The sequence below is a fragment of the Denitromonas iodatirespirans genome (assembly GCF_018524365.1).
Lineage (GTDB): Bacteria > Pseudomonadota > Gammaproteobacteria > Burkholderiales > Rhodocyclaceae > Nitrogeniibacter > Nitrogeniibacter iodatirespirans.
This window is the reverse complement of the sequence record NZ_JAEKFT010000030.1, coordinates 1-55549: the sequence shown is the minus strand read 5'-3', so window position 1 is coordinate 55549 and position 55549 is coordinate 1. Positions and strand designations below refer to the sequence as shown.

General features: G+C 66.3%; 40 protein-coding genes. 19 read left to right on the top strand and 21 right to left on the bottom strand.

Features of this window, described 5'->3' with window-relative positions; all coding sequences use genetic code 11:
* The 9 genes from I8J34_RS20040 to I8J34_RS20000 form a co-directional block, all read right to left on the bottom strand.
* Positions 1-334 (bottom strand): type 2 periplasmic-binding domain-containing protein (locus I8J34_RS20040; protein ID WP_214363412.1); only part of this gene is annotated, 334 nt, incomplete at its 3' end.
* Between the two features lie 259 nt (positions 335-593).
* The gene (locus I8J34_RS20035; RefSeq protein ID WP_214363411.1) at positions 594-1361 is read right to left on the bottom strand and encodes an SDR family NAD(P)-dependent oxidoreductase; all 768 of its coding nucleotides are present in this window, start codon (positions 1359-1361) and stop codon (positions 594-596) included.
* 14 nt (positions 1362-1375) lie between these two features.
* The gene (locus I8J34_RS20030) at positions 1376-2638 is read right to left on the bottom strand and encodes a thiolase family protein (RefSeq protein ID WP_214363410.1); all 1263 of its coding nucleotides are present in this window, start codon (positions 2636-2638) and stop codon (positions 1376-1378) included.
* Entirely contained in the window at positions 2635-3405 is a 771-nt protein-coding gene (locus I8J34_RS20025) for a crotonase/enoyl-CoA hydratase family protein (RefSeq protein WP_214363409.1), read from the bottom strand. The genes I8J34_RS20030 and I8J34_RS20025 overlap by 4 nt, the downstream gene beginning before the upstream one ends.
* An 18-nt stretch (positions 3406-3423) precedes the next feature.
* Complete coding sequence (locus tag I8J34_RS20020) at positions 3424-5313, bottom strand: feruloyl-CoA synthase (RefSeq protein ID WP_214363408.1); 1890 nt, start codon at positions 5311-5313, stop codon at positions 3424-3426.
* Positions 5314-5329: 16 nt separating this feature from the next.
* Positions 5330-6472 carry an ABC transporter substrate-binding protein gene (locus I8J34_RS20015; RefSeq protein ID WP_214363407.1) on the bottom strand — a complete coding sequence of 381 codons (1143 nt, stop codon included), beginning with the start codon at positions 6470-6472 and terminating at the stop codon, positions 5330-5332.
* Between the two features lie 105 nt (positions 6473-6577).
* Complete coding sequence (locus I8J34_RS20010) at positions 6578-7336, bottom strand: ABC transporter ATP-binding protein (RefSeq protein ID WP_214363406.1); 759 nt, start codon at positions 7334-7336, stop codon at positions 6578-6580.
* Positions 7333-9078: a branched-chain amino acid ABC transporter ATP-binding protein/permease gene (locus tag I8J34_RS20005; protein ID WP_230411928.1), complete on the bottom strand. Its 1746-nt coding sequence runs from the start codon at positions 9076-9078 to the stop codon at positions 7333-7335. The genes I8J34_RS20010 and I8J34_RS20005 overlap by 4 nt, the downstream gene beginning before the upstream one ends.
* A 116-nt stretch (positions 9079-9194) precedes the next feature.
* Positions 9195-10232 (bottom strand): branched-chain amino acid ABC transporter permease, encoded by a 1038-nt coding sequence (locus I8J34_RS20000; RefSeq protein WP_214363405.1) that lies wholly within the window; start codon positions 10230-10232, stop codon positions 9195-9197.
* Positions 10233-10471: 239 nt separating this feature from the next.
* Here I8J34_RS20000 and I8J34_RS19995 point away from each other — a divergent pair, with 239 nt between their 5' ends.
* On the top strand, positions 10472-11395 hold the full coding sequence (locus tag I8J34_RS19995; protein WP_370661894.1) for a TetR family transcriptional regulator: 924 nt from the start codon (positions 10472-10474) through the stop codon (positions 11393-11395).
* 75 nt (positions 11396-11470) lie between these two features.
* On the opposite strand, the gene I8J34_RS19990 is transcribed toward I8J34_RS19995, so the two are convergent.
* The 6 genes from I8J34_RS19990 to I8J34_RS19965 form a co-directional block, all read right to left on the bottom strand.
* Positions 11471-11704, bottom strand: coding sequence for a formate dehydrogenase subunit delta (locus I8J34_RS19990; RefSeq protein ID WP_214363403.1), 234 nt, complete (start codon positions 11702-11704; stop codon positions 11471-11473).
* Positions 11705-11803: 99 nt separating this feature from the next.
* On the bottom strand, positions 11804-12661 hold the full coding sequence (fdhD, locus tag I8J34_RS19985) for a formate dehydrogenase accessory sulfurtransferase FdhD (RefSeq protein ID WP_214363402.1): 858 nt from the start codon (positions 12659-12661) through the stop codon (positions 11804-11806).
* A gap of 4 nt (positions 12662-12665) precedes the next feature.
* Positions 12666-15527, bottom strand: coding sequence for a formate dehydrogenase subunit alpha (gene fdhF, locus I8J34_RS19980; protein ID WP_214363401.1), 2862 nt, complete (start codon positions 15525-15527; stop codon positions 12666-12668).
* Between the two features lie 54 nt (positions 15528-15581).
* Entirely contained in the window at positions 15582-17132 is a 1551-nt protein-coding gene (locus I8J34_RS19975; protein ID WP_214363400.1) for a formate dehydrogenase beta subunit, read from the bottom strand.
* Positions 17129-17611: a formate dehydrogenase subunit gamma gene (locus I8J34_RS19970; RefSeq protein WP_214363399.1), complete on the bottom strand. Its 483-nt coding sequence runs from the start codon at positions 17609-17611 to the stop codon at positions 17129-17131. The genes I8J34_RS19975 and I8J34_RS19970 overlap by 4 nt, the downstream gene beginning before the upstream one ends.
* 145 nt (positions 17612-17756) lie before the next feature.
* Positions 17757-18662 (bottom strand): LysR family transcriptional regulator, encoded by a 906-nt coding sequence (locus I8J34_RS19965; RefSeq protein ID WP_214363398.1) that lies wholly within the window; start codon positions 18660-18662, stop codon positions 17757-17759.
* Positions 18663-18897: 235 nt separating this feature from the next.
* Between I8J34_RS19965 and I8J34_RS19960 the strand changes: the two genes are divergently transcribed.
* Genes I8J34_RS19960 through I8J34_RS19935 form a run of 6 tightly spaced genes read left to right on the top strand, consistent with a single transcriptional unit; the run spans position 18898 to position 25776 of the window.
* Positions 18898-19632: an acylneuraminate cytidylyltransferase family protein gene (locus I8J34_RS19960; RefSeq protein WP_214363397.1), complete on the top strand. Its 735-nt coding sequence runs from the start codon at positions 18898-18900 to the stop codon at positions 19630-19632.
* A complete protein-coding gene (locus I8J34_RS19955) occupies positions 19629-21005 on the top strand; it encodes a glycosyltransferase family 2 protein (protein WP_214363396.1) in 1377 nt (458 codons plus the stop codon). The genes I8J34_RS19960 and I8J34_RS19955 overlap by 4 nt, the downstream gene beginning before the upstream one ends.
* Positions 21006-21035: 30 nt before the next feature.
* Positions 21036-22091 carry a Gfo/Idh/MocA family protein gene (locus tag I8J34_RS19950; protein WP_214363395.1) on the top strand — a complete coding sequence of 352 codons (1056 nt, stop codon included), beginning with the start codon at positions 21036-21038 and terminating at the stop codon, positions 22089-22091.
* Between the two features lie 54 nt (positions 22092-22145).
* Complete coding sequence (gene aroF / locus I8J34_RS19945) at positions 22146-23036, top strand: 3-deoxy-7-phosphoheptulonate synthase (protein WP_214363394.1); 891 nt, start codon at positions 22146-22148, stop codon at positions 23034-23036.
* A complete protein-coding gene (locus I8J34_RS19940) occupies positions 23033-23917 on the top strand; it encodes a shikimate dehydrogenase family protein (protein WP_214363393.1) in 885 nt (294 codons plus the stop codon). Before aroF ends, I8J34_RS19940 begins: the two co-directional genes overlap by 4 nt.
* Positions 23800-25776, top strand: a complete 1977-nt coding sequence (locus tag I8J34_RS19935) for a hypothetical protein (RefSeq protein WP_214363392.1) — start codon at positions 23800-23802, stop codon at positions 25774-25776. Before I8J34_RS19940 ends, I8J34_RS19935 begins: the two co-directional genes overlap by 118 nt.
* 18 nt (positions 25777-25794) lie before the next feature.
* On the opposite strand, the gene I8J34_RS19930 is transcribed toward I8J34_RS19935, so the two are convergent.
* Genes I8J34_RS19930 through I8J34_RS19920 form a run of 3 tightly spaced genes read right to left on the bottom strand, consistent with a single transcriptional unit; the run spans position 25795 to position 31177 of the window.
* Complete coding sequence (locus I8J34_RS19930) at positions 25795-28257, bottom strand: glycosyltransferase (protein WP_214363391.1); 2463 nt, start codon at positions 28255-28257, stop codon at positions 25795-25797.
* Positions 28254-29933, bottom strand: coding sequence for a glycosyltransferase family 4 protein (locus I8J34_RS19925; RefSeq protein WP_214363390.1), 1680 nt, complete (start codon positions 29931-29933; stop codon positions 28254-28256). Before I8J34_RS19925 ends, I8J34_RS19930 begins: the two co-directional genes overlap by 4 nt.
* A complete protein-coding gene (locus I8J34_RS19920) occupies positions 29930-31177 on the bottom strand; it encodes a glycosyltransferase family 4 protein (RefSeq protein ID WP_214363389.1) in 1248 nt (415 codons plus the stop codon). Before I8J34_RS19920 ends, I8J34_RS19925 begins: the two co-directional genes overlap by 4 nt.
* Before the next feature lie 337 nt (positions 31178-31514).
* On the opposite strand from I8J34_RS19920, the gene I8J34_RS19915 reads away from it, so the two are divergent.
* The 8 genes from I8J34_RS19915 to I8J34_RS19880 all read left to right on the top strand — a co-directional run bounded on the left by I8J34_RS19915 (position 31515) and on the right by I8J34_RS19880 (position 43327).
* Positions 31515-33068 carry a TolC family protein gene (locus I8J34_RS19915; protein WP_214363388.1) on the top strand — a complete coding sequence of 518 codons (1554 nt, stop codon included), beginning with the start codon at positions 31515-31517 and terminating at the stop codon, positions 33066-33068.
* Positions 33069-33103: 35 nt separating this feature from the next.
* A complete protein-coding gene (locus I8J34_RS19910; protein WP_230411926.1) occupies positions 33104-33916 on the top strand; it encodes an efflux RND transporter periplasmic adaptor subunit in 813 nt (270 codons plus the stop codon).
* Complete coding sequence (locus I8J34_RS19905; protein ID WP_214363386.1) at positions 33913-34062, top strand: hypothetical protein; 150 nt, start codon at positions 33913-33915, stop codon at positions 34060-34062. The genes I8J34_RS19910 and I8J34_RS19905 overlap by 4 nt, the downstream gene beginning before the upstream one ends.
* A gap of 70 nt (positions 34063-34132) precedes the next feature.
* A complete protein-coding gene (locus I8J34_RS19900) occupies positions 34133-36706 on the top strand; it encodes a DUF4347 domain-containing protein (RefSeq protein WP_214363385.1) in 2574 nt (857 codons plus the stop codon).
* A gap of 11 nt (positions 36707-36717) precedes the next feature.
* Positions 36718-37944 carry a glycosyltransferase gene (locus I8J34_RS19895; RefSeq protein ID WP_214363384.1) on the top strand — a complete coding sequence of 409 codons (1227 nt, stop codon included), beginning with the start codon at positions 36718-36720 and terminating at the stop codon, positions 37942-37944.
* A 109-nt stretch (positions 37945-38053) separates the two neighbouring features.
* A complete protein-coding gene (locus I8J34_RS19890) occupies positions 38054-39472 on the top strand; it encodes an efflux RND transporter periplasmic adaptor subunit (RefSeq protein ID WP_214363383.1) in 1419 nt (472 codons plus the stop codon).
* Positions 39473-39483: 11 nt separating this feature from the next.
* Entirely contained in the window at positions 39484-41616 is a 2133-nt protein-coding gene (locus I8J34_RS19885) for a site-2 protease family protein (protein ID WP_214363382.1), read from the top strand.
* 625 nt (positions 41617-42241) lie between these two features.
* Positions 42242-43327: an ISAs1 family transposase gene (locus I8J34_RS19880; RefSeq protein WP_214363413.1), complete on the top strand. Its 1086-nt coding sequence runs from the start codon at positions 42242-42244 to the stop codon at positions 43325-43327.
* 293 nt (positions 43328-43620) lie between these two features.
* Here the strand turns inward: I8J34_RS19880 and I8J34_RS19875 are convergent, their stop codons facing one another.
* From I8J34_RS19875 to I8J34_RS19865, 3 genes are all read right to left on the bottom strand, one after another.
* Positions 43621-44325 carry a hypothetical protein gene (locus tag I8J34_RS19875; protein ID WP_214363381.1) on the bottom strand — a complete coding sequence of 235 codons (705 nt, stop codon included), beginning with the start codon at positions 44323-44325 and terminating at the stop codon, positions 43621-43623.
* 343 nt (positions 44326-44668) lie between these two features.
* Entirely contained in the window at positions 44669-50170 is a 5502-nt protein-coding gene (locus I8J34_RS19870) for an AAA domain-containing protein (protein ID WP_214363380.1), read from the bottom strand.
* Positions 50167-51357, bottom strand: a complete 1191-nt coding sequence (locus tag I8J34_RS19865) for a M48 family metalloprotease (protein ID WP_214363379.1) — start codon at positions 51355-51357, stop codon at positions 50167-50169. The genes I8J34_RS19870 and I8J34_RS19865 overlap by 4 nt, the downstream gene beginning before the upstream one ends.
* 285 nt (positions 51358-51642) lie before the next feature.
* Here I8J34_RS19865 and prs point away from each other — a divergent pair, with 285 nt between their 5' ends.
* Genes prs through I8J34_RS19845 form a run of 4 tightly spaced genes read left to right on the top strand, consistent with a single transcriptional unit; the run spans position 51643 to position 55278 of the window.
* Positions 51643-52467 carry a ribose-phosphate diphosphokinase gene (prs, locus tag I8J34_RS19860; protein ID WP_214363378.1) on the top strand — a complete coding sequence of 275 codons (825 nt, stop codon included), beginning with the start codon at positions 51643-51645 and terminating at the stop codon, positions 52465-52467.
* Positions 52397-54103, top strand: a complete 1707-nt coding sequence (locus I8J34_RS19855) for a nicotinate phosphoribosyltransferase (protein ID WP_214363377.1) — start codon at positions 52397-52399, stop codon at positions 54101-54103. Before prs ends, I8J34_RS19855 begins: the two co-directional genes overlap by 71 nt.
* Entirely contained in the window at positions 54100-54567 is a 468-nt protein-coding gene (locus tag I8J34_RS19850) for a macro domain-containing protein (RefSeq protein WP_214363376.1), read from the top strand. Before I8J34_RS19855 ends, I8J34_RS19850 begins: the two co-directional genes overlap by 4 nt.
* 39 nt (positions 54568-54606) lie before the next feature.
* Positions 54607-55278 carry an NUDIX hydrolase gene (locus tag I8J34_RS19845; RefSeq protein WP_214363375.1) on the top strand — a complete coding sequence of 224 codons (672 nt, stop codon included), beginning with the start codon at positions 54607-54609 and terminating at the stop codon, positions 55276-55278.
* Positions 55279-55549: the final 271 nt, after the last annotated feature.

The window sequence follows — 55549 nt, the reverse complement described above, 5'->3', positions numbered from 1 at the left end:
TCAGGCTCTTCTTGTCGGCACCGATGTTGGTCAGGTGCTCGACGCCGCCGTCGAGGATGCCGTAGATGGTCAGCACCGGCTTGTCGCCACGGGTCAATGCCGCCACCATGCCGGGCTTGGCCGCGGGCGCGTCGGCTTGCTTGGCCAGTTTCTGTTCCAGCTTGTCGATGACCGCCTGCTGGCGTTCGAGCATCTCGCGCTGCTTTTGCAGCTCCGCCTTCAGGGCGTCCAGATCGGACGCGGCATGGGCGGGGATGGCGAAGGCCAGCGCCAGGGCGCCGGCGATCGCCGTGAGCACGGCGCCTTGGGTCACGCCCCTTGTGTTGTTTCTCATCGTCTCAGTCTCCTCGTGGGTGGTGTCGCGCACGGTGCGCCGCGCGCTTCATGTCAGGCCCGAAGGCCGTGCTTCTCCTTTTTCAAGGCGCGAGCGCTCCCCGCACGGGCGCCAACGCACACGCGCTTGAGGTGGCTTTCGCCTTGCCAGGATCGTCAGCCGGTCAGCGGATGGGTGACCGGATCATCGTGTTGTGCCGCGGTTCCGTCGGGTGTCCTCCGGAAGGGGTTCATGTATCGCGCCGGCCTCGCCGCGCAGCTCAGCGCGGCGCCAGGCGGACGGCACCGTCCAGCCGGATCGTCTCGCCGTTGAGCATGACGTTGCCCACGATCGCGAGCACCAGATGCGCGAACTCCTCGGGCTCGCCCAGGCGCGGCGGAAAGGGCACCGACTCGCCCAACGCCTGGCGTGCCTCAGCCGGGACGCCTTCCATCATCGGTGTCATGAACAGGCCCGGCGCGATGGTCATCACGCGGATGCCGACACGGGCGAACTCGCGCGCCAGCGGCAGCGTCATCGACACGATGCCGCCCTTGGAGGCGGCATAGGCGGCCTGGCCGATCTGGCCGTCGAAGGCCGCCACCGAGGCGGTGTTGACGATCACGCCGCGCTCGCCGTCGGGGCCACTCGCGCCGCGCGCCATGGCCTCGGCCGCCAGCCGGATCATGTTGAAGCTGCCGATCAGGTTCACCTGCACCGAGCGGGCGAAGGCCGCCAGCGGCAGCGGGCCGTCCTTGCCCAGCACGCGGGCGGCGTTGCCGATGCCGGCGCAGTTGACCAGGCCGTGCAGGCCGCCGAAGCGCGAACACGCCAGATCGACGGCGGCTTGCGCGTCGGCCTCCTCGGCCACGTTGGTGCGCACGAAGGCGGTGCGCTCGCCCAGTTCGGCCGCCAGGGCCTCGCCCCGCTCGGCATTGAGATCGGCGATCACGACCGCGGCGCCGGCCCCGTGCAGGGCGCGCACGCTCGCCGCGCCCAGGCCGGAGGCGCCGCCGGTGACGATGAAGACAGTGTTGTCGGTGTTCATTCGCAGCTTCCCGTTCAGACGTTTTCGAGCACCACGGCCACGCCCTGCCCGCCACCGGCGCAGGCCGACGACACGCCGTACTGCACGCCGTCGGCGCGCATCTGGCGCGCCACGGTGTGGGTCAGACGCACGCCGGAGGCGCCCAGCGGATGGCCGATGGCGATGGCGCCGCCGCGGCTGTTGGCGCGTTCGAGCTCGAAACCCAGTTCGCGCTGGCAGGCCAGGAACTGGGCACCGAAGGCTTCGTTGATCTCGATGCGGCCGATGTCGCCGAGCGCGATCCCGCAGCGGGCCGCCGCTGCGCGGATGGCCGGCGCCGGGCCGATGCCCATGATTTCGGGCGGCACCGTCACCGCGGCCCCGCCGACGATGCGCGCCAGCGGCGTAAGACCGTGGGCGCGCACCCAGTCGCCATGGGCGACGATCGCTGCCGCCGCGCCATCGACGATGGCCGAGCTGTTGCCGCCGGTCTGCACGCCGCCGAAGGCGGGCTTGAGCTTTTTCAGGGTCTCGAAGGCGGTGGGCCGCACATGGCCGTCACGCGCGAAGCGTTCGAGCCGGTCGGCCAGTTTGAGGCTGCGCGGCCGGTAGCCGTCCAGCGACCAGGTGGCGTTGACGACGGCAGACACTTCATCGGCATACCAGCCGGCGTCCCAGGCCGCGCAGCCGCGCTCGAAGCTCAGGGCGGCGAAGCGGTCCACCTCGTCGCGGCTGATGCCGTAGCGCTTGGCCAGGTTCTCGGCGGTATCGCCCATGCCGATGCCCGGCGCCGTATCCAGGGTCGCCTCCCACAGGAAGTCGCGGAAATCCACCTGCCCCAGACGGAAGCCCGCGCGATGGGTGTAGGCCGCCACCGGGTTGCGCGACATGGACTCGGTGCCGACCGACAGCACCACGCGCGCCTTGCCGAGCGCGATCTGGTCTGCCGCCGTCAGCAGGGTTTCGAAGCCGGTGCAGCACAGGCGCTGCACCAACAGCGCCGGCACCGTCGGCGCGACGCCGGCATAGAGCCCGATATGGCGCGGCAGGAAATAGGCGTCGAAACTCGACTGCGCCATGTTGCCGGCAACGATGCCGTCCACTTCGCCGGCGGGGATGCCGCTGGTGGCGAACAGGGCGCGGGCGGCGCAGATGCCCAGGTCGGTGGCCGACACGTCGCGCAGCGCGCCGTTGTAGTCGGCGAAGGGCGTGCGCTGGCCGGCCACCAGCCAGATGTCGTCGTACTGCGCGCTCTGCGCCGCCGCCTCGCTGGCGGCGAATGGATTGGCGGGGCTCATGCTTGCGCTCCTTGTCCCTTGCGATTGAGGAAGCCGCCGATCCGCTCGGCCACGTCGGGGCCGCTGTGGGTGAGCGCAGCGGTCAGCGATTCGACGAAGAGGCCGTCCTCGCTGGCCATGTTTTCGATGCGCGCAATCGCGCTGCACATCGCCCAATTGGCCAGCGGGGCGTTTTCGGCCACCCGCAAGGCGAGCTGGTGCGCCTTGTCCAGCGCGCCGCCCGCGTCGACCAGGTAGTGCGACAAGCCCAGGCGCAAGCTCTCCTCCGCTGCGATGACACGGCCGGTGAGCATCATTTCGCACAGCCTGCCGGCGCCGATGATCCGCGCCACACGCACCGAGGCGCCGCCGCCGACGAAGATGCCGTGGCGCCCTTCGGGCAGCTGGAACAGGGTGTCGGGCTCGGCGACGCGGATGTGCGCCGCGGCCGCCAGCTCCAGCCCGCCGCCGATCACCGCCCCGCGCAGGGCGGCGATCACCGGAATGCCGCCGAACTGGATGCGCTGGAAGATGCGATGCCAGGCCTGCGAGGCCTGCATCACGCCGTAGGGGTCGCGGTGCTGGTGTTCGGCCAGGTCGAGGCCGGCGCAGAAGTGCTCGCCGGCGCCGTTCAGGATGATCGCCCGCGTGCCCTCGGGCGTGGCCAGCAGCGCCGCCTCGAGGGCCGCCAGCAGGCGGTCGCTGACAGCGTTGCGCTTGGCGGGCCGGTTCAGGGTGACGGTCTGGATCTGGCCGTCCCAGGCCGTGGTTACGAGGTGTTCTGTCATCGTCGGGTCTTTCGCTGGCTAACGGTCGGTGGCGCTATGGACGGTGATCACGCCCTTGTCGGGCAGATCGCCATACAGATAGGCAAGCAGATCGGTGCGGCGCGACAGCACCAGCCGTTGGTTGATGTAGCCCTTGTCGGTGATCTCGCCGTGCTCGACCGAGGGCGCCTCGGCCATCAGCAGGGCGCGGGTGGCGTAGGTGGAGGAGCCGCCGCCGCGCTGTTTGAGGGCCTGCAGGCCGGCGCGCACCTGGTTCACCACGGCCGGGTTGGAGAGCACGTCCTCCACCGGCGCGTCGGGCGGCAAGCCCGGGCACAGCGTCCGGCACTCTGGGATATTGGGGAAAATCAGGAAGCCGATCTCGTCGCGGTCATGCCCGGTGACGACGATGTCCTGGGCCACCGGTTTCATGCAGTCGATGGCGGAGACCCGCAAGGACCCGACATGCACCCAGGTGCCGGTGAGCAGTTTGAAGTCCTCGCCCACGCGCCCGTCGAACACCAGCCCCAGCGTCGGATGCGAGGGGTCGACGAACTCGACCGCATCGCCGGTGAGGTAGTAGCCCTCGTCGTCGAAGGCCTTGGCGGTGACGTCGGGCTGCTTCCAGTAGCCGGGGAACACGTTCGGCCCCTTGACCCGCACCTCCATCTTGTCGGCGGTGGGCACCAGCTTGAGCGCGGTGCCGGGCACCGGCAGGCCGATCACCCCGGGCCGGCTGGCGCGGAAGTGGCAGTCGGAGGCGGTGGGCGCGGTTTCGGTGGCTCCCCAGGCGGAGACCATCAGGATCTTTTCGCCGGTGGCCTGCACCGACAGATCTTCGAGGGCGGTCCACAGATGGTGGGGCAAGGCCGCGCCGGCGTAGAACACGAACTTCAGCTTGCGGAAGAAGCGCTCGCGAAAATCCGCATCCTCGCGCAGCAGCGGCACCAGCATGTCGAAGGCGCGCGGCACGTTGAAATAGACGGTGGGCGAAATCTCCTTGAGATTGCGCACGGTCTTCGGCAGCAGCGCCGGTACCGGCTTGCCGTCGTCGATGTAGAGCGTGCCGCCCCAGCGCAGCACCATGTTCAGGTTGTGGTTGGCACCGAAGGTGTGGCTCCACGGCAGCCAGTCCACCAGCACCGGCGGCATGCTCCGCAGGAAAGGCCACATCAGCGCCTTGGCCTCTTGGTTGGAGACCATCATGCGCTGGGTGTTGATGACCGCCTTCGGAACGCCGACCGAGCCCGAGGTAAACAGGAACTTGCCGATGGTCTCGAGGGTGACGCGGTTGAAGGCCGACATCACGCGCGGCTCGTCGCTGTGCTGTTCGATCGCCACGAAGGGCGTCGCGCTGCCGACATCGGCGCTCTGCCCGCCGGCGATCACGACCCCGTTGTGCAACTGAGCCACGGCGTCGATGGCCGGACGGAAGCGCTCGATGCCGTCGGCGTAGATCACGCCGGGTCTGAGCAGTTCGATGTTGGCCTTGAGCTTGCCGAAGTCTTTCGACATCAGCGAATTGCCGGTCGAGATCGCACAGGACGGCACGCCCACATGCATCGCCGCCAGCATCAACAGCGCATGCTCGATGCCGTTGTCCGACAGGATCACCACCGGCCGCTCGGGCGACAGCTGCTGGTCGAGCAGCCAGGTGGCGATGGCCACCACGCGGCGGCGCGCTTCGCCGTAGCGCAGCTCGACCCACCGGCCATCGCCACCGCGCTCGGCGAGAAACACGCGCTCCGGCGCTTCGCGCGCCCAGTGTTCGAGCCACTCGCCCACGCAGCGGCCGTAGTTGTCGGGCAGGGGGATGCCCGAGCGCAGGACGCGGGTGCCGTCCGAACGGGCCTCGATCATCACCACCGGTTCGACAAACATCCGTTCGCCCGCCTGGGACGGGGGCTGATCCCGTATTTCGGTATTCATGCCAGCCTCCCGCCGCTCACATCGGCAACAGCTTGTAGCCGCCGGCCTGCACCTCGATCAGCACGCGACCACGCTCGTCCATGCCGAAGTGATCCTCGGGCGTCATCGTGAACACCCCGTGCACGCCCACCACCTCGCGGCTCGCCTCGATCGCATCGCGCAGGGCCTGGCGGAATTCGGCCGTGCCCGGGCGGGCCGACTTGAGCGCCACCGGCATGGCCGCCTCCAGCAGTTTGAAGGCGTCATGGGCATGCCCGGCAAAGGACGAGAAGCTGCGCGCTCCGTACTTCGCCTCGTAGGCCTTCACGAACGCCAGACCGCTTGCCTTGGACGGATGCGCATCAGGAATCTGGTCCACCACCACGACCGGCCCGATCGGCATGATCGTGCCCTCGGCGGCCTTGCCCGCCACCTTCAGGAAGGCGGGGTTGGCCGCCGCATGGGTCTGGTAGATCTGCCCCTTGAAACCGCGCTCCTTCAGCGTGGTCTGCGGCAGGGCTGCCGGGCTGCCCGAAGCCACGACCAGCACGGCGTCGGGGCGCGCGGCGATGAGCTTGAGCGTCTGGCCGCCCACCGAGGTATCGGTGCGGTTGAAACGCTCGACCGCCGTCATCTTGATCCCCTCCTTGCTCAGCAGGGGCTCGATCGTGGTCAGCCAGTCCTCGCCATAGGCATCCGAGTAGCCGATGAAGCCCAGGGTGCGGACGCCGGCGGCTTTCATGTGGGCCACCAGGGCGGTGGCCATGATCTTGTTCTGCTGCGGCGCGCGGAACACCCAGGTGTTCTTCTCGGGCGGCAGATTGACCGGTGCCAGGGTGATCTGCGGGGTGTGGCTTTCCACCGCGATTTCGGCAATGGCCAGCGACGAGGGCGTCACCGACGAGCCGATCAGCAGGTCGACCTGGTGCTCCGAGACCAGCTTGCGGGCATTCTTGGTCGCCACCGACGGATCGGTGGCATCGTCCAGCACGATGTAGTTGATCTTCTCGCCGCCCACCTCGGTCGGGAGCAGCGCAAACGTGTTCTTCTCGGGAATGCCGAGCGCCGCACCGGGCCCGGTGGACGACACCGAAATGCCGACATTCACGTCGGCCGAAGCGGCCTGGGCGAACATCAGGCCGGCGGCGACACACAGTACGGAAAGCTTTCTGGTCTTCATTTTGTCTCCTTCACTCTTCCTGCTTGGGTCACCGGTCGGCACATCCGTCCCGCCGGCGGTCACGATGGCGAGGGCGCGAAGCCCTTCTGTCCTTGTTCTTGATCCTCAGCTGGCCAGCATGTCCTGATGCTTGCCGCCCAGCCCGAGATAGGTGTCGAGCACTCTCGGATCGTGGCGCAAACGCGCCGCCGGTCCCTCCATGACCACCGATCCGGTCTCCAGCACATAAGCGTAGTCGGCCACGGCCAGCGCGGCACGGGCATTCTGTTCGACCAGCAGGATCGACACCCCCGTGCTGCGCAGATCGGCCACGATCCGGAAGATCTCGCGCGTGATCAAGGGCGCCAGGCCGAGGCTCGGCTCGTCGAGCATGAGCAGGCGAGGCTTGCCCATCAGCGCCCGGCCGATCGCCAGCATCTGCCGCTCGCCACCCGACAGCGTAGCGGCGCGCTGGCGGCGGCGCTCCTGCAGGCGCGGGAACAGGGCGAACACCTGCGCCATGGGCTCGCGGTAGTTGCGCTCGCCGCTGCGATAGCGGTGGAATGCGCCGAGCAACAGGTTGTCCTCCACGCTCATCTCGCCGAAGAGTTCGCGTTTTTCGGGCACCAGGCTCATGCCGCCGTCGACCATGCGCTCCACCTCCGGGCTCACCGCGACCCGCCCGTCGAAACACACCTGCCCGTGCGAGCGCAGCAGGCCGATGATGGCGGAGAGCATCGTGCTCTTGCCGGCGCCGTTGGGCCCGATCACGGTCACGATCTGGCCCTCGCCCACGCGCAGGTTCGCCCGGGTGAGCGCTTCGACCTTGCCATAGGCGACACTCAGGTTGCGGACCTCGAGCACCGGCGGGTTGAGCGGGTTCATTGCACGTCTCCCAGATAGGCGGCGAGCACCGCCGGATCGCGCTGCACCTCGTCGGGCAGACCTTCGGCGATCTTTTGGCCGAATTCCATCACCACCACCCGGTCCACCAAGCCCATGACGAAGTCCATGTCATGCTCGACCAGCAGGATGGCCATGCCTTCGGCGCGCAACTTGCGCAACAGCTGGCCGAGCGCCTGCTTTTCCAGCAAGCGCAAGCCCGCCGCCGGCTCGTCGAGCAACAGCACGCAGGGATCGGCGGCCAGCGCGCGGGCGATCTCCAGGATGCGCTGCTGGCCCAGCGCGAGGCTGCCGGCCTCTTCATGCATCTGCTCGGCGAGCCCGACCCGTTCGAGCTGCCGCGCCGCCTCGGCCAGCAGCCGTGCCTCCTCGTCCCGGTCCAGACGCCAGGCCGCAGGCAGCACGCCGCACGATCCGCGCCGGTGGGCGCCGAGCGCGACGTTCTCGACCACGCTCATCCCCGGCAGCAGGCGCACATGCTGGAAGGTACGGCTCATGCCCAGGCGGGCGATGTCCCGCGCGGCAAGACCGGCGATCGAGCGGCCGCGGAACAGCACATCGCCCGCGCTGGGCGTATCGACGCCGGAGAGCTGGTTGAACATGGTGCTCTTGCCCGCGCCGTTGGGCCCGATCAGCGCCAGGATCTCCCCGGCGCGCACCTGCAGGCTCATGCGGTCGTTGGCCACCAGCCCACCGAAGCGGCGCGTCACCTCGCGCGCCTCGAGGATGACCTCGCCCCGGCTCGGCTGCGTGCGGTGCGGCAGCGGCGCGGCGGACGGATCGAGAGCCACCGTGGCCCGCGATGCCGGCAGGCAACGGGCGATCAGCGCCCACAGGCCGTCGCGGGCGCGATGCAGGATGAGCACCATCATGACGCCGAAGACGATCGCCTCGAAGTTGCCCGAGGCGCCGAACAGCGCCGGCAGCACGTCCTGCAACCACTGCTTCATGATCGTGATCACGCCGGCACCGATGAGCGCGCCCCACACGCTGCCGGCACCGCCGACCACCGCCATGAACAGATATTCGATGCCGGTGGACAAGCCGAACGGCGTCGGATTGACGAAGCGCTGCATGTGCGCATAGAGCCAGCCCGAGGCGGCCGCGTGCAAGGCGGCGACGACGAAGATGATCATGCGCGAGCGCGAGGTATCCACCCCCATCGACTCGGCCATCACCATGCCCCCCTTGAGCGCCCGGATCGCCCTGCCCTCGCGGGAATCGAGCAGGTTGCGGGTGGTCAGCATGGCCAGCAGCAGAAAGGCCCAGATCAGGTAGTAGATCTCGCGCCCTTCGTCGAGCGGCACACCGAAGACTTCGATCGGCGGGATGCCGCTCAGCCCGGTATGCCCGCCCAGGAAGTCCATCGTGCCGAAGAGGAAATACAGGGAGATGCCCCAGGCGATGGTGCCCAAGGGCAGATAGTGGCCCGACAGGCGCAGCGTCATCGAGCCGAGCACCACGGCCACCAGCGCTGTCAGGGCAAGCCCGATCAGCAAGGCCAGCCACGCGGAGCCGCCGGCCCAGGCCAGCCACCCCGGCAAGTCGGCGGTGGCGGTCAGCGCGGCGGTGGTGTAGGCGCCCAGGCCGACGAAGGCGGCCTGGCCGAAACTGGTCAAGCCCCCCACGCCGGTCAGCAGCACCAGGCCGAGTGCGACCATGGCGTAGAGACCGATGTAGTTCAACAAGGTCACGTAGAACTCGGGCAGGAACTGCGGCGCCATCCCCACCAGGACGAGGCCGGCGAGCACCCCGCGCGAGGGCGTCTTGACGGCGGCGATGGATCGGCCGGACATGCCGGCAAGCAGACGCATGGCTCGGGTCGCGGTACCGGACATGCTCACGCCTCCTCGTCGATGCCGTGGCTGTGCAGCGAACGCCACATCAGCACCGGGATGATCAGGGTGAACACGATGGCCTCCTTGTAGGCACTGGCCCAGAAGCTGGCGAAGGATTCGAGCAGACCGACGATCAGCGCACCGGCGGCGGCCAGCGGGTAGGAGGCCAGCCCGCCGACGATGGCGGCGACGAAGCCCTTGAGCCCGATCAGGAAGCCGGTGTCGTAATAGACGGTGGTCACCGGGGCGATCAACACCCCCGACAAGGTCCCGATGAAGGCGGCCAGCAAGAAGGTGAGCCGACCGGCGAACACCGGCGAGAAGCCCATCAGCCGGGCGCCGTTCCGGTTGATCGCGGTCGCACGCAAGGCCTTGCCGTAGAGGGTTTTCTCGAAGAACAGGTAGAGCCCGACGATCAGCGCGGCGGAGGCGGCCAGCACGCAGATCTGCTGCCCGCTCACCGTCATCCATCCGACGGCGAAGCTGGCGTCCCACAGCGGCGCCGTCCGGCTGCCCTCGGCACCGAAGAACAGCAGCCCCAGCCCCACCAGGACCACGTGTACCGCCACCGAGACGATCAGCAGGACCAGCACCGAGGCTTCGGCGACCGGCTGGTAGGCCAGCCGGTAGATCATCGGCCCGATCGGCACCACGATCGCCAGCGTCAGCAGAATCTGCAACGCCATCGGCAGCTGCGCCGGCGAGAGAGCCGACAGCGTCAGCACCAGCACCGCCGGGTAAGCGACGTTCCAGCCCAGTGTCGCCCCCCAGGCGCGCCCGTCGCGCTTGCGGATCGCGGCGACCCCGTCGATGACGGTCACCGCCAGGCCGGCCCCCATCAGCAGCCACAGCGTGGCCGGCAAGGCGCCCGACTGCAGCGTGGCGAGGGTCAGCGCGCCATAGGCGACATATTCCCCCTGCGGGATGTAGATCGCGCGGGTCACCGCGAACACCAGCACCAGGGCCAGCGCCAGCAGTGCGTAGATGGCGCCGGAGGTCACGCCGTCTTGCCCGATCAGAAGTGCAATCTGCAGATCCATCGCTCTTGTCTCTCTCCTTCGGGGGCCGAAGGCTCGTGTGGGTCACACCGGGTCGGCGGCTTGTGCCGCTCTGGGTTTCATGCCCCGTTCCGCGAACGGCGACGGGCCCACATTACGCCCGGCAAACTACCTTGTCAAACATTTGGACAAAAAGTTTATTTTATCGTGATGCGCATGCCAGCCCGCCGTGATGCAGCTATCATTCGCTATCCGTTTCCCCTACACACATGCCCGCGCCCATGCCCCACAACGCCTCACCCGCCAGCTCGTCGAACGCCGATGCCGAAGCGCTCATCCTGCGATTGGCGCGCGAGTTGCCCATGCTGGGCCAGGCGGCGGTCGCCGAGCGTCTGAGAAGCGAGGGGGTGCGGATTTCGCCATCCGGCGTGCGCTACATCTGGCAGCGGCATGGGCTCGAAACGGCGGTCAAGCGCCTGGAGGCACTGGTCGCCAACGGCCAGACCGACCTGCCCCCGGAGCAGCAGCGCCTGCTCGATCGCAACAAGCGCAGCGCCCGCCTGTCGGCGACCGCGCCCAGGGCAGACGCGGATCCTTCAGCCCCCCCGGCCGATGCCGGCCAGGGCGAGCCGCTGAGTCGCCAGGAGCTTGTCCTGCATGTGGCCGCCGAGCTGTTCACCGAGCAGGGCTACGACCGGACCTCGATTCGCGACATCGCGCACCGGGCCGGCCTGCTGCCGGGCTCGGTCTATCACCACTTTCCGTCCAAGGAAGACTTGTATCTGGCGATCTATCGGGAGGGGTTTCGGCGGATCCTGGCCCGCGTGACGGCCGCCGCGGCCGGCGGCACCGACCCCTGGGACAACCTGCGCCTGGCCTGCGAGGAGCATGTTTCGGGCATGGTCGAGGGGCCCTATGTGGAACGCCTGACCGGTCACGGCCTCGCGCTGATCGGCGAGCAGCGGCTGTTCGACAGGATCCGCGAAGACCGGAAAGCCTACGAGCAGATCTTCAAACGGCTCATCGAGGCCCTGCCGCTGACCGGGCAGACCAACCCCACCCTGCTCCGCCTGACCTTGCTGGGGGCCATGAACTGGGTCGCCATCTGGTATCGCGAAGGCAAGCAGACGCCCCGCGACATTGCCCACGCCATGGTGGACATGCTTCGGCAGGGCGTAGCCTCAGGCCACGCCCTGCCGGACTGAAACGCCGAACGGCCGATCGCGCGCGCTTGCTGCCGGCGTCGTTCGATGCGGCAGGCGCTCAGCCGCCGGCTTGGCTCACGCCGGGATCTGAACCGCCGGCAGCGTCCGCACCGCTTGCGCCACCAGCGGTGTCAGTGTGTCGGCACCGTCGGGCGAGGCGAGGTGCGCGATCAGCGCCTGGCGCATGCGCGGCGCCCAGAACTTGCCGAGGTGCTCGGCAATGCACCGGCACGCTTCGTCACGGTCCGGATAGCTTTCGAAGTATTGGCCGATCTGGTTGGCCATCTTGACCAGGTGCTGGATTTCCATTTGTCGGGACTCAGAGGCGGTGAATGATCCGCCGACACGCCGGCGTGGCGGGGCGTTGGCGGGGGGCGAGCAGAGGGGCAGTCATGTTCGCGCGGCCGCTCAGGCGTTGATCAGCCAGTCGGGATGGCTGTAGGCCGTGAGGCGGCCTGAGCGCGCCATGCCGACCAGGGTCAGGCCGGTGCGCTCGGCCATGCGGGTGGCCATCCCCGTGGGGGCGGAGATCGCGGCCAGCAGGCCGATCCCGGCGCTGGCGGCTTTTTGCACCATCTCGACGCTGGCGCGACTGGTGACCAGCGCAAAGCCCTCCGCCGTCGCATCGGCACGGTGCCGATGGCGCGCGCCGATGAGTTTGTCCAGCGCGTTGTGGCGGCCCACGTCCTCGCGCACCCACAGCAGCTCGCCGTCCTCGCGCACCCAGGCCGCGGCATGCGCGGCGCCGGTGGCGCGATGGAGGCTTTGATGCGCCGCCAGGGCGTCCATGGCGCGATGCACGGCTGCCGTGCTCACTGGCGCCCGCCGGCCGACCGGCGCGGGCTGGCGCACCGCTGCCTGAAGGCTCTCGACACCGCACAGGCCGCAACCGGTGCGCCCGGCGAGGTTCCGGCGCCGTTGCTTGAGCCGCATGAACGGCGCCGCGGCGATCTCGAGCCGCACTTCGAGGCCCTCGGCACGCGACACCACCTCGCAGTCGTACAGCTCGTCGGTGCCTTCGAGAATACCTTCCGACAGGCTGAAGCCGAGGGCGAAGTCTTCCAGATCGGTGGGGCTGGCGAGCATGACCACATGGGAGATCCCGTTGTAGACCAGCGCCACCGGCACCTCCTCGATCAGGCACTCCACGCTTTCGACCGAGCCGCCGGCCCAATCCCGGCGCGCCCGCACCAGCTGCCGGTCGGGCCAGTCGAAGGCCTCGTCCGCCTCGTGGGCTGCGCTCGGCAGCGACGCGTGCTCAGCCATGCTCTCAGGCCTCCGGGATGAGGTTGACCCGCAGAAAGCCCTGCTGCCGCTCCTGGTTGCGGCGGAAGCGCTGCTGCCATTCCGAGGGTTGATTGACCTGTGTCACCTGCACCGCCGTCACCTTGTATTCCGGGCAATTCGTCGCCCAGTCGGAGTTGTCGGTGGTGATCACGTTGGCGCCCGATTCCGGGTGGTGGAAGGTGGTGTACACCACGCCCGGCTGAACCCGTTCGGTCACCCGGGCGCGCAGCACCGTCTCGCCGGCACGGCTGGCGATGCCAACCCAGTCGCCGTCGGCAATGCCGCGGTCCTCGGCGTCGAGCGGATGAATCTCGAGCCGGTCTTCGGCATGCCAGGCGGCGTTGCCGGTGCGCCGTGTCTGCGCCCCGACGTTGTACTGCGACAGGATGCGGCCGGTGGTGAGCAGCAGCGGGAAGCGCTTGTTGACGCGCTCTTCGGTGGCCACGTAGCGGGTCGGCATGAAGCGCCCCTTGCCGCGCACGAATTCGCCCACATGCATGATCGGCGTGCCGTCGGGGTGGTCCGCGTTGCAGGGCCACTGGATGCTGCCCAGCGCGTCGAGCCGGTCGTAGCTCACCCCGGTGAAGGTCGGCGTGAGGCGGGCGATCTCGTCCATGATCTCGGACGGATGGGTGTAGTTCATGGGATAGCCGAGCGCGTTGGACAGCGCCACGGTCACTTCCCAGTCCGCCTTGCCCGCCATCGGCGGCATGGCCTTGCGCACCCGGGAGATGCGCCGCTCGGCATTGGTGAAGGTGCCGTCCTTTTCGAGGAAGCTCGAGCCCGGCAGGAAGACATGCGCGTACTTGGCCGTTTCGTTGAGGAACAGGTCCTGCACCACCACGCATTCCATGGCGCGCAGGGCGGCCTCGACATGCTGGGTGTTGGGGTCCGACTGGGCGATGTCTTCGCCCTCGCAGTACAAGCCCTTGAAGCTGCCGTCGAGCGCGGCTTCGAACATGTTGGGGATGCGCAGACCCGGCTCGTCGCCGATGGGCACGCCCCACTCGCCTTCGAACAGCGCCCGCGTGCCTTCGTCCGACACATGGCGATAGCCTGGCAGCTCGTGCGGGAAGGAGCCCATGTCGCAGGAGCCCTGCACGTTGTTCTGCCCGCGCAACGGGTTGACGCCCACGCCGGCGCGGCCGATGTTGCCGGTGGCCATGGCGAGGTTGGCGATCGCCATCACCATGGTCGAGCCCTGGCTGTGCTCGGTGACGCCAAGGCCGTAGTAGATGGCGCCGTTGCCGGCCTGCGCGTACAGGCGCGCGGCGCCGCGCAGCGCCTCGGCCGGCACGCCGGTGATCTCGGCCATGGCTTCGGGCGAATTCTCGGGCAGCGAGACGAAGTCGCACCACTGGCGGAAGGCGGCGTCCTCGCAGCGCTCGGCCACGAAGGCTTCGTTCACCAAGCCCTCGGTGACGATGGTGTGAGCCAGTGCATTGGCCACGGCGACGTTGGTGCCGGGGCGCAGGCTCAGGTGGTAGGCGGCTTCGAAGTGCGGCCCCTTGACCAGATCGATGCGGCGCGGATCGATGACGATCAGCTTGGCGCCCTGGCGCAGGCGGCGCTTGAGCTGCGAGCCGAACACCGGATGGCCGTCGGTGGGGTTGGCACCGATCACCACGATCACGTCGGCGTCCATCACCGAATCGAAGGTCTGGGTGCCGGCCGATTCGCCCAGCGTCTGCTTGAGCCCGTAGCCGGTGGGCGAGTGGCACACCCGGGCGCAGGTATCGACGTTGTTGTTGCCGAAGGCCGCGCGCACCAGCTTCTGCACCAGGTAGGTTTCCTCGTTGGTGCAGCGCGAGGAGGTGATGCCGCCGATCGAGTCGCGGCCGTGCTTGGCTTGAATGCGGCGGAACTCGGAGGCGGCATGATTGATCGCCTCCTCCCAGCTCACCTTCTGCCAGGGCTCGTCGATGCTGTGGCGGATCATCGGCGTGGTGATGCGGTCCGGATGGGTGGCGTAGCCGAAGGCGAAGCGGCCTTTGACGCAGGAATGGCCATGATTGGCGCCACCGTCCTTGTGCGGCACCATGCGCACCACTTCATTGCCCTTGACCTCGGCCTTGAAGGCGCAGCCCACGCCGCAGTAGGCGCACACCGTGAGCACGCTCTTCTCGGCCTGGCCTTTTTCGATCACCGATTTTTCCATCAGCGTGGCGGTCGGGCAGGCCTGCACGCAGGCGCCGCAGGAGACGCATTCGGAGTCGAAGAAGCTCTGGCTCTCCCCCGCCGTCACGCGCGATTCGAAGCCGCGCCCGCCGATGGTGAGCGCGAAGGTGCCCTGCGTTTCCTCGCAAGCGCGCACGCAGCGGTTGCACACGATGCACTTGGACGCGTCATAGGCGAAATAGGGGTTGGAGGTATCGATCGGCGCGGCGCTGGCGGCGTCGAAATGGTTCTTGCCGGCCATGCCGTAGCGCACGTCGCGCAGGCCGACCACGCCGGCGGTGTCCTGCAGTTCGCAGTTGCCGTTGGCCGAGCAGGTGAGGCAGTCGAGCGGGTGGTCGGAGATGTAGAGCTCCATCACCCCGCGGCGCAGCTCGGCGAGCTTGTCGCTTTGCGTGCGCACCACCATGCCGTTCTCGACCGGCGTGGTGCACGAGGCCGGGTAGCCGCGCTTGCCGTCGATCTCGACCAGGCACAGCCGACAGGAGCCGAAGGGCTCCAGGCTGTCGGTGGCGCACAGCTTGGGGATGGGGGTGTCGACAAGCGCGGCGGCACGCATCACCGAGGTGCCGGCGGGCACGGTGACGGTCTGGCCGTCGATGCTCACGGTGATCTGCTCGGCCGACATACGCTCGGGCGTACCGAAATCGGGGTCACGCAGCAGGGACATGGGGTGTCTCCTCGCGCCGGCGCGCGTTGCGCCGGCGATTGAACGGGGTTGGGGTCAGGCGGCCTGCGTCTCGTCGACGCCGAAGTCGCGGGCGAAATACTTGAGCGCGGAGCGCACCGGGTACGGCGTCATGCCGCCCATGGCGCACAGCGAGCCGGCTTCCATGGTGTCGCACAGCGAATCGAGCAGGGCCAGCTGCCGGCCGCGGTCCTCGCCGGCGATGATGCGGTCGATCACCTCGACCCCGCGGGTCGAGCCGATGCGGCACGGCGTGCATTTGCCACAGGATTCGATGGCACAGAACTCCATCGCGTAGCGCGCCATCTTCGCCATGTCGACGCTGTCGTCGAAGGCGACGATGCCGCCGTGGCCGATCATGGCGCCCATGGCCATGTAGGCCTCGTAGTCGAGCGGCGTGTCGAATTGCGACTCGGGCACGTAGGCGCCCAGCGGGCCGCCCACCTGCACCGCACGGATCGGCCGGCCGCTGGCGCTGCCGCCGCCGTAGTCGTACAGCAACTCGCGCAGAGTCACGCCGAAGGCCAGCTCCACCAGCCCGGTGCGGCGCAGATTGCCGGCCAGCTGGAAGGGCAGCGTGCCGCGCGAACGGCCGACGCCGTAGTCGCGATAGAAGGCGGCGCCCCTGGCCAGGATGGTCGGCACCGAGGCCAGGCTGATGACGTTGTTGATCACCGTCGGCTGGCCGAACAGGCCCTCGATGGCCGGCAGCGGCGGCTTGGCGCGCACGATGCCGCGCTTGCCCTCCAGCGATTCGAGCATGGCCGTCTCTTCGCCGCAGATGTAGGCCCCGGCGCCCAGGCGCACTTCGAGATCGAAGGCACGGCCGCTGCCCATCAGGTTCGCGCCGAGATAGCCCACCCGGCGGGCCGCCTCGATGGCCGCTTCGAGCGTGCGGTGCGCGTGCGGGTATTCGCTGCGCAGATAGATGTAGCCCTTCGTCGCGCCCACCGCCAGACCGGCGATGGCCATGCCCTCGATCAGGCAGAACGGGTCGCCCTCCATCAGCATGCGATCGGAGAAGGTGCCCGAATCGCCCTCGTCGGCATTGCAGGCGATGTACTTCTGCTCGGCCGGCGTATTGAGCACGGTCTGCCACTTGATGCCGGTCGGAAAGGCCGCCCCGCCCCGCCCGCGCAGGCCGGAATCGGTCACCTCGCGCACCACCTCGGCGGGTTCCAGGCGGATCGCCCGGGCCAGCCCGACGAAACCGCCGTGCGCCACGTAGTCGGCGATCGACAGGGCATCGACGACGCCGACCCGGGCGAAGGTCAGCCGGTTCTGGCGGGCGAGAAAGGGAATCTCGTCGGTGAGCCCCAGCGCCAGCGGATGCGTGCCGCCCTGCAGGAAATCCGCCTCGAACAGCCCCGGCACGTCGGCCGCCGTCACCGGCCCGTAGGCCCGGCGCTGGCCGCCGACGGAGACTTCGACCAAGGGCTCAAGCCAGTACATGCCGCGCGAGCCATTGCGCCGGATCGTCACCTCGACGCCGCGGCGCGCCGCTTCGGCGGCAATCGCCTGGGCCACCTGCTCGGCGCCCAGCGACAGCGCGCCCGAGTCCATCGGCACATGGATCTGGATCGTCATGCGCTCACCTGTTCGCCACGCAGCGTGGCCACGATTTCGTCGAAACGCGCACTGCTCACCCGACCGACGATGTCGTCATCGACACGCACGGCCGGCGAGCAGGCACAGTTGCCGAGGCAGTACACCGCCTCGAGGGTGATCGCGCCGTCGGCCGTCGTCTCGCCGAAAGCCGTGCCCAGCGCAGCCTGCGCATGGGCCTCCAGCGCGGCGCCGCCCATGGCCTGACAGGACTCGGCACGGCACACCTGGACGACATGGCGCCCCGGCGGCGTGGTGCGGAAGTGGTGGTAGAAACTGATGACGCCATGCACTTCAGCGCGCGAGCGATTGAGCGCCTGGGCCAGCGCGGGAGTCGCCTGCGGCGGAATCCAGCCCAGCGCATCTTGAATGGCATGGAGAATCGGCAGCAGCGCCCCGGGCATAGCCCGGTGCGCCTCGATTTCCCGTTGAATGATCTGCTTGTCCCGCGCTTCGTCCATGACGCCTCTCTCTTCGCACTGAGGGGGCCGTCCAGCTCCCGCAACAGGTCGCGAGGGGAGGGGAACCTGCAAGGCGCAGGACGCAGGACGGTTGCCCTACCTTAGCGGCCCGTCGCGGTGCTGAAAATCGAGTTTTTTCGAACGGCTATTCGTCGTTGCCGAACGAGGCGGTCAGCGCCTGCGCCACGGCACGAAGCGCGGCCACCGAGGGCGAGACCGGATCGCGCGCCAGCGTGACCACGCCGGTCGCCCATGCCACCGACGGCTCGGTCAGGCGCAGGACCGACACCGCCTCCGGCGAGCCGATCAGTTCGAGCACGCTGCGCGGCACGATGCTCGACCAGGCGCCGGAGCACACATGCGCCAGCAGGCTGACGATGGAATTGGTCTCCATCGTCGGCGCGGGGTGACAGCCGAGCGCCGCGAAGGTCTCGTCGATGGTGCGCCGATTCTGCATATCCGGCGACAACAGGCACAGATTGAAGCTCGCCGCCTCGCGCCAGGAGATCTCGTCGCGCCCCTCGACCGCATCGCGGTCGGTCGTGAGCAGCACGTGATCCTCCTCCCACACCCGCACCACCTCGAGGTCGGGATCGGTCGCGGAGCGCAGGTAGATCACGCCCGCTTCGAGCTCGTAGCGGCGCAGCTGCGTGAGGATGTCGCCGGTCGGCAGCGACACGATCTGAAGCGTGATGTGCGGATGGCGCCGAACGATCGCCGCCGAATAGGCCGCCACCGCCGTCAAGGCCGTGGGGATGACGCCGATGCGGATCTGCCCGCTCAACCCGCCATCGCGCAATTGCGCCAGCTCCTGCTTGAGATCGGCCGCATGCGACGCGGCCACCTCGGCATAGCGCACCACCCGCAGCCCCTCCGGCGTGAGCCCGGAAAACTGCTGCCCGCGCTCCACGATGGCCACCCCCAGCTCGCTTTCCAGATCGCGAATCGCCGCCGAGAGGGTCGACGGCGACACATGACAACTGGCGGCCGCACGACCGAAATGCTTCTCGCGCGCCAGCGCAATGAGGTAGAGATACTTGCGAGCAATCATCCGGCAACGATACACCGGCTCGGCCCCCAATGGCGCGCCTGTGCGAACGACTGCGGCCTGAGGCAAACTGGCGACCGGAGCGAATACCTGCCCGCCCTGGCGCGAGGCCCAACACGCCGGATCTGCCATTGCGCCATGGGTCACGAGGCCTCGACGGTGAGCGTCGCGCTGCCGGCGCCGTCGCCAGCGGCACGGCAAGGTTTGAGATGATCTGCTTTTGCCTTTTGGATGGCCTGTGAAAACGATTTGCATCATTCCTGCCCGCGGCGGCTCGAAAGGCTTGCCGCGCAAGAACATCAAGCACCTCGCCGGCCGGCCGCTGATCGACTGGCCGATCAAGGCGGCCCTGGCCTCCGGGGTTGTCGATCGTGTGTTTGTGAGCACGGACGATGCTCAAATCGCCGAATGCGCACGCGCCGCCGGCGCCGACGTGCCGTTCCTGCGCCCTGCCGAGTTGGCGCAAGACCTGACCACCACCGAAGCCACCCTGCAGCAGGCCTTGATGGCCTACGAAGCGCATGTCGGCAACACCTTCGAGCTTTGTGTCTTTCTGACCGCCACCGATGTCTTCCGAACCCCCGACTGGATCACACAAGCCGTCCAGGCGCTGATCGACGACCCGGCACTGGACAGTGCCTTCGCCGTGCATCAGACGACCAAGAACTACTGGCACAAGACCGCGGCCGGGGACTGGGCACGCGTGCTGCCGTGGATGCGCGACTACTCGTCACGACAGATCCGAGAGAAGCTCTATCGGGAAGACACCGGGCTGGCCTGCGCTTCGCGGGCCCGGCTGTGGCGCGAAGGCCGCCGTATCGGCGACCGCGTGCACCTGATGCCCAATAACCTGCCCGAGACATCGATCGACATCCACACCGATTTCGATCTGTTCCTCGCGGAAAAGGCGATCGAGTATCTGGCCGAACATCACCCTGAGCGGGTCCCGCTCTTTACCGACGACCGGTCATGAGCCCTGACATGTCTCACGCACCGCTGGTTTCGATCATCGTTCGCACGCGGAACGAGGAGCGCTGGATCGGCCTTTGCCTCGAGGCCATCGCCAAGCAGACCTATACCCGTCACGAAATCATTCTGGTGGACAACCGCTCCACCGATCGGACCGTCGCCAGAGCCAGGCGCTATGGCGTGACGCTGGTCGAGATCGACGATTTCCTGCCGGGCAAGGCGATCAACGATGGCATCCGGGCCAGCAGGGGCGAGATCATTGCCATCATTTCCGGCCACTGCATTCCGGTGGACCCGCACTGGCTGGCCAACCTGGTTGCCCGCCTCGACGACCCAGAGATTGCGGGCGTCTATGGGCGGCAGGAGCCGTTGTCGTTTACCCCGGCGGCCGACAAGCGCGATCTGGCGATCACCTTCGGCCTGGACCCGCGGATACAGGTCAAGGATTCCTTCTTCCACAACGCGAACAGCGCGCTGCGCCGGGATATCTGGCAGCGCTTCCCCTTCGACGAACAGGTGAGCAACATCGAGGATCGCGTCTGGGGGGTCGAGGTGATCCGGGCCGGGCTGAAAATCGCCTACGAGCCGACTGCCAGCGTCTATCACTATCACGGCATTCATCAGGACCGCGACATCTCGCGGGCGCAGCAGATCGTCCAGATCATGGAAGGTCTCCACGGCCCCCACGCGGACATGACGAAGATCGCCGAGGGCGCCATCCGGGTGGCCGCCATCGTGCCGGTGCGCGGCAACTCGCTGCAGCACGATGGCGTCAGCCTGCTGGGAAGCACCATCGACTATCTGACATCGTGCACATCGCTGACGGACATCATCGTGTCCACAGACTGTGCAGACACTGCCGATCTTGCCCGCCGCCATGGCGCCAGCGTGCCGTTCATCCGGCCTGCCGCCCTGTCGGAGAAGTATGTCGACATCGTGCAAGTGCTGACCTACAGCCTGACCGAGATGGAGAAGACCCTCGGCATTTTCGATCTGGTGGTCGTCGTCGAGGAAACGCACCCCTTCCGCGACCCGGGGATGATCGATGACATGGTGTCGCTGGCGCTGGACAAGGGCTTCGACACGGTGTTGGCGGCAAAACCGGAGAGCCGGCCGGTTTGGCTCGACGGCGAGCATGGCGTGCGACAAGTGGGCAAGCGCGATTTCGTGCCGCGCGCACTGAGCGAGGAGCGCGCGCATCTCGGTCTGATGGGATTGGGCTGCGTGGTACGCCCGGCCTTGCTCAGAGCGGGCACGCTGTTCGGCGAGCATATCGGCCTGCACTCCGTCCGCCATCCGCTGGCCAGTGTTGAAATCCGCACGGAGGAGGCGCTGCAGCGCTGCCTGCCTCTTTTGAAGCATGAGCCTGTCGCTTAGTCCGGCGGCTCCGGTCAGGAGAACGCGTTCATGAGAGCCGCATTGCTGGGCTGCGGCCGAGTCGCCGAGCACTACCGCAAGATGCTGCTCGAGATCGACCCGGTCGACCGGTTCGAGGTCGTGGCGGTGTGCGACACCGACCCGGACAAGGCCGCACGCCTGGCACAGGCCTTCGGCTGCCCCGCCTTCCGCGATGCGGCAACCATGCTCGATGCCGGCGCGATCGATGTCATGTTCGTGCTCACGCCGTCGGGCCATCACTTCGCGCATGCCCGGCTGGCGCTCGAGAACGGCGTGAGTGTGGTCTGCGAAAAACCGGTGACCATGACGCCGGAAGAAGCCGCCGCGCTCGACACCCTGGCCGAGACGCGAGGGCTGTTTTGCGCAACGGTGTTCCAGAATCGCTGGAACCGGGCGCTGCGCGCCGCCAAGGCGGCGGTCGAGACCGGGCGTCTGAAGACCCTGGTGACGGCGAGTGTCCGTCTGCACTGGTGTCGCTACCAGGATTACTATGAAGACGGCTGGCATGGCACCTGGGCCATGGACGGCGGTGTGATCAACCAGCAGGCCATTCATCATCTCGATGCGCTTCAGTGGATCTGCGGGCCGGTCGATGCCGTTTGCGCCGTCGCCGCCAATCGCATGAACACGCTCGAGGCCGAGGACACGCTGGCCGCGGTGCTGCGCTTCAAGAGCGGCGCCCTGGCGACGATCGAGGCCACCACGGCGGCACGGCCGAGAGACTTCGAGGCCTCGCTGTCGGTGGTCGGTGAAGGCGGCAGGATCCGGGTGGGCGGCATCGCGCTGAACAGGATCGACGAATGGGACCTGGTCAATGCCAGCGAGGATGACGCCACCCTGGCCGCACGATGCAGCGTCGAGGTGCCGAGCGGCTATGGCCTGAGCCATTCCTTGTACATCCGCGACCTGGTCGACAGCGTCGAGCGGCGCACCCGCCCGGATATCACGATTGCGTCGGCCATGAGCACGCTGCGCCTGGTGCATGCCCTGTATGCGAGCGTCGAGACCGGCGCCTGGGTCCGCCTTGACGACAACCCGCGCTCGTCCCGACTCGGTCGGTCCTAGGGGCGGTGCCTTCGCTGAACGGATTTTGCTTGACTGCTTGCATGGAGCCGCACAATGCCGATTGAAAACAAGGCCCCCGGAAAGGACGTGTCCGACGCGGACATGATCGACAAATTCCCGTTGGCGGCGAAGAAACACCCGGACCACCGCTCCCGTTTCGCGGTGCAGGGTGTCGAGTTCGGCGGTGATCTGGTGCCGATCTTTGCCGGGCCGAACATGGTCGAATCCGAAGCCTTGATCGTCGAGACCGCGAGATCGGTCAAGGCCAGCGGCGCCCATTTTCTGCGTGGCGGTGCGTTCAAACCGCTCAGCTTTCCCTACCGCTCGGAGAAGTACACGGAAACACGGGAGGACGGCCTGGCGTGGCTGAAGATCGCGCGCGAAGCGGCAGGCATCCCGATCATCACCGAGGTCATGGAGGAGCGTTTCGTCGATGCGGTCGCCGACGTGGCCGACATCCTCCAGATCGGCGCCCGCAACATGCAGAACTTTCCGCTGCTGACGCGGGTCGCCAAGACCGGCAAACCGGTCATGCTCAAACGCCATTTCGGCTGCTCCTTGCGCGACTGGCTGGGGGCGGCGGAGTACATCCTGATCGAGGGCAACCCGCGAGTGATCCTGTGCGAACGCGGCGTCGCCACCGCCCACACCCACCGCAGTTCCTCGCGTTTCCTGCTCGATCTCCAGGTCGTGCCCGCCGCCCACGAAGTAACGCATTTGCCGGTGGTGACCGATCCGAGTCACGCCACCTTCTGGCGGCCATGGGTCAAGCCGATGGCCTTGGCGTCGATCGCGGCAGGGGCCGACGGCGTCATGCTCGAAGTGCACCCGGATCCGGACAATGCAGCGGTCGACCCGCTGCAACCCATCGACTTCGACGCCTTCGGCCAGCTCATGGACGACATGGACGCGGTGGCGAAGGCCGTGGGCCGACGCGTGAAATGAGCGCGACGATCCCGTTCATCGACAACCCGCTGGCGCTGCCCGCCGGCGAGTTTGCGGCCATCATCGGCGCCCATCCCTCACAGGGCGCGCGATCGCCGCGCTTGTGGAATGCGGTCTATCGAACGCTGGGCCGCGACTGTCGCATGCTGCCATTCGACGTCACCGGCGATCGCCTGGCGGACCTGCTGGCCTGGCTGGACGCACACCCCGCCTTCGTCGGCGGCGCGGTCGCCGTGCCGCACAAACAAGCCGTCGCCCACTGGTTGGGCACGGATCGCCTCGACCCAAGCGCCCAGGGCATTGTGTCGGTCAATGCCTTGTCACGCGATGCCCGCGGGCGGTTGCACGGCGCCAACACCGACGGCCTTGCCGCCGCCCAGGTGCTGAACGATGCCGGGCTGAGCCGTGCGGACACCGTGCTGGTCTTCGGCTTCGGCGGAGCGGCCAAGGCGGTGGTCAATGCGCTGCGCCCCCGGGTGGCGCGCATTGTCGTCGCCACCCGCGCCTGCGAAGACGAAGCCGCCGTGGCCCTGGCGCGGTGGATGGGCGTAGCGCTGGTCGCACCAGCAGCCTGTGGCACGGCGCTCGCGCAGGCGACCGTGCTGGTCAATGGCACCGTGCTCGGCTCGGCGCCCGATCATCTCGGCGCCAGCCCCCTACCGCCGGATTTCGCACAGCATGCCGGGCGTGTGAAGCTGGCCTTCGATGTCGTCTATCAACCGGCGGACACCGCTTTTCTGAACGCCATGCCCACCGGGGTCGTTTGCTGCGGCGGCGCCCGCATGAACCTCCTGCAGGCCGTGCGCGGCTTCCAGCTGGCCCACCCCGATGTCGCGGCGGCCGTCGTCGACCGGGCCATGACCGGGGCGCTTCAAACATGACCATGCCTGAATCCCGCCCGATCGATTGGGACGACTATTTCCAGTCGTCAGAGCAGTTGTTCCGTCAGGGGCAGTTTTCCGCGCTGTGGTCGACCCTGCAGACACTCGGGGAGGACGACATCCCCGAAGATCGCCAGCCGAGGTATTTCTTCTACCTCCTGACATGCGCCATCTACGGCATCGGCGATCTGGACAAGGCCCGGGCCATCAATCGAAGAATCGATTTCCGATTCCACCCGACCATTCGCTACCGGCTCTGCCTCCGCTTGGGCGATTTCGCGACCGCACGACGCCTGCGGAAGGATCATCGATACAGCGACAACGAGCTGGCCGATTTCCGCTACACCCTCGGCCTGCATTGTCTGGCGAAAAGGAAATACACCGTCGGTTTTGAGCTCTACCAGGAGAGATACCGCGCCATCAACACCCCGAAAAGCCTGATGGCGCCGCTGCAGTATCACTACATGACGGACGATCCGAACGAAGATCCCGACCTTATCGTGCTCGAACAAGGCATGGGCGAGGTGCTGATCAGCCTGCTGCACATCAAGGCTTCGACGCGTCACGGCACATCGACCTTCTGCGGCATGCCCAAATACCGGCGGCTGGTCACGCGCTACTTTCCGCAAGCGACCTATCGCAGCACGCTCGACGCCGCGGCCTTCGACGGCAAGCCGGCCATTCTGGCGGTCGACTTCCTTCGACGCGCGTGGCGGAACACACGGTCGCTGGCGCCGGCGGCGGTGTTCGACACGCCCCTGCGCGCTGGGCATGCGAAACCCGTGTTCGGCATCTGCTGGCGCGGTGGCTCGGCACAGAACCGCCGCGAAGAACGTCACATTCCGCTGCCCTTCTTTGTCGAATTCCTGCCGAAGCATGTCGACTACCTGGTTCTTCAGTACGACATGACGGCCGAAGAGAGGGCCTTTCTTCGGGCGCATCCGAACATCCAGGTGCCTTTTCTCGATCTGACAGCCGATGCGCTGGCCACCTTCGACCTGGTGCGGGGGCTGGCCGGCGCGATTTCCGTGGCCGGGGCCAACTGGCATCTGGCCGGCGGCGCCGGCATTCCGCTCTTGGCCATCATGCATGGCACGCCCCATTGGCTGTGGGGCAAGGAGGCGGACGCCAGATCCATTTATCCGAGCGCAACGACGATTGCCAAGGAATCGCTGTCGCTCGACCCCGTGGATCGCTGGATCACATCGGCCTTGACGGCGTGGAAGTCGCGGGAGACAACACCCCCGGCGCCGAGCGGCAAACCGGCCGATCGTCCGATCTTCGTCACCGGTTTGCCGGGTGCCGGCTTGTCGCGCGTACTCCAGGCGTTCGCGGCGCAGGGCATCTGGGTGGGTGCCGATGCGCAGACCGACACGCCAGCGACCGTCGACACCCATGAGAATCCGCTCATACAGCACCGCCTGATCTTCAACATCCTGAAGAAGCTGGGCGCCGATGAAGACTGCATCGTCTTCCCGCCCCCGCCGGACCGGCTCCCCCCCTTCCCCTGGCTGCGCTTCCAGATTGAAAAGGCCTTGCGCCAACAGGGCTGGGATGGCGACGGCCGGTGGAGCTTGAAGGACTTCAGGCTGGCGCCGCTGTGGCCCCTGTTCGCCCGTGCCTATCCCGAGGCCACCTGGGTGCTCGTCGCGCAAGATGTCCGCCAGGTCGGGCCGGCGTTGATCGACACCCCCCGCTTTGCGCGCCATTCGACCAGCTTTGAATACTGGACGATGTACTTGAACGTATTGAACGACCGGATCGCGTCCTTGCGTCATGGCGCGGCCAACGTGGTCACTGTGGATGCCGAGGCATCCGACGCCGACATTCGCGCTGCGGTGGCTGCCATCCTCGGTTGATGGCGCCGGAGGCGGATGTCAGTTTCCGCGCAGGGTCGCCTTGCACCAGTCGGCCAGGTCCGCCGCGACCGCCTGCGCCACGCCCGCCCAATCGCCGGGCGAACGCTGACGTATCAGCCTGAGCGAGGGGTACCAGGGCGAGTCGCTGCGGCCAGTCATCCAGCGCCAGTCCGAGCGCGTGCTCAGCAGCACTCGCCCCGGCCGCCCGGCCAGTCCGGCCATGTGCGCCATCGAGGTGCAGGAGGTCAGGACCAGGTCGCAACTCTCCAGCACCGCCAGGGTATCGAGCACGTTGGCACCGTCGGCTTCGATGGCACCGCCGACGTCATGGAGTATGTCGCCCAGACCGAGGTCGGCGATTTCCCGCCGCCCCGGCCCGACCTGCAGGGACACGAAACGCAGCCCCGCGACCGCCAGTATGGGCTGCAGCACCGCCAACCCCGGGGAGCGCACCGCGTCACCCGAAAAATCCGGGTTGCCGCGCCAGCACAACCCCACCACGGGGCGATCGTCGTTGCCGCGCACCTGGCGGCGCCACTGCGCCACACGCGCGGGCTCGACGAGGGCGCCAGGACAAGGCGACGGGGGGCAAATCTCCTCGGGCCTGGTCACGCCCAGGCAGTGCGGCAAGGACATGAGCGGCACCCAGGCTTGGGTGCGCGGGAGCGCTTGATCCCAATCGAACACGTCCGCCTCGGGCAGGATGCGGCGCACCACCGAGAGGGTGGCCGGCTTGCCGGCAAAAATCACCCGCCCCCCCGGCCCCGTCGGAATCCGTGGCAAGAAGCGGAGAAACTGCAGGGTGTCGCCCAAGCCCTGCTCGTCGAGCACCAGCAGGGTCCCCGCCACCACCGGCTGGCCATCCCAGCGCGGCTTGTCCGCGGCGGGCGTGCGCAAACCGAGGGCCGCGTGGCGGTGCTCGAAGTGCGGCCAGGCGTCGCGGTAGCGTCCCAACAGCAACAGGCACCAGGCCAGGTCCCAGTGGATCGAGGGGGTATCCGCGGCGCGCAGCGCACGACGCAGGCAGGTAATGCTCTCCTCGATCGCGCCCCGGCGTTTCAGGAGGTTCCCCAGACCGTGCAGGGCCTGGGGGTGGTCGGGCCGGGCGGCGAGCAGGGTGCGGAAATCGGCCTCGCTACCGGCCGCATCGCCCAGCTCACGGCGAACGTGACCGCGATCCATGCGTGCCCCGACATGGTCGGGGGCCCGTTCGAGGATCTCGTCGTAGACGGCTTGTGCCTCGGCATACTGCCCGCCGCGATGCAGGCAGAGCCCCCAGCGGTAGTCCTCACTGAGCTTGGGGGCGGGCACGGGGATCCCGGCGTCGGCCCGCCGGATCGCCGCCAGCAGCCGGTCGACCTGGCGGGACGACTGCAGCGATTCCATGAAACGAGCGGCCGCCCTGCCCTTGGCCGATGCCTCGGCGCGCCGGCGATAAGCGCTCTCCATCGCTGCCAGCAGTTCCTCGACCGAGCTCTCGCCCCAGCCCGCCTTGCCGGGATCACCGCGCAGGCGCCCGATGTCGCCTTGAGCCTTGAGCACATAGACATGCTCGCCCAGCAGGTCGAGGTGGCCGGTGTTGGCGGAAAGCACGGCGGGCAAACCGCAGGCCAGGGCCTCCATGACGGCGCGGGGGATGCCATGCGTCGCACGCCCGGGGAACACCGCCAGATCGCACTCCCGCAGGATGCCCGGCATCTGTCCGTGGGGCACACGACCGAGGTCGACCACCGCCGCCGGCGCAACGCCGTTGCGCGCCAGCCAGGGCGCCAGCTGCAGCATGCCGTCGACCACACCCGGGCAGCCGTCGATATGCAGTGAGGCCGCCAGTTCGTCCGGGGCCTCCGGCGGGGACTGACCCCAGGCACAGACCAGCAAGGCCTCCGGGTGGCGTTGATGAAAGACGCGAAAGGCCGCGAGAAGCAGGTCGTGGCCCTTGCGGTAACTGAGCGGCCCGCTGCAAAAGATCGCGAAGCGCTCGGGAAAAAGACCGCCACGCGGCGCCGGGTGGAACAGGGCCGGATCGACGCCCGGCGGACAATTGACCACGTTGTCGAGCCCCCGGTCGCGAAGCACCCGGGTATGCCAGGACGAAGCGGCAACGATGAGCGGCAGAGCGGCGGCGCGCTGGAGATGCTCCGGGGGGATGTCGACATGGGTAAAGAACGCCAGGCCGATGTCGGGGCGCCCCGGGGAGTCCCCCATGGTGCGGCCGGCGCTCAGGCGCTCGCCCAGGGCGTGCAGCACCGGAAAGGGCAATTGGCGCCCGGGGTTGCGGGCGACAAGCGTACGGGTCCGCGCGTATTGATCCAGGGCGGGGGCCAGCAGGCGGCGGCGCAACGGGTCCACCGCCACATGCCCGGCCATGTCGAGCAGGGTCGGACGCAAGCCCTTGAGCACCAGTTGCAGCGTCAGATCGAGCGCATGGGCGCCTGCGCTGCCATGCGCGCCCAGCGGCAGTGCGATACCGATGCGCTTCATGGCTTGCTTTCCGTCGAAGGGGCTGGCGTGGGCACGGCTTCTGGCCGGATGTCCACCAGGTCAAACTTCCACAACCACATGAGCGCCCGAATCCCCGCCTCGTTGGCCAGGCCCGCTTGGGCGAGCAGCGTGTCCACGGTGTGTGCCCGCCCCCGGCGCAAGCCATCGAGCAGCACCGAAGGCGTCTCACGGGGGAAGGTGTGCGGCGCGAAGACGAAGTTGGCCAGAGGGAGCGACAGAAGCGCCGGCAGTCGCGCTGCGGCATCCGGCCGGGCGCTGACCGGCCAGGCGCCGCCCAGGGTCTCGCTGGCAAAACCGGCAAAGCGCCGGAACGGATCGGCGCGCTGCGGCCAGGGCCGGGCGGATTCGTGCGCAGCCCGGCCGCGGATCTCGCCCAGGTGCGTGGCGAGTTCGGCATAGCGGTGCAGGATGAGCGGCCAATCGAATTCGGCCGCGGCCCGCGCCCGCCCGGCAGCGCCCAGTCGCCTGCGTAGCCCGGCATCGCCTGCCAAGCGCCGAAAAGCGTGGACAAGCGCCTGCGGGTCGACGACGGTGGCCAGGCTTGCACTGCCGATGTAGCGATCGTAGCTATCGACCCCCAGCGCGTGGCGCAGGACGATTTGCGCGCCGGCGCCCGCCGGCGCGAGCACGGTGGGGACTCTGAAGCCGTCGACGCCGTCGCGCACCGTGTCCTGGTAGCCGTTCCAGTCGGACACGACCACCGGCAAGCCGGCGGCCATGGCTTCCACCGGCGTCAGGCCGAAGGTCTCCTGGATATTGTCGGACAGGGAGACGAAAACATCCGCGCCCTGCCAGGCCTGGCGGTAGCGGTCGGCATCCTCGCCATCGACCCAGACAAAGCGCACGCCAGGCGCCAACTCCCGCTGCGCGGCCAGATAGGCCTGGCGGATGTTGTCGCCGGCAAAGACGCCGGCTTCGATGCACACCAGCGGCACCTCGCCGGCGAGCTTTTGCAGCGCCTGATAGAGCGGCGCCGGATTGGCCTTGGCATGAAAGGCGAGCCGGCCGGCGAACAGGAAGACGATCTCGTCGGCGCGCAGCCCGAGCGCGGCACGTGCGGCGGCGCGATCGCCGGGGCCAGTGACAAAGGCCGGGACATCGACCCCCAGCGGAATCACCGGGCGTTCGATGTCGACGAAACGCGTCGCACCGACGCTCTCGCGCCAGTAGGCCCGCATGTCGTCATGCAGGCCGCCGACCAGGGCATGCGCGGCCCGTGAGGTGCAGATGAGCGCATCCCAGGGCTGAAAGGGCGGCAGGATGAGCTCGGCCAGCAGATCCATGGCACCGGCCGAGGCCAGCGTGTGGGTCACGCCCATGAGGCTGAAGGCGCTTGGGCCGCTCAGGTTGCGCCCCGCCGCAATGTCCTTGGCCGGCGGTGCCGGGTAGTAGAGGGTGCCCGCATCGACGGCCACCCGCCAGTCGGGCAGCGCGCTGCAGTCGATCCGGCCGGCAAAGCCATCGGCGCGCAACTGCGTGGCCAGGGTCTCGCCCGCAGCCGGCCGTCGGACAAGGCCGCGCACGGTGGCGCTCGGCCAGGTGCGAGCGATACCGCTCATGAGCGCCTTGCCGGCCGATTGCCGGCCCATGATCTTGTTGGCGGTCGAGTAGGCGTCGCCGTCGTAGAACAGGGCAAAGGGCGGAGACACCGTCATGAGCGGCCGTCCGTCGTGTCTTCGCCCTGCGTCAGGAAATCGACCCATGCCGGCAGGCAGTGCGTGCGCAGGTCGTGGTTCTGCACGACGAACGCCCGTGCCCGCGCCCGGATCGGCGCATGCGCCTGCGGATCGGCAAGCGCGCCGGCGACTTTCCGGGCGAGCATGTCGGCATCGAAGAAATCCGTGAGCAGCCCGTTCTCGCCGTCGACGATCATCTCCTGCACCGGTGCCGTCGCCGAGGCCACGACGAGACACCCGCAGGCCATGGCCTCGAGCATGGACCACGACAGCACGAACGGATAGGTCAGATAGACATGCGCCGCGGATACCTGCAGGACCTTCAGGTAGTCGTCGTAGGGCAGCTTGCCGAGAAAGTGGATGCGCGACGCGTCGATCCGGTCGGCGATTTCGGCGCGGTATTTCTGCCGGTAGCTTTCCCCGGCCGGCAGGCGCCGGCCGTAGCTGACCTCATCGCCGCCGACAATGAGGATCTGCGCGGCCGGGCGCAGCGCCTGCAACCCGGGCAAGGCGCGCATGAAACCATGAAAGCCCCGGTAAGGCTCGAGATTGCGGGCGACGAAGGTGACGATTTCGTCGCCGGCTCGAAAGCGACGCCCGCCAACCGCCAGCACCGCCTGTGCGTCCGGCCGGGCCCGGGCGGTATCGATGCCCTCGTGCAGGACGCGGATCCTGGGTTGATACTCGGCCGGGTAGCGCGAGCGCTGCCAGAGTGTCGGCGAGATGCCGGCATCGCACTGGGTGAGACCGAGGAGCTGGGCGCTGTTCTTGACATGGACGCCGGCCCGGCCATCGACAGTGACCGGAAACTCCGGGTCGAAGCCGACATCGCCACCGTCCGCCCGGTAGAAGTACTCGCAGTAATGGATATGCCGCGCGGCCGGGAACAGCTCGCGCAGGAAAAGGGCTTCGCCCCAGCCCGGGTGCACGACGACGACGTCGGGCACGAAACCCGTCGCCTTGAGCTGCATGGCGGCGCGAAACAGCTTCTGCCCGCGCCGGACCTGGCCTTCGAAGTTCCGCAGATAGGGATGGGTCTGCTGGCCGCCACCCCGCGGCGAGGGATACGCCACCACCTGCAGTCGCGGATGCATCGCCCGCCCCGGCTTGACGGTGCGCACATCGCCGATGCCGACGACCTCGTGCCGCGGGTCCTCGGCGAGCGCCTGCGCGACATGGCGGAATTGTCCGGGGAAGTTCTGGTGAACGAAGAGAAAACGCATGTCGAAGCCTGATCGTGTCGCCTGGCATCTTACGGCAAAGACGCCTTGCTGCCTGCGGCAATCCGGAGGAGACGGCAGGTAACCGCAAGGTTCATCGCCGCAGCGGGCCGATCACGCCCGCCAGTCCATATGCATGAGCCGCCGAACGGCCGGGGGCCGGCACACGCGGGGATCGCCGCCCGGAACATGACGGTAGATTGTGGAAAATTTTTGAGATAGATTTGAGCGACATCGATTCTGTCATCCTCGACCAGACGCCACGGTCGGGCCAAACGACCGAAGCTGCCAATCGCCTCGACCAAGCGCAGCTTGTTCCCGCAGGGAGGATCACCCCATCATGCCGCTCCGATTCCGGCACAAAGCCCCTATCGTCGTTTTCGCCGCAGCCGCGCTCACCGGCTGCGCCATCAACCCGCAACCCCTGCAGATCGACGAGCTCCGCGCCATCACCCGCGCCGACTGGCAAAAGGCGCAAGCCAATGTTCCCCCGCTCACCGCCCCCCTGAGCCTGTCCGAAGCCATTGCCCGGGCGCTGAAGTTCAACCTGGAGCACCGTGCCCACCAGCTCGAAGAGGCCCACGCGGCCGGGCTGCTCGAAGCGGGCCGCTTCGACATGCTGCCCAAGCTGGTGGCCGGCGTCGGCTACTACACGCGCGACAAGGACCTGGTGCGCGATTCCATCAATGCCACCACCCGCCAGCCCAACCTGTCCAATTCCATCAGCACCGAAAAAGACCACACCGTGGCCGACCTCAGTCTGACCTGGAGCCTGCTCGACTTCGGCGCCAGCTACTACACCGCCCAGCAGAACGCCGACCGCCTGCTGGTCGCCGGCGAACGGCGCCGCCGCTCGATGCACAACCTCATCCAGAACGTGCGCGCCGCGTTCTGGCGTGCGGCCAGCGCCCAGAAGCTGGAAGCCGCCGTCCGCGAAAACATCGCGCTCGCCGAATCGGCGCTGGCCGATGCCCGCAAGGTCACCGACGAGCGCATCAAGGCGCCGGCCGAGATGCTGCGCTACCGGCGTGCCCTCATCGAAAACCTGCGCACCCTGGAAGCCGTGCAGCAGGAACTGGGGCTGGCGCGGGTCGAGCTGGCGGCGCTCACCAACCTGCCGCCCGGTACCCGCTACCAGCTGGTCGAGCCCGCTGCCGACGAACTCGAACCGCAGCCGCTCGCCCTCAAACTGGACGCGATGGAAGAGATCGCCCTCACCCGCAACGCCGACCTGCGCGAGAGTGCCTACAACGTCCGCATCGCCGCCGCCGACACCCGGAAGTCGCTGCTCCAGCTCTTCCCCGGCATTTCCTTCAACTACAGCGTGAATCATGACGACGACCGTTTCCTGGTGAACAATTCCTGGAACGAGGCCGGCCTGCGCGTCAATTTCAACCTCTTCAACCTGCTCTCCGCCCCGGCCCGCCTCGAAGCCGCCGAAGGCAACGAGCGGGTCTATGAAGCACGGCGCATGGCGCTGCAGATGGTCGTCGTGTCCCTGGTGCACCTCTCTGCCCAGCAGTACGACAACGCGCTGCGCCAATACCAGCGCAGCGACGAGCTCGCCACCGTCGACAACGACCTTCTCAAACTCTCCCGCCGTGCGGCTGAGGTCCAGAAGGAAAGCCAGCTGAGCCTCGTTGCCGCCCGCACGAATGCGCTGCTTTCCGAGCTGCGCCGCTACCAGGCGCTCGCCGCCGTCCATGCCTCCGCCAGCCGGGTACAGGCGACGCTCGGCCTGGAGCCGGCGATCGGCAGCCTCGACGACATGTCGCTCCCCGATCTCTCCAAGGCGATCGATGACGCCCTGCGGACCTGGCAGAAAGACCCGCTCGCCGCAGCCGCCATGGAGAGTGCGGTGGCACAGCCCGTACGGCTGGCCGAGCGCCAGTAGTGCCCCGCGCGACCCGCCAGGCAATCATGCGCGCCGTGAGATTCTGTTCACACCGGGCGGGGCGACTCGCCGCGGTGCGCCTGCTCGTACTTCTTGCGGCCAGCGCCGCCGCGCATGCGGCCCCGCCGCCAGCGCCGGCGGCGGCCACGACCTCGACAGCCCCTGCGCTGGACAAATTCGACATCCGCGCCCAGCTCTCGCCGCGACGCTACACGACACTTGCGGCCGAACTCGGCGCCAAGGTCAAGCGCATTACCGTCAAGGAAGGCGAGCGCATCAAGGCCGGCCAACTGCTGGTCAGCCTCGACTGCGTCATCCAGGCCGCCCAGCGCGACAAGGCAAAAGCCGCACTCGCCGCCGCCGAACGGAATTACGCCGCCAACACCCGACTCAACGAGCTGAACGCCATCGGCAAGGTCGAGCTGGATACCTCCATCGCCGAGCGCGACAAGTCGCGGGCCGATCTCGCCCTCATCCAGGCAACGCTCTCCAAATGCAACATCTACGCCCCGTACGCCGGTCGCGTGGTCGAGCAGAAGGTGCGTGCCGAACAATATGTCGAACCGGGCACGGCACTTCTCGACATCCTCGACGATTCCGCGCTGGAGCTCGATTTCATCGTCCCCTCGCGCTGGCTCGCCTGGTTGAAGCCCGGTCACACGTTCCGAGTGTTCATCGACGAAACCCAGAAGAGCTACCCGGCACGCATCCAGCGCCTGGGGGCGCGGGTCGACCCGATCAGCCAGTCGGTCAAGGCCAGCGCCGTGATCGACGGCAGTTTCAGCGAGCTGATTGCCGGGATGAGCGGAAGGATTGAACTCGCGCCGCCGGAGGGCCGTGGGCAATGAGCGATCCGCTTGCCGAGCGCCTCACGAATCTCGTCGGCGTGCCGATAACTCATGTTGGGGACGCAAGCGGGCATCCGCCCAATGGCGCCCGCGCCCCCGGCCTCTCCGAAGGGCCAGAAGACCTCGCCGCCGTCGCGGCGTTTTGATGCTTCGACCGACCGAGACCATTGAATGATTGAGCCCGGCAACATGCCGCGCGCGAAGGGAGCAAGCACCATGAACCGCCTCTACCGCACCGTCTGGAGCAAGATCGCCGACACCTTTGTTGCCGTCGCCGAGACCGACAAGCAGCGCGGCAAGAGCGCCGGCAGCCATCGCGCCGATACCGGCCGCGCACTGGTACGCACCCGGCCCGGCCTCATGCGGCTCGAGCCGCGCTTGGTGTTCGATGGGGCGGCGGTGGAGACTTTCGTCGACACGGCTCTCGCCGACGGCGCCATCGGCGCGACCGCCGCCACCGACATCGCCCTGCCCCTTGGCGGCATGTCCTTGAATGAAGGCGCCATTACCCAGGCGGAGCTGGACGGCCTCGTCGACGTCAACCGCGACGGCTTGCTGCAACTGGTCGACGCCGAGGGCGAGGCCAGCGAAGTGGTGATCATCGACAGCCGCGTGCCGGATCTGGCCGACCTGCTGGGCGACGTTCGTGCCGGCACCGATGTCTGGCTGCTCGACGCCGGCGCCAGCGCCCTCGACCAGATCAGCGACATCCTCGCCCGCTACCAGAACCTCGACGCCCTGCATCTCGTCTCGCATGGCAGCGAGGGCGCGGTGTATCTCGGGGCGGAAACCCTCTCGCTGGCCACCCTGGCCGATCAGGCCGACACCCTTGCAGCCTGGGGCGGCGCCCTGAGCGCGACCGGCGACATCCTGCTCTATGGCTGCGACGTCGCCTTGGGCGAAGCCGGCATGGCCTTCGTGAGCCGCTTCGCCGCCGCCACCGGAGCCGACATCGCCGCTTCCGACGATGCCACCGGCGCAAGCTGGCTGGGCGGCGACTGGGATCTGGAAGCGCGCCACGGCGAGGTCGAGAAGGCGACGGCCGTGGCACCGCAGTTCGCCGCCTATGACGGATTGCTCGCCGTCGTCACGGGTACGGCCGGCAACGACACCCTGACGGGTACGGCCGGCGACGACACCATCTACGGTCTGGGCGGCAACGACACGGTCTCCGCCCTTGACGGGGCAGACATTGTCTATGGCGACGATGGCAACGACACGCTCTACGGCGGTGGTGACAATGACACCCTGTACGGCGGCGCCGGCAACGATTTTGCCTATGGCGCGACCGGAGACGACTACCTCTACGGAGAAGATGGCAACGATGGCCTGAGTGGCGGCGATGGCAACGACACGATTTTCGGGGGAGCCGGCAACGACACGCTCATGGCCTCGACGGGTGACGACTACCTGAGTGGGGGGGATGGCAACGACTGGCTGTGGGGGCAAAAAGGCAATGACATCCTCTGGGGCGACGACGGGAATGACACGCTAAGCGGTGACTCAGAAAGCGACACACTGTACGGCGGGAATGGAAACGACACACTCTCCGGCGGCAGCGATGCCGACTTCCTGTACGGCGGGGATGGCAATGACGTCCTCACCGGCATGCAGGGGATCGATGAACTGTATGGCGAGGCCGGAGACGACACGCTGTATGGCGGCGCCCAAGCCGACCTCCTGTATGGCGGCACAGGAAGCGATACGTTCAGGGGGTCGGCATCGGATCTCGATGGCGACACCCTCGGCGACCTTGCCGCCGACGACGTCATCCAGCTGAACGGCATCACCGGCCTCACCACCGCCAATGTTCGCTTCAACGGCTCGGGCAGCCTCGAAATCGATACCAACGGCACGGACTTTGCGTCCGTGGAAGTGACCCTGGCGCTGAGCAATGCGGCCGGCGGCAATTTGCAAGTGGATACCGTCAGCGATTTTAGCGGCACGACGCTGATCACCTTCAAGCCCACCGCCGCCACGCCGACGCCGCCCCCCGTGGTGGATATCATTCCCCCGCCGACCTGGCCGGCAGAAACCACCGTCACCAACGCGGTGGTTGCCCCCCCGGTGTTCGAGGCGCCGGCCGCGTCCCCGGCACTGGGCGCGAATGCCGCGGTGCGCAGCACGCCGGAAAACCTGGGTCTCGGCGGCCAGATCCTCGGCGGCACGACCAGCGGATCGCCGCTCGGCGCGTTGCTGGGCGTGCATGAACCGAGCGGGGCAGGAGGCAGCGCATTCTCGCTGATCAGCCAAGTCACCACCGACCGGGTGTCCATGCTGAGTTCGTTCTACGGGCTCGATGCGCTCCTGCCAACGAACGGTTTTGGTGGAAACGCCGGTATCGGCGCTGGCATCGACGACAGGCTGGGTGGCGGCATCCTCGGCGGAGCCGGTGCGCCGGCCGGCGAGCCCGGTGTCGGGATTGGCGGCGCCCGGGGGTCTGGCAACGGTTCCGGCACGGGCACGGGGCCAGCGGATGCCCGCGGAGTCGACGGCAGCGATTCACCCACCGAACCGCCGGGCACCGGGGAAGGCGAGCCGCCCGCCGACGAGGCACCGCCCGCCGAGGAGCGCCAAAGCGGCGACAACGCCAGCCTGGAAGCCGGCGACGGTCTGGCTCGGCTCGCCGGGTCACCGCAAGACCCGGCGATGCTCGCCGAAGGCGCTGCCGGCAAACTTGCGCTCAGCGAACAGTTGCGCCAGAGCGGTAGCGCCGGGCGGCAGGCCGAGCGCGACGCCTTGCTCCAGCATGTCCGTGCTGCCGCGGCGGCAAAGACCCCGGATAGCTGAAAGAGGCGGGCTTGGATCCTCTCGGCGTGCTGCGAGTCGGCGAAGGCCGCCGCCGGGTGCTGCTGGCCTGGGAGTTGGGCGAAGGGCTGGGGCATGCCGCCCGGCTGCTGCTCATCGCCGAGCGCCTGCGGATCGCCGGATGGTCGCCGGTCGTCGCGGCACGCGACCCGGCAGCCCTCGCCGAACGCTACGCGGCGGCAAACATCCCGGTCATCGCCACGCCGCCGCATCGCAGTTGCTTTGCCGGGCCGGGGCGATTCCGCGCCGCAACCTTCGCCGACATCATGGGCGTCTGCGGCTATGCGGACCCGACGCAACTGGCGGCCGTCGTCGCCGCTTGGGACGCCCTGCTCCGGCAAGAAGCGCCTGAGCTCGTCATTGCCGACTATTCGCCGCTCCTGTCGCTGGCCGCTTTCGGCCGGCTGCCGGTGATCGCGGTCGGCGACGGTTTCGTGAATCCGCACGGTCTGCCGGGCGGCAGGTTTCCGCCGCTCGACGATGCGCTCGCGCCGATCTGGGATCCGGCCGTCCTGCTCGATGCCGCTCGCTCGGTGCAGGCGGGACGTGGCTTGCCGCAGCCCGAAAGCCTGCCGCAAATCATCGCGGGGGCAGGCCAGGTGGTGTCGGTACCGCGCGAGCTCGACATCTACGCCGCAACCCGGCCACATCCGGCGGCAGGCCCCTGGCTGGCACCGCCACCGCCCCTACCGCCACCGGCGCAGACCCATGTGTTTTCCTATCTGCGCCTCAAACACCCCTTGACATGCAAGGTCCTCCAGGCGCTTGCCGAGCAGCGCATCCCGGGGGAGTGCTATCTGCACGAGGCGCCCGCCGATACGGTTGCCGCGCTGGAACATGCCGGGATTCGCGTACACGCCCGGCCGCCACCGTTGCGCGAGGTGCTCGCACGCGCCTCCTTTCTGATCCACCACGGCGGCATCGGGTCGATCGAGGAGGCGGCCATGGCCGGCCGACCTCAGCTGCTGCTGCCGCGTCATCGGGAGCAGGCACTGAATGTCCGGCGGGCCATGGCCAGCCTTCCGGGAACGGTCAGCGTGCGTGCCGACATGAGCATCGCGCAACTCGGGCAACGCCTGCCGGACCTCGTGCGCGACGCGCGGCTGCAGGAGGCGGCGCAACGCTGCGCCGCACGCCTGACATCCCGGCAGAACACCGCCTGGGATGCGCTCGCGCGCTTGTTTGAACGGCCATTGCATTTCCCGCTGCCGTTGACATGACGCCCCACGCGCCGTGCCAGTGGCGCCACCGCTTCGGGCCGCCGGCGACGCGTCTGCAGGCCGGCGTTGTTTTCCGTTAAAGTTGCCGAGTTCATTGCGAGAAGCCCCCTTGTCCCAGCCATCACACCCCGAGTACGCCGGGGAAACCGCCATCCTGCTGCATCTGCTGCAGCTCGGGCGGCGGGCGCGTGCAGCAACATCCGCGGCCGAACTGGGCTTCATCGCCGTCAACGAGACCAAGGCCTTGCTGCCCTACCGGCAGGCGGCGCTGTGGCTCGCCGACGGCGGGGTCGACACGCTGTCCGGCGTCTCGGCGGTGGAAGCCAACACGCCCTACGTGCAGTGGCTCGAACGGGTCGCACGCCGGCTTCGGGACACCAGCCCTGCCGTACCGCAAGTCCTGACCGCGGCATCCCTGGCCGACGACGACGCGGCGCAATGGGCCGAATGGTGGCCGGCGCACGCCGTGTGGCTGCCGCTGCCGGCGCCCGGCAATGGCGTGTCGCCCGGTGCCTGGCTCTTTGCGCGCGACACGCCGTGGCGCGAAGGCGAGGTGGTTCTGCTCGCCGAGTGGTGTGCGCAGTGGACCCAGTCCTGGCTGCTCTGGGCGCCCAAGGGACGGCGCCGCCTGAGCCGGTCCGTACATGAAACACAGCCGCCAACCGGCCTGCGCGCCCTGCTGCATCCCCCCGCCTGGCGCGAACAGGTGCTCGCATGCTGGCAGCGCCCCGCCCGGCGCTGGAGCCTGCTCGCCGCCCTGGCACTGTTCATCCCGGTGCGCCTGACGGTGCTGGCACCCGCCGAGCTGGTGCCGGCCCAGCCGGCGGTGATCCGCGCCCCGCTCGACGGCATCGTCGACCGCGTGCTAGTGCAGCCCAACCAGACCGTCACCGCCGGCACGCCGCTCTTCGAATTCGACCGGACCACCCTGCAAAGCCGCCTGCTGGTCGCCGAACAGGCGCTCGCCACCGCCGAGGCCGAATATCGCCAGTTCGCCCAGCAAGCGGTCTTCGACAGCAAGAGCAAGGCGCAGATTGCAACCCTGCAGGGGCATATCGCGGTCAAGCGGGCGGAGGTGGCCCTCGTCCGCGACCTCAACACGCGTGCAGCGGTGACCGCCCCTCAGGATGGCGTGGTCTTGTTCGACGATCCGAACGAGTGGGTCGGCCGCCCGGTGAGCACCGGCGAGCGGGTAATGATGGTCGCGGCGCCCGGCGATGTCGAAGTCGAGGCCTGGCTGTCGCCGGCCGATCTCATCGACTTTCCGGACGCGGCGGCGCTCACCTTGTACCTCAACGCCCAGCCGTTTTCGCCGGTCGACGCCCGGGTCCGCCATATCGCGCACGAGGCGCTGATCCGCCCGGAAGGCGGCTACGCCTACCGCCTGCGCGCCGAGCTGGTGCCCGGCGAAGCGGTGCCACGGGTCGGCCTCAAGGGCTCGGCGCGCATCGCTGGCGAGCGCGTGCCCTTTGTCTATTGGGCGCTGCGCAAGCCGCTCGCGGCGCTGCGCGCCTTCATCGGGTATTGACCGGCACAGCCATGGGGACACCTGCGCCCGGTTCCGGAAAGCTGCCCGACACCCTGCCGCCGCTGCGCGAGGAGCTCACGCTCCACGCCAATGCGCCGACCGCCGACGGCTCGCCGGCCTGGGTGCTGCAGGATCCTGTGCGCAATCTCTTTTTCCGGATCGACTGGCTGGTGTTCGAAATCCTGGCGCGCTGGCATGTCGGCGCTCCGGGCCGCATTCTCGACGCCCTGGCACGCGAGACGACGCTGCAGGCGAGCGAGAGCGACATGCGCCAGGTGCTCGACTTCCTCCGCACCAACGAACTGCTCGCCCTGGCCGGCGCGCCGGGCAACGCCTGGCTGCTCGAGCAGAAGAACCGGCGCAAGCAGCGCTGGTGGCAAACGCTGATCCACAACTACCTCTTTTTTCGCCTCCCGCTCTTCTTCCCGGATCGCTGGCTCGAGCGTGCCTTGCCCTGGGTCGAACCCTTTTTCAGACGCGGCTTCTTCCTGCTGACGGCGCTGGCGCTCTTCACCGGCGTGATCGCTGTGATCCGCCAATGGGAGCCCTTCGTCGCCACCCTGGTCGACACCTTCTCCTGGCAGGGGCTGGCGCACTACGGCCTGACCCTGGTGGTCGTCAAATTCCTCCATGAACTCGGACACGCATTCACGGCCAAGCGCTACGGCTGTCGCGTGCCGACCATGGGGGTGGCCTTTCTCGTGCTCTTCCCCATGGCCTACACCGATGTCAACGAGACCTGGAAGTTGCCGGACCATCGCCAGCGACTGCTGGTCGGCAGTGCCGGCATCATCACCGAACTGGTCGTCGCCGCCTGGGCCACGCTCGCCTGGGCGCTGCTGCCGGACGGTGCGCTGCGCAGCGCCGCCTTCCTGCTCGCCACCACCACCTGGGTGAACACCGTGGCCATCAACCTCTCGCCCTTCCTGCGCTTCGACGGCTACTTCATCCTCATGGACTGGCTGCAGATGCCCAATCTGCACCCGCGCGCCTTTGCCCTGGCACGCTGGCATCTGCGCGAGAGCCTGTTCGGCACCGGCGAGCCGCCGCCCGAACATCTTCCCGCCGGGCGTCGCCGCGGCCTGATCCTCTTCGCCTATCTGGTGTGGATCTACCGCCTTGTCGTTTTTCTCGGCATTGCCCTGCTCGTCTATCACATGTTCGCCAAAGTGCTGGGCATCGTCCTTTTCGCGGTCGAGATCTTCTGGTTCCTCCTGCGGCCGATATTGCGCGAACTCGGCACATGGCGGCGACGCTGGCACGAATTGCGCCAGGGCCGTCGCTGGCGGCGGTCATGCGGGCTCCTGGCCGGCCTGCTGCTGCTCTGCCTGGTTCCCTGGCGCGTTCAGGTCGGCGGCGTGGCGATGCTGCGCCCGGCACAGTCCTTCCCTTTGGTAACGCCGGTGGCGGCCCAGGTGCTTGCGCTGCCGGTGGCGGCCGGCGGCACGGTCGACGCCGGCGCGCCGCTCATGGTCCTGGCGTCACCGGAGTTGGCCAGCCAACAGTCGGCCGCCGCCGCCCGCGTGCAGGCCCTCGGCTGGCAAGTGGCTGGTGCCGGCTTCGACCCCGAGTGGCGCAACCGGCAGCTCGTGATGCAACAGGAACTGGCCGTGGCGCAAGCCCAGCGCGAAGGCCTGGCCCGCGAACAGGCACGCCTGGCGCCGCTGGCGCCCTTTGCCGGCCGCCTGCTCGACCTCCCGCCCGACCTCGCCCCCGGCCAGTGGGTGGCGCCCAAGCAACGTCTCGGCGTGTTGGTCGACCCAAGCGCCTGGCTGGTCGAAACCTATCTGGGCGAGCAGGAAATCGAACGCATCGCCACCGGTGCCGGCGGTCGATTTTTCCCCGAGACACCCGGCAAACCCGTGCGAGCCCTGCGCGTGCTGCGCATCGACCGAGACGCCACGCGGGTCCTGCCCGAGCCGATGCTCGCGGCCCCTCACGGTGGCGAGATCCTGACCCGCGAGCGAAACGGCCAGCTGTTTCCCGACCGCGCCCTCTACCGTGTCACCCTCACCGTCGATGACGGCGAGGGCCTGACCCATGCCGAGCGCGGCCATGCCGTCATCAACGCCGCGCCCCGCACCCTCTTCGGCGAATTCCTGAAGAACGCCGCCGGCGTGCTGATCCGCGAGAGCGGGTTTTGATGGGGCTCGCCGCGCGCGGCGACGCACCACCCGCCGCAAGCATCGAACACCTCCGGCTGAATTTGCGTGTCGGCACATGCTCGACGGACTTTATGTCCTGTGCACGTTATTCCCGGTCATTAAAGTCGAAAACTTGAGGCCCTGAGTTCACTGGGTTTCAACGCTGAAGAATCTGCCGAGACGAAACGCTAAAGTCGAAAACTGTCTGAGTATCGATTTCTACGCGCATCAACGCTCCATGGACAACGTCAATTTTGACTTCTGGTGGGCAAGGAGTGCAAGGTTATCCCGCCCTCCATCAACCCGCCCTGCCCACCTGGACACACGGTCCAAACGAGCCTTGATGAACGTGGTCTCTGGACGCCTCCACTGTGAAGCCGCCAGCGCCGAGTGTGGTGAGCTCGAAAACTGCACTCGAAGATTCGTTGCCAGAAAGCTGCCGAACGCTAATGACTCCACCCGACCCCAAGCGGTCGTTCGGATCCGAGAGCAGGGCGATCGCACCTATTTAGCATAGTCATCCGCCCGCCCGGAGGCGATAGTGTTGGGCACGGCGGCCTGACCGGCAACAAAACACTTGTGCACAGCGCAAAAATCCCGTCCACTCTCGTCTTTTGGACGACCGATGGGAAAGACGCTGGTGGAACATTTTGCCGTGATCGAAGACCCGCGCCGGGGGCGCGTGGCGCACGACCTGACCGAGATGCTGGTGATCGTCACCTGCGCGATGTTCTCCGAAGTGGAGACCTTCGTGGATATCGCTGAATGGGCGCGTCACAAGGAAGCCTGGCTGCGCCGATTTCTCTGCCTGGACAATGGTTTGCCGTCTCACGACACGCTCAACCGGGTGTTTCGCCTGCTTGACCCGAAAGCCTTCGAAGGGGCCTTCCGCGCCTGGGTCGGCGAGACCTTGCCGGCATTTCGACACGTTGCCATCGATGGCAAGAGTCTTCGAGGCACCGACAAACGCAACCCGGTCCACATGGTCAGCGCCTTCGCCACCGAAGTCGGGTTGGTGCTGGCGCAGCGCGAAGTGCCCAACAAAGGCAGTGAGTTGAGCGCGATTCCCCACCTGCTCGACGCGCTTGAGTTGCGCGGTGCGCTGGTCAGCCTCGATGCGCTCGGATGCCAGCGCGATCTGGCGCGGCAGATCCGTGGGCGCGGCGCCGATTACCTGCTGGCGGTCAAAGGCAACCAGCCCGGCTTGCGCCAGGCGCTTGAAGACGCTTTCACTGACCAACCCGATGTCCTGAGCGACGAACATGTCAGGCAGGGGCATGGGCGAAAGAGCATGCAGATCGCGCAAGTCATTCCCAACGATGGTCAGGTCGATCGCGAACAGTGGCCCGAGTGCGCCAGCCTGGGGCGCGTCCTTTCGCTGCGTGTTCCGAACGGCAAACCGGCGCGTATCGAGACGCGCTACTACATCAGTTCGGCTGGGCTCGACCCTGATGAACTGGCCGATGCGGCCCGCAGGCACTGGGCGATCGAGAACGACCTGCATTGGCGACTCGACGTGATGCTGCGAGAGGACGCCTGCGCCGTGAAACGCGATCATGCGCCCGCCAACCTGTCGATCGTCCGTCGCATCATTCTGAACATGCTCAAGCTCGATACGACACATCCGAAGCGCAGCGTGAGGTTGCGCCGAAAGTGCGCCGGTTGGGACGACGATGAGCGCATGCGCGTACTGCAGATTCAGCCGTTATGATGATCGGATGCAATCGCCCTGATCCGAGAGGGGATCATGTCGGTTGGGTTGAGCGCAGCGAAGCCCAACGTTCAGCGGTGCAATTGTGGGCCACCGAGTGCTGGGCTTCCTTCGTCAGCCCAACCTACGTTTGCTGACGCGCCGCGTTTCCGGACGATCTCAATATCCAGCGCCCGTTGTTAAGCTTTCACCGCCTTTGGCGCTTTGGGGGATCGCAGCCCGGACGAAGCGAAGCGCAATCCGGGGGCTACGGTCGATCAAGCGATGAATCCCGGAGGCGGCCTAATTCGGATTTAAAACATGATCCAATGATCAAACGGTTTGCTCATCACGGAAGACAAATTGGTTAGCCGGAGTTCGCCCTCAGGGCTTGCCTGGATCGGATGCGGCAGTAACGTCGATGTGGGCTCGGCCGTTAGCTTTGTCACATAGTAAATAGGGCCTTCCGGACCCTGTATTCGTCGAAGCGCGAGGTATTTGCCGTAGGCGCCCGGATCGGTCGTGATCAAGATGCGCCGCTCATGGGGGCGTGTCTTACGATTGACCTTAACAAATAACGTTACGTGCTCCCGTTCTTGCCAAATTGGATTCTCGTCGTCCACTCGCAACATCGGCATGCTCGAAACTCGGGAAACTGAGTAGTCATCATTCAGGACGACTACGATAGGAGCAAATAGCTGCCTTCGGTTTTCGATTTTGCTGCTGAATGACTCGATCTTGAAATGGTAAGTTCTTCCGTCCTCCGGAAGAGTAAGAAGCCGACCATATGCCGCCCCCTTGGAGATGCCGATTGGTTTGCCCGTTGCCGTCACTTTAAAGTCGAATGACGCTCCAACTTCATTGATTGGAAGTGTGGGCAAGTCTCGTATGTCTGCGCAGCAAGTCTGAGCATGCAAGTGCGCTACAGCCTCTTCAGTTGATACGACATGACCGGTTTGGCGCGGATGCGTAGCGCATCCGACAAGGAGCACGATGAAGAGAATGGAGGTGTATTTCACGGCAAGCACCAGTGCGAAGGAAATAGGAGCGCGCGTAGAGAGCGTTCCGCGCGGCTGGGTACTACGTTTTTGAAACGTAGCGTCAATATTACGACACCGAACTTGATTTACGGCACTTTCGACCTACACCTCAGCGACCGCTCCTGGCCGAGTCGAGCCAAGGCGGGGTTCAATCTCGTCGCCGTTTACCGGTCATTCAACGGGTTCCGGCGAGGGAAATTCTAGCCGGATCTCCAGCGTCCGGTAATGGCCGAATGCAGTCAGTCGATATGACCGGCAAGTTCCCATGACATAGCTGCCGCCTCGATCACGCGTGGTCTATGGGAATCGCCAAGCAGAACATTCAGTCAATTTGCGCCTCATCCGCGTAGTCCTTGCGCAGCTTTTCCGCCACCAATTTGTCCATCTCGCGACGAGCACGTTCCGGCGTTTCGTACTGTTTCAGCAAGGTCCTCCCACCTGTACCAATCCGACCATAGGTAACCGTCAAGTCAACACCTTCAACACGCACCTGCCAGAACTTGCGCGAAGCCCCTTGCTCGCACACAAGTCTACGCTCGCAAGCCTCCTGCTCATCGGTCGAGGACTTGTCGGTCTGGAGCGAGGGCCGCTCCGCCGACGGTTCCGATCGCGCTGGCATCTTGGACATGGGGTCCCTGTGTTCCAACTGCACATCAAGCGCCCGGTCTTCGTCCTCCACCAACATGTGCTCGATGCGCGCGAGCACCGCCTCGGGGTCTTCCAACCAGTCCTTGCCGGGAACATCGAGCACGCGCCATCCGAAACTGCGCAGGATCGCCGGCCGGAACACATAGCGTTCGGCAGAATCGCTGACATCGGTACCAGGATCATCCAGCAAGATGGCCAGCGCATAACTTGAGAGATCCGGCGCCACGATGGCCAGATCGCATCGGAAGCCCGAGCGACCTACATTGATTTCCACCCGATGACCTCGGGCACGCAGGGCCTCGGCAAGGGCGTCACGAATGGCATCTTCGGGAATATCCCGATTGAACGCCTTCCTCGCGCCCTGACCGAATGTTCCCAGCACCGACTGGGCACGATCGAAGAGACCGGCAGCACTTGCCTGGGCAAACTGCAGAAAACCTCGCAATGCGGCCGCCCCGTCGTTGTGCACATTGGTGATGGCCTCGGCCTGGATGGTCGTCACCACGGCCATGCGATGGCGCGCCCGGCTGAAGATCACGTTCAGACGTTTCTCCCCACCGCGCTGGTTGATGGGGCCGAAATTCATCAACATCTTGCCGTTCGGCCCCGGGGCGTAACAGATGCTCAGGATGATGATGTCGCGCTCGTCACCCTGCACGTTTTCGAGGTTCTTGACGAACAGCCCGTTGAATTGGCCTTCGTCTTCACGGACGTATTCGCGCTCCAGGCGCACGGCGAAGTCGTCATCTTCGGCCGCCAACTCATCCAGCGCCGATTCGATCGCCCCTTGCTGTGCCTCGGAAAAAGCCACAATCCCGATGCTCAGCCCTGTCTCGCGCCCGAGCAACTCGCGTACCGTCCTGGCGATGAAACGCGCTTCCGGCACGTTGCACCGCTCCTCGTACACACCATCACCGAGCAAATGGAAACTGATGGGACGTTCGAGCAACTCGTCCGCACCGATGACCGCAGCCCCCTCATCGTCGGAATGCAATGGCGGCACGTCTTCGTTGGGCTGCTCGAGGGCCCGGTCTGGAATGGTGACCAGCCGACCGTCGTAGAACGCAGCGTTAGAGAAACTGATCAGCGATTCATGTCGGCTACGGTAGTGCCAGGCGAGCAGCGTCGCGGGCAGATTTCGGGCTGCCTGATTGAGCAGGCTATCCGCGTCCAGGTTGATGGCGATACGTTCGCCTTCTTCCTCCACGACAATTTCGTCGTCACCCTCGCTACTGCTGGTCGAAAAGAAGCTGGTGGGCGGCAACTGCATCTCATCGCCGACTACGACGACCTGGCGCGCCCGGCTCAGCGCGGGCACAGCCTCTTCCATGGGGATCTGGCTGGCCTCGTCGAAGATCACCACATCGAAGAGATCCGGCGACAACGGCAAGGTATCCGACACCGATAGCGGGCTCATCAGCCAGATCGGCTTCAGATCGTTGACCACCAGACCGGTATCTGCGTCACACAGATCGCGGATCGAGCGCAAACGCATGCTCTTGCCGAATTCGTGCTCCAGCTCACGTCTGCCCGCGGCGTACCGCTTCTTGAACGCCTTGCCTTCTTCGTCCAGCTGCGTGGCGGAGAGCATGGACTGTCGGACATGCTCGGAGAACTGCCGGTGCTGGGTGGCACCAACCACCTCCGCATTGAGTTGATGCAATTCCCGTTGGCCTTGCGCGATGGCGCGCGCCGACTGAGCCAGCCCGGCTCCACCAAACCGCGCCAGGACGGAATTTTGCCGTTCCAGCCGCTTCAGGGCCTCATCCAGCACCAAGGCCTCGAGGACGGTTGGCGGGTAATCCAGGACCCCCACGGTATCGACAACCGCGAGATCACCGTCGTGGAGTGCCCGCAACAGGGGCAGCATGTCAGGCAGATCATCGAGCACCTCGCGCAGATCGCGCCCCAACTCTCCGACTTCGCCCAGGGGGATGTCGCCCGGAAGACACAGCGCTTCGCGCAGGGTCTCTTCCAGCCGCTCAAGTGAACTCTGCGTCTGAGCCTCGGCATGCGCGGCGGCCACCGGATCGCCGGCTTGACGCAGGTGATCGACAAGACGATGAGTGGCGCCGCCCGATTTCAGGCGCTCGCCTAATTCGTCCACGGCTTTCATGAAGTCCTGCATGTCGCCCACGTCATAGCGCTTGCAGCTTTCCGCGTTGACCTTGTCGAACGCCGCGATGGCGGCATACTCGGCGGACAGTGCTTCGAGCACCCGCGTGTAACCAGGATGAACCGCATGCTTGCCGAAGTCGTAGCGGCGTTTGAGTTCGCCGCGCAGACGCCACCAGGCCGGTTGCAGCCAGCGCAGTACGGATGACTCAAGCCGCTTCGTCAAGTTCAGCCCCGCCTCGGTATCACCGGCGGTCAGCTTGACGCGCCAATGCGCGGTCTCCATCGTGGCCGCGGAGACCGCCTCGGCCCGTGAGACGATTTCACGGCGCAGCGCCTGTACCTCGGTGAAAGCGCTCGAACCTGCATCGAGGATGCCCAGATGAGCGGCAAGCCCCTGATCCAGCAGCCACCGGCTCTCTGCCGCAATCGCGATCGCTTCGTCGAGCGGAAGATCGCCACGAATAAAGCGTCCCGAACTCTCCAGATGCGCATCCAGCGCATCGAACTGAGCGTCGATATCGGCGCACGCCTGCTCGGCGCGACTGAATGGGTGTTCATCGCGCAACAAGGTCGCAGACAGACGCGCAAATGGGTGCCCGGCAAAACTGTTCAGCCCGAAGCGCTCGCGGATGAAGCCGTAAAGGCGGTCGACGAGCGGTCGTTGGCGATCCCACTCGGCCAGGCGTGGCAAGCGCTCGCGCAGTCCAGCGCCGACATCCGGCACCTGAGGCGAGCGCACGATCCGACGAAGCAGCCCACGGACATTGCCACCGAGCCCGTCATGCGTGTCGGCCATGGCAGATTCGAACGCCTCGATACGCGCCTGATGGGCGGACAACACATCCACGACTGCCTGGCGACGTGCCCGGCGTGCCTCACTTTGTTCCTGCGCCGACATCCATCGCTCGTAACACGCCTTGAGGTCCGCAACGAACGCCTTCTTGTCCGCCTGCGAATCGTGGATCAGGCAACACAGCGGATCGAGGCCGCTTTGTTTCAGACGATGGTGCACCACGTCGAGCGCCGCGCGCTTTTCGCAGACAAAAAGTACGCGCTTGTCGCGGCCGGCATAGTCGGCGATCAGGTTGGTGATGGTTTGCGACTTGCCCGTGCCCGGGGGGCCTTGAATGATGAAGCTGCGCCCGTGACGAGCCAAGCTCACGGCGGCGTTCTGCGTGGCGTCCGCAGCCACCACGTTCCATTGCTCTGCGGGTTGAAGCGGTGGGGGCTCGTCGGTTTCGATCTCGCGCGGATCGACCGAGAAGACGCGGTCGAACGCCGGGTTCTCGGTCGCCTCATCGATCAACTGCCGATAATCGCGCACCAGCGACATCTTTCGATAGTTGAAATTCGCCAAGGTCACCTGGGTCAGATCCAGATCCCAGGCAAAGCGGTGACCATCCGATTCTTCCAGCATGTAGCCTTCGCGCACCTCCTCTGTTACTTCGACCATGCGCGGCCGACGCAGGTTTGGTTCCGGCACCGCGCCGGCTTCGAAACGCTGAGGCAGCGGGCTCGGTCGCACCCAGTAGTCGAACAGCGCCTGCCCGAGTGGTCGATAATCGTCTTGGGCGTAGCTGTATGGCGGCAGCCCTGCCTCGCCGGAAACACGGCGCGTGCTTCCAGAGGATTTTCGACGCTGGTAGCGCTGCATGCGCTGCAGCGCCTTGTGACGCACCAGACGGATCGCCGCCTTGTCGACGAGACGCAGTTCCACGGCCGGTTCGGTGCGACGGATCTGGGCCAGCACGTCGGCGTGGATGGCTTCAATCGTGGTTTTGGTCAGATCGACCGACTCGGGCAATTGGATGCCATAGAGCTGGTCGAGGTGATGCCGGAGCACCGGATTGAATTCGGCCTCGACCCCATCCCCTTGGACGACATAGTGGTCCCGCACGCCTTTGCGTTTGACGAGACTGACCGGCAACCACAGCAAGGGGGTGACGATGCGCTCGTCCGGGAACTCCTTCAGGTTGTGCCAACGCAGGAAGGCCACGACAACACGCAGATTGCTGAAGCCGTATTCGGCCCGGTCACGCCGCGCCTCGGCGATCAGCCGATCGAGGGCGGCAGGCAGATAGGGTTGATCCTCGAAGCGCAACCAGCGCTGCAGGGACACCGCCTTGCCGGCCAGCAGATCGGCGGCGAACGGACCACCCCAGGTACAGATATGATCCGCGCGAATGCGTTCGACCTGGAGCATCAGGGGCACACTAGCCACGGTCATGTTCACGCTGGCCGCCGTCGCCTTGTAGTAGAGCAGTCGATTGCGCCGAGAGATGTCGAACAGGCGGTCACGCAAGTGACCGAGCACCGCTGTCCGTCGGGAGGCCAGACCGGAGGCCCCTTCGAGCGCCCGGTCTACGTCGACACCGACGGGCTGGTCACGCCAGGTGCGCAAGCGGGTTGCCAGGTCGGCCACGTCCGTCGCACGCTCGTGCCGGTTGATCTGCGTCATCTCGACGATCACGGCGGCCACCACCGGGTGCAAGCGGGCTTCGAGCTTGAACAGATCGCGCCGATGCAGCACGAAGTTGCGCAAGTCATCCGGATCGGAGAAATCAAGCCCGCATGCCAGCGCTGCCAACACCATGCCAAGCAGGAAAACATCGGTGATTTCGTCGTGATGACCCAGCGCGATTTCCCAGCTACTTGGGCCGGGGAGGTATACCGGGCGTTCGACGGGCGCGGAAGCATCGAGTTGCACCGCCCGGTCCGACACGTCACGAAGACCGTCCTCGGTGGGATCGATCTGCAGGGCGCCGACAATATTCAGCCCCGAGGATGCATGGGGTTGTACACGGTGGACGGCGCTGATGTTCATCACTGGAGCTTTGCCTGCGAGGCGGCGTAGCGTTAGCCCACCGTCTTCACCGATCAGAACATCGCGCCAATCGAGCGAGGCCACCCGGCCATGCGCATGCAACGACGCCACCTGCTCGAACAGCGGCAAGACCAACACCAGGATGTCATCTGTCGGGAGTCCGTTGCCTGCTTGCGCCGCGATCAGCGTGTCCAGAGCCCGGGTGTTCTCCGTTGCATGCGTGTATTCGGTCATGCGCGCACCTCGTCGGTCAGCTGACGCGTGTATCGCTCCAGCTCTCGCTTGCCGAACCCGGCGTCGCGCCGCAGATTGGTCTGGAGCGCCTCAAAGCTGCCCAACTGGGTCGCGATTCGGCCTGCACGCAACAACCCTGCATCTCGCAAATCCGGGTCGGCCAACGCCAAATCCATCATCAAGGCATTGAAATAGCGATGCACGCTGTCATCCATCACGTCACTTGCGAAGGTTTCCGGGCCAGCGGGGATTTCATCGTTCTGCCAATCCGGGAACATCCCCCGCACCTGGGTCATGACGGTTTCGCTGACACAGTCAACATCCGCCAGGTAGTGCGCCAAAAATCCACGTGAAAGTGCCTGCAGTCGCGCCTGGTCCAGCAAGTCGAGTTGGTCGAGCACCAGCGGGCCGATCAGCCGTTTTCGCAGCCAGGTTTCCAGGTCGGCGTGTCCCGCCCACCACAGGGCCACGGCCCGTGCGCGGATGAAGGTCTCGGGGTGCGAGTAGGCAGCACTGGCGCTCTTTTCGGCTGACTCGATCTCTTCGGCCTGTCGAAGATAGGCTGCGGCATCGACGACCCCCATGCCAGTGACGACCTTGACCAGCGTGGACACCGCTGGTTCGACGGCGCCTGCGGCGATGGCGCCACCACGATCGGCAAACAACTCGGTATGCAGGCTGTAGCGCCGATAGGTCTCGCGATGGCTTTCACATGGGCCGTGCGCAGCCACGGTGTCGTGCAAGATCCGGTCGGCGACAAGGAATTGCCCTTCGTCCCGGGACCACAGCAGGTGGTGCGCCAACTCGTGGCCGAATACGGCGAGCAGTTCATCGGACGACAAGCGCTCGAGCAAGGGCCCCTGAAGCACCATATGAATTTCGCCTGGCACGAAGACCAGCGATGCATTCATGTCCTGCCCCGGAGACTGATACAAGGTTGCGCCTCCCTCGATCCCTAGCCTCGACATGGCAGTAGTCAGAGCGGCGTGCACATCGCCGTGTACCTGCGCATCGATCCGATAGGTATCGCGCAAGAGTTCGGCACGCAAGGATTCCAACTGCTCGGCACGAACGGTGCGCTCAGCAGCCCATCGCCAGACCTCCGGCTCGTGCCGACGCAGGTAGTCCACCACCTTGGTGTGATAGGTCAGCGGCAAGAGCTCGCCGCGATCCGGGACGAAAGACATGGGTAGCCTCCGCAGGAAATCGCGGTTGATTCTACAAGGCGCGACGCTTCGATGTTCAAGTCATAGCCACGGGTTCACCGGCAACATGCGTCAAAGTACGCAAAATGCATTAAATTGCCCCCAGGGAGTTCCTCTCGGCGCTCACCCTTCCAGCGGTCAAGCTTGGCGTAACAAGGCAAAGCACAGCAGCGGCTGTCTGAAGCGGCTTTCCATCAACTTATTTGTTGCACAACGCGTCAAATTAGGATTATATTTGTCGCACGCAGCAACAAAACAGGTGCTCAAATGAACTCCTTCAAGGTCTATTCAAACACTGGCGACAGGCTTGTCCCCGTCGATGTGCGGGCTTTCGTCTTTCCGGGCGGAGAGGTCCAGGTGCAGTGCGGGGCCCTGCCCGAACGTGTGCGCGAAGTGCGGATCGATGCCGACTTGCGCAGCAGCGACGACATCATGGCGCTCTTGATGCTCACCGATGCACTGCGCCGCGTGATGCCTTCACGTGCTCCGCTGCAACTGCGCATGCCCTACGTGCCCTATGCACGTCAGGACCGCGTGTGCAATCCGGGAGAGGCCTTGTCGGCCAAGGTGTTCTGCTCGCTGATCAATGCCCAGGGCTACGATTCGGTCACGATCCTCGATCCGCACAGCGATGTGGTCGGGGCGCTCATCGACCGCGTGTCGATCATCCAGCCGAGCGCTCCGGCTTCCGCTTTAGCCGAGCGCCCCGAATTTGCAGGTGATTTCGCGCTGGTCTGCCCGGACGCGGGAGCGCGCAAACGCACCGTAGGCATTGCCAAGGCGCTGGGCGCCACCCGGATCGTCTATGCGGACAAGCAGCGCGATCTGGCGAGCGGCCGAATCCTCGACATGACCATTGCCGGGGGCGTACCCGACGTACCCCTGCTGGTCGTCGATGACATCTGTGACGGCGGCGCGACATTCGTCGAGCTTGCCTCGGTACTACGCCGCCACACCGATCGCCCCCTTTATCTGTATGTGAGCCACGGGCTCTTCAGCAAGGGACTCGCCACCCTCCTCGATGCGTATGAGCGCATCTTCACCCCCAACAATCTGTCGGGCCTCGACAACGAACGGCTCGTTATCCTCTAAGGAGCGCATCATGATCTTGAACATCAACCCCTTGAGCCAGGCGGATTTCTACAAGACCGGCCACATCTTCCAGTACCCCGAAGGCACGACCGAGGTGTACAGCAACTTCACCCCGCGCTCCGACCGCCTCGCGCCGGTGCTTCGCGATCGCTTCGATTCGAAAGTGGTCTGGTTCGGCCTGCAGGGCTTCATCAAGATGTTCCTGATCGAGATCTGGAACGAGAACTTCTTCAAACAGCCCAAGGACGTGGCCATCGGGCGCTACAAGCGGCGTCTGGACTGCGCACTGGGCCCGGGCGCGGTGGATGTGAGCCACATCGAAGCCTTGCACGATCTGGGCTATCTGCCGATCGAAATCAAGTCGCTGCCCGAAGGCTCGCGCGTGGACATCCGCGTGCCGACGATGACGATTCGCAACACCTCGGACGCACGGTTCTTCTGGGTCACCAACTATCTGGAAACCGTCATCAGCGATGAATTGTGGAAGCCCTCGACGGTAGCCACCATCGCCTACGAGTATCGCCGTCTCCTCGAGGATTTCGCCGAGCGCACGGGTGCGCCAAAAGCGTTCGTTGACTGGCAAGGACACGATTTCTCCGCACGTGGCATGAGTGGCTTCATGGACAGCATGAGTGCCGGCGCCGGCCACCTGCTGAGCTTCTATGGCACCGACACCATCGCGGCGATCGACTACCTGGAAGACCGCTACAACGCCAACGCCGAGCGCGAGATAGTCGGCGGCAGTGTGCCGGCGACCGAGCACTCAGTCATGTGTCTGGGCGGCAAGGAAAGCGAGATCGGCACCTTCCGGCGCTTGATCACCGAGATCTATCCGTCAGGCGTGGTGTCGATCGTCTCCGACACCTGGGACTTCTGGAAGGTGATCACCGAATATGCCCGCGAGCTGAGGCCACAGATCCTGGCGCGCACGCCGAACGCGATCGGGCTGGCCAAGGTGGTGTTCCGTCCCGACTCGGGCGACCCGGTGCGAATCATCGGAGGGTACAACTGCGTCGAGATCGACCGCATGTCGGACTTGTCGTCAGCCATTGAACAAGGCGCCGAGGCGATTCAGGTCAACGGCAAGTACTTCATCCTCGATGGCGCCGGCGAGGAGCCCCTCTTGCGCGAAGCGCGGGAGGCCGAGGTAAAGGGTGCCGTCGAGTGTCTGTGGGACATCTTCAGCGGCACCGAGACCGACAAGGGATATCGCGTACTCAACGAGCGTGTCGGCCTTATCTACGGCGACTCCATCACACTGCAACGCGCCGAGGCAATCCTCAACGCGCTGGAACGCAAGGGCTTCGCATCGTGCAACGTGGTGTTCGGCATTGGCTCCTACACCTACCAGTACATCACGCGTGATTCCTTCGGCTGGGCAATCAAGGCCACCTCCGGTGTCGTCAATGGCGAACGCATCGCGGTGCAAAAGGATCCCGTGACCGACGGAGGCGCCAAGAAGTCCGCATGCGGCTTGCTCCGCATCGAACAGGAGGGCAATCGCTTCGTGCTCTACGACAATCAAACCGAGGAACAGGAGCGCCAGGGCGAGCTGCGCACGGTGTTTGTCGATGGCAAGCTGGTTGTCGACGAAGATCTGGCCACCATCCGCGCACGGCTCGGCGCAGTAGTGTGAGTATCCACAAGCACACCGGCGACCTCCTCGAGGTCGACACGGGAATCATCGTGCACGGATGCAACGCCCAGGGGGTCATGGGGTCCGGCGTCGCCAAGGCGATCCGGGCCCGATGGCCCGAAGCTTTCGAAGTGTATCAGGCGGCACACGACTCACCCGACGGGCTGCAACTGGGCAGCGTTAGCTTTATCCAGGTCGGCAAGCATCTATGGGTAGCCAACGCAATCACGCAGCGGTTCTATGGTCGTGATCATCGGCGCTACGTTGACTACGATGCCGTACAGAACTGCTTCGAACAGGTCGCCCGGTTCTCTCAAAACAATGACGCGCTCTCCATTCACTTCCCCTTGATCGGCTGCGGCCTGGGTGGCGGCCGATGGAGCGAAGTCGCGCCACGCATCGTCGCCGGCGCACCAAACAGCGATCGGAATCTGTGGGACCCGAACGAGACGTCGTGCGGGTGATAATTGAACTCAAATCCTCAAGGGAAAGAATTCGCAGCAATGCCTGAGCACGAAAGCCCCATCGTCACTGTCGATATCGTACTGCTGACTCTTGAGGACGAGCAGCTCAAGGTCACGCTCATGGAGCGGACAAAGGAGCCGTTCGCAGGACGCCTGGCACTACCCGGCGGTTACGTGCACACCAACACCGACCAGAACGGCGACGACGCAGCCCGACGCATCATGACCACCAAACTCGGGTTCGCGCCTTCGCACATGGAGCAACTGGAAACAATATCGGGCCCGACACGGGACCCAAGAGGCTGGTCGGTCAGCATCGTTTATGTAGCGTTGATTTCCCGCGAGGCGTTGGCATCACACTCGGCAATTCCCCTGCATCTCTATCCGGTCGCAGCCTTGCCGGAGCTGGCCTTTGATCACAACAAAATCGTCAGGCGCGCAGTTGAGCGTCTACGCAGTAAAGGAACCTACTCAACGCTTCCGTGCCATCTGCTGCCGGCCCGGTTCTCGATTCCGCAGATGCATCACGTATTTGAGCTGGTGCTAGGCGTACCGCTCAATCGCACGAGTTTCACCCGCAAGGTGAGTGAAATGGGGATTCTTGAGCTTGCGGGGAAGGAGCCGGCAGCTGGACGGGGGCGCACCGCAGCTCAGTATCGCCTCAAGGAAGAGGTAAGCTTCTTCCACCGTCCTTTGGGAGATGGCATGTAGGAGGCTGATTCACCTCCTGGCGAACAATGGGGCAGTTCCTCGTATCGTCAGGTGGGCAATTTTCGCTCACGCCTTAGAACCTTGACCACTACACACGAGTGCGGCTCTGGCGAATGGTAGCGATTGAGCGCACTGAATCGCCCCGGGTTTGGTGGAGGCTCTCCCTCTTGAGAAGATAGAGCCATGAACACCATGAAGAAGAAACCCGTGAAGTACTCCCCCGAAGTCCACGAGCGCGCCGTGCGCATGGTTGCCGAGTGTCGAGGCGACC

Bases quoted from the DNA above. Each gene is read 5' to 3' on its own strand.
- I8J34_RS20035 (WP_214363411.1), bottom strand. From the start codon at position 1,361: ATGAACACCGACAACACTGTCTTCATCGTCACCGGCGGCGCCTCCGGC.
- I8J34_RS20030 (WP_214363410.1), bottom strand. From the start codon at position 2,638: ATGAGCCCCGCCAATCCATTCGCCGCCAGCGAGGCGGCGGCGCAGAGC.
- I8J34_RS20025 (WP_214363409.1), bottom strand. From the start codon at position 3,405: ATGACAGAACACCTCGTAACCACGGCCTGGGACGGCCAGATCCAGACC.
- I8J34_RS20020 (WP_214363408.1), bottom strand. From the start codon at position 5,313: ATGAATACCGAAATACGGGATCAGCCCCCGTCCCAGGCGGGCGAACGG.
- I8J34_RS20015 (WP_214363407.1), bottom strand. From the start codon at position 6,472: ATGAAGACCAGAAAGCTTTCCGTACTGTGTGTCGCCGCCGGCCTGATG.
- I8J34_RS20010 (WP_214363406.1), bottom strand. From the start codon at position 7,336: ATGAACCCGCTCAACCCGCCGGTGCTCGAGGTCCGCAACCTGAGTGTC.
- I8J34_RS20005 (WP_230411928.1), bottom strand. From the start codon at position 9,078: ATGGCGCCGCAGTTCCTGCCCGAGTTCTACGTGACCTTGTTGAACTAC.
- I8J34_RS20000 (WP_214363405.1), bottom strand. From the start codon at position 10,232: ATGGATCTGCAGATTGCACTTCTGATCGGGCAAGACGGCGTGACCTCC.
- I8J34_RS19995 (WP_370661894.1), top strand. From the start codon at position 10,472: ATGCCCCACAACGCCTCACCCGCCAGCTCGTCGAACGCCGATGCCGAA.
- I8J34_RS19990 (WP_214363403.1), bottom strand. From the start codon at position 11,704: ATGGAAATCCAGCACCTGGTCAAGATGGCCAACCAGATCGGCCAATAC.
- fdhD (WP_214363402.1), bottom strand. From the start codon at position 12,661: ATGGCTGAGCACGCGTCGCTGCCGAGCGCAGCCCACGAGGCGGACGAG.
- fdhF (WP_214363401.1), bottom strand. From the start codon at position 15,527: ATGTCCCTGCTGCGTGACCCCGATTTCGGTACGCCCGAGCGTATGTCG.
- I8J34_RS19975 (WP_214363400.1), bottom strand. From the start codon at position 17,132: ATGACGATCCAGATCCATGTGCCGATGGACTCGGGCGCGCTGTCGCTG.
- I8J34_RS19970 (WP_214363399.1), bottom strand. From the start codon at position 17,611: ATGGACGAAGCGCGGGACAAGCAGATCATTCAACGGGAAATCGAGGCG.
- I8J34_RS19965 (WP_214363398.1), bottom strand. From the start codon at position 18,662: ATGATTGCTCGCAAGTATCTCTACCTCATTGCGCTGGCGCGCGAGAAG.
- I8J34_RS19955 (WP_214363396.1), top strand. From the start codon at position 19,629: ATGAGCCCTGACATGTCTCACGCACCGCTGGTTTCGATCATCGTTCGC.
- I8J34_RS19950 (WP_214363395.1), top strand. From the start codon at position 21,036: ATGAGAGCCGCATTGCTGGGCTGCGGCCGAGTCGCCGAGCACTACCGC.
- aroF (WP_214363394.1), top strand. From the start codon at position 22,146: ATGCCGATTGAAAACAAGGCCCCCGGAAAGGACGTGTCCGACGCGGAC.
- I8J34_RS19940 (WP_214363393.1), top strand. From the start codon at position 23,033: ATGAGCGCGACGATCCCGTTCATCGACAACCCGCTGGCGCTGCCCGCC.
- I8J34_RS19930 (WP_214363391.1), bottom strand. From the start codon at position 28,257: ATGAAGCGCATCGGTATCGCACTGCCGCTGGGCGCGCATGGCAGCGCA.
- I8J34_RS19925 (WP_214363390.1), bottom strand. From the start codon at position 29,933: ATGACGGTGTCTCCGCCCTTTGCCCTGTTCTACGACGGCGACGCCTAC.
- I8J34_RS19920 (WP_214363389.1), bottom strand. From the start codon at position 31,177: ATGCGTTTTCTCTTCGTTCACCAGAACTTCCCCGGACAATTCCGCCAT.
- I8J34_RS19915 (WP_214363388.1), top strand. From the start codon at position 31,515: ATGCCGCTCCGATTCCGGCACAAAGCCCCTATCGTCGTTTTCGCCGCA.
- I8J34_RS19905 (WP_214363386.1), top strand. From the start codon at position 33,913: ATGAGCGATCCGCTTGCCGAGCGCCTCACGAATCTCGTCGGCGTGCCG.
- I8J34_RS19900 (WP_214363385.1), top strand. From the start codon at position 34,133: ATGAACCGCCTCTACCGCACCGTCTGGAGCAAGATCGCCGACACCTTT.
- I8J34_RS19885 (WP_214363382.1), top strand. From the start codon at position 39,484: ATGGGGACACCTGCGCCCGGTTCCGGAAAGCTGCCCGACACCCTGCCG.
- I8J34_RS19880 (WP_214363413.1), top strand. From the start codon at position 42,242: ATGGGAAAGACGCTGGTGGAACATTTTGCCGTGATCGAAGACCCGCGC.
- I8J34_RS19870 (WP_214363380.1), bottom strand. From the start codon at position 50,170: ATGACCGAATACACGCATGCAACGGAGAACACCCGGGCTCTGGACACG.
- I8J34_RS19865 (WP_214363379.1), bottom strand. From the start codon at position 51,357: ATGTCTTTCGTCCCGGATCGCGGCGAGCTCTTGCCGCTGACCTATCAC.
- prs (WP_214363378.1), top strand. From the start codon at position 51,643: ATGAACTCCTTCAAGGTCTATTCAAACACTGGCGACAGGCTTGTCCCC.
- I8J34_RS19855 (WP_214363377.1), top strand. From the start codon at position 52,397: ATGCGTATGAGCGCATCTTCACCCCCAACAATCTGTCGGGCCTCGACA.
- I8J34_RS19845 (WP_214363375.1), top strand. From the start codon at position 54,607: ATGCCTGAGCACGAAAGCCCCATCGTCACTGTCGATATCGTACTGCTG.